The organism is Gemmiger formicilis (genome assembly GCF_018784445.1).
In the GTDB taxonomy this organism is placed as follows: Bacteria; Bacillota; Clostridia; order Oscillospirales; family Ruminococcaceae; genus Gemmiger.
Genome location: NZ_WQOH01000017.1, coordinates 56,980 through 112,852, shown reverse-complemented (window position 1 = coordinate 112,852; position 55,873 = coordinate 56,980). Strand labels below are relative to the sequence as shown.

General features: G+C 60.0%; 58 protein-coding genes and 1 tRNA gene (2 of these 59 running past the window's edge). 16 read left to right on the top strand and 43 right to left on the bottom strand.

Going from position 1 to position 55,873, the window contains the following annotated elements; all coding sequences use genetic code 11:
* The 10 genes from GPK89_RS07735 to GPK89_RS07690 all read left to right on the top strand — a co-directional run.
* Positions 1–643: the end of a phage tail protein gene (locus tag GPK89_RS07735; RefSeq protein WP_215692303.1), read on the top strand. 1,766 nt of this gene lie to the left of the window's left edge; 643 of the gene's 2,409 nt are visible here — the last part of the coding sequence; the start codon falls outside the window, past its left edge; the stop codon is at positions 641–643.
* A 9-nt stretch (positions 644–652) separates the two neighbouring features.
* Positions 653–1,021, top strand: coding sequence for a DUF6711 family protein (locus GPK89_RS07730; protein ID WP_215692302.1), 369 nt, complete (start codon positions 653–655; stop codon positions 1,019–1,021).
* Between the two features lie 4 nt (positions 1,022–1,025).
* On the top strand, positions 1,026–2,798 hold the full coding sequence (locus GPK89_RS07725) for a hypothetical protein (protein ID WP_215692301.1): 1,773 nt from the start codon (positions 1,026–1,028) through the stop codon (positions 2,796–2,798).
* Between the two features lie 10 nt (positions 2,799–2,808).
* Positions 2,809–3,021, top strand: a complete 213-nt coding sequence (locus tag GPK89_RS07720; protein WP_215692300.1) for a hypothetical protein — start codon at positions 2,809–2,811, stop codon at positions 3,019–3,021.
* Positions 3,018–4,217 (top strand): hypothetical protein, encoded by a 1,200-nt coding sequence (locus tag GPK89_RS07715; RefSeq protein WP_215692299.1) that lies wholly within the window; start codon positions 3,018–3,020, stop codon positions 4,215–4,217. Before GPK89_RS07720 ends, GPK89_RS07715 begins: the two co-directional genes overlap by 4 nt.
* Positions 4,217–4,681, top strand: a complete 465-nt coding sequence (locus GPK89_RS07710) for a phage baseplate protein (RefSeq protein ID WP_215692298.1) — start codon at positions 4,217–4,219, stop codon at positions 4,679–4,681. Before GPK89_RS07715 ends, GPK89_RS07710 begins: the two co-directional genes overlap by 1 nt.
* A gap of 486 nt (positions 4,682–5,167) precedes the next feature.
* Entirely contained in the window at positions 5,168–5,563 is a 396-nt protein-coding gene (locus GPK89_RS07705) for a hypothetical protein (RefSeq protein ID WP_215692297.1), read from the top strand.
* The gene (locus GPK89_RS07700; protein ID WP_215692296.1) at positions 5,560–6,015 is read left to right on the top strand and encodes a hypothetical protein; all 456 of its coding nucleotides are present in this window, start codon (positions 5,560–5,562) and stop codon (positions 6,013–6,015) included. The genes GPK89_RS07705 and GPK89_RS07700 overlap by 4 nt, the downstream gene beginning before the upstream one ends.
* A 19-nt stretch (positions 6,016–6,034) precedes the next feature.
* Positions 6,035–6,808 carry a M23 family metallopeptidase gene (locus tag GPK89_RS07695; protein ID WP_215692295.1) on the top strand — a complete coding sequence of 258 codons (774 nt, stop codon included), beginning with the start codon at positions 6,035–6,037 and terminating at the stop codon, positions 6,806–6,808.
* 14 nt (positions 6,809–6,822) lie between these two features.
* Positions 6,823–7,488 (top strand): phage holin family protein, encoded by a 666-nt coding sequence (locus tag GPK89_RS07690; protein ID WP_346344842.1) that lies wholly within the window; start codon positions 6,823–6,825, stop codon positions 7,486–7,488.
* A 259-nt stretch (positions 7,489–7,747) separates the two neighbouring features.
* Here GPK89_RS07690 and GPK89_RS07685 read toward each other — a convergent pair.
* Positions 7,748–7,823 (bottom strand) — tRNA-Ala (locus GPK89_RS07685).
* A 101-nt stretch (positions 7,824–7,924) separates the two neighbouring features.
* The gene (locus tag GPK89_RS07680) at positions 7,925–8,644 is read right to left on the bottom strand and encodes a Bax inhibitor-1/YccA family protein (RefSeq protein ID WP_215692293.1); all 720 of its coding nucleotides are present in this window, start codon (positions 8,642–8,644) and stop codon (positions 7,925–7,927) included.
* Positions 8,645–8,737: 93 nt separating this feature from the next.
* On the opposite strand from GPK89_RS07680, the gene hemW reads away from it, so the two are divergent.
* Positions 8,738–9,817, top strand: coding sequence for a radical SAM family heme chaperone HemW (hemW, locus tag GPK89_RS07675; protein WP_215692292.1), 1,080 nt, complete (start codon positions 8,738–8,740; stop codon positions 9,815–9,817).
* 47 nt (positions 9,818–9,864) lie between these two features.
* Here hemW and GPK89_RS07670 read toward each other — a convergent pair whose 3' ends face one another.
* The 3 genes from GPK89_RS07670 to GPK89_RS07660 form a co-directional block, all read right to left on the bottom strand.
* Positions 9,865–10,428: an ATP-binding cassette domain-containing protein gene (locus tag GPK89_RS07670; RefSeq protein WP_215692291.1), complete on the bottom strand. Its 564-nt coding sequence runs from the start codon at positions 10,426–10,428 to the stop codon at positions 9,865–9,867.
* Entirely contained in the window at positions 10,425–11,147 is a 723-nt protein-coding gene (locus GPK89_RS07665; protein ID WP_302370384.1) for an ABC transporter permease, read from the bottom strand. Before GPK89_RS07665 ends, GPK89_RS07670 begins: the two co-directional genes overlap by 4 nt.
* An 85-nt stretch (positions 11,148–11,232) precedes the next feature.
* Positions 11,233–12,303: an ABC transporter substrate-binding protein gene (locus GPK89_RS07660; protein WP_215692289.1), complete on the bottom strand. Its 1,071-nt coding sequence runs from the start codon at positions 12,301–12,303 to the stop codon at positions 11,233–11,235.
* A 110-nt stretch (positions 12,304–12,413) separates the two neighbouring features.
* On the opposite strand from GPK89_RS07660, the gene GPK89_RS07655 reads away from it, so the two are divergent.
* From GPK89_RS07655 to GPK89_RS07645, 3 genes are read left to right on the top strand one after another with little or no spacing between them, the layout of a single operon-like run.
* Positions 12,414–13,106, top strand: a complete 693-nt coding sequence (locus GPK89_RS07655; protein WP_215692288.1) for a Crp/Fnr family transcriptional regulator — start codon at positions 12,414–12,416, stop codon at positions 13,104–13,106.
* A 34-nt stretch (positions 13,107–13,140) separates the two neighbouring features.
* Positions 13,141–14,127 carry a glycosyltransferase family 2 protein gene (locus GPK89_RS07650; protein WP_215692287.1) on the top strand — a complete coding sequence of 329 codons (987 nt, stop codon included), beginning with the start codon at positions 13,141–13,143 and terminating at the stop codon, positions 14,125–14,127.
* The gene (locus tag GPK89_RS07645; protein ID WP_215692286.1) at positions 14,124–14,702 is read left to right on the top strand and encodes a flavin reductase family protein; all 579 of its coding nucleotides are present in this window, start codon (positions 14,124–14,126) and stop codon (positions 14,700–14,702) included. Before GPK89_RS07650 ends, GPK89_RS07645 begins: the two co-directional genes overlap by 4 nt.
* Positions 14,703–14,856: 154 nt before the next feature.
* Here GPK89_RS07645 and GPK89_RS07640 read toward each other — a convergent pair whose 3' ends face one another.
* From GPK89_RS07640 to GPK89_RS07565, 16 genes are all read right to left on the bottom strand, one after another.
* Positions 14,857–15,057 (bottom strand): hypothetical protein, encoded by a 201-nt coding sequence (locus GPK89_RS07640; RefSeq protein ID WP_215692285.1) that lies wholly within the window; start codon positions 15,055–15,057, stop codon positions 14,857–14,859.
* A 3-nt stretch (positions 15,058–15,060) separates the two neighbouring features.
* Complete coding sequence (locus GPK89_RS07635) at positions 15,061–16,044, bottom strand: ABC transporter permease subunit (protein ID WP_215692284.1); 984 nt, start codon at positions 16,042–16,044, stop codon at positions 15,061–15,063.
* Positions 16,045–16,058: 14 nt separating this feature from the next.
* A complete protein-coding gene (locus tag GPK89_RS07630) occupies positions 16,059–17,567 on the bottom strand; it encodes a sugar ABC transporter ATP-binding protein (protein ID WP_078784057.1) in 1,509 nt (502 codons plus the stop codon).
* Positions 17,568–17,674: 107 nt separating this feature from the next.
* On the bottom strand, positions 17,675–18,739 hold the full coding sequence (locus GPK89_RS07625) for a galactose ABC transporter substrate-binding protein (RefSeq protein ID WP_215692283.1): 1,065 nt from the start codon (positions 18,737–18,739) through the stop codon (positions 17,675–17,677).
* Positions 18,740–19,167: 428 nt separating this feature from the next.
* Positions 19,168–20,136, bottom strand: coding sequence for a substrate-binding domain-containing protein (locus tag GPK89_RS07620; RefSeq protein WP_215692282.1), 969 nt, complete (start codon positions 20,134–20,136; stop codon positions 19,168–19,170).
* Positions 20,120–21,841: a cache domain-containing sensor histidine kinase gene (locus GPK89_RS07615; RefSeq protein WP_215692281.1), complete on the bottom strand. Its 1,722-nt coding sequence runs from the start codon at positions 21,839–21,841 to the stop codon at positions 20,120–20,122. The genes GPK89_RS07620 and GPK89_RS07615 overlap by 17 nt, the downstream gene beginning before the upstream one ends.
* Entirely contained in the window at positions 21,838–23,091 is a 1,254-nt protein-coding gene (locus GPK89_RS07610) for a response regulator (protein ID WP_215692280.1), read from the bottom strand. The genes GPK89_RS07615 and GPK89_RS07610 overlap by 4 nt, the downstream gene beginning before the upstream one ends.
* 27 nt (positions 23,092–23,118) lie before the next feature.
* Complete coding sequence (locus GPK89_RS07605; protein ID WP_215692279.1) at positions 23,119–25,530, bottom strand: hypothetical protein; 2,412 nt, start codon at positions 25,528–25,530, stop codon at positions 23,119–23,121.
* 39 nt (positions 25,531–25,569) lie between these two features.
* The gene (gene uvrC, locus GPK89_RS07600; protein WP_215692278.1) at positions 25,570–27,420 is read right to left on the bottom strand and encodes an excinuclease ABC subunit UvrC; all 1,851 of its coding nucleotides are present in this window, start codon (positions 27,418–27,420) and stop codon (positions 25,570–25,572) included.
* Between the two features lie 63 nt (positions 27,421–27,483).
* A complete protein-coding gene (locus GPK89_RS07595) occupies positions 27,484–27,747 on the bottom strand; it encodes an HPr family phosphocarrier protein (protein WP_007046747.1) in 264 nt (87 codons plus the stop codon).
* A gap of 251 nt (positions 27,748–27,998) precedes the next feature.
* Positions 27,999–29,228, bottom strand: a complete 1,230-nt coding sequence (gene trmD / locus GPK89_RS07590; protein ID WP_215692277.1) for a tRNA (guanosine(37)-N1)-methyltransferase TrmD — start codon at positions 29,226–29,228, stop codon at positions 27,999–28,001.
* Between the two features lie 4 nt (positions 29,229–29,232).
* Positions 29,233–29,763 carry a ribosome maturation factor RimM gene (gene rimM, locus GPK89_RS07585; RefSeq protein WP_215692276.1) on the bottom strand — a complete coding sequence of 177 codons (531 nt, stop codon included), beginning with the start codon at positions 29,761–29,763 and terminating at the stop codon, positions 29,233–29,235.
* Between the two features lie 61 nt (positions 29,764–29,824).
* Entirely contained in the window at positions 29,825–30,058 is a 234-nt protein-coding gene (locus tag GPK89_RS07580) for a KH domain-containing protein (protein WP_147610860.1), read from the bottom strand.
* 31 nt (positions 30,059–30,089) lie between these two features.
* The gene (gene rpsP / locus GPK89_RS07575) at positions 30,090–30,329 is read right to left on the bottom strand and encodes a 30S ribosomal protein S16 (RefSeq protein ID WP_078784047.1); all 240 of its coding nucleotides are present in this window, start codon (positions 30,327–30,329) and stop codon (positions 30,090–30,092) included.
* A 98-nt stretch (positions 30,330–30,427) separates the two neighbouring features.
* Positions 30,428–31,786, bottom strand: a complete 1,359-nt coding sequence (gene ffh, locus GPK89_RS07570) for a signal recognition particle protein (protein ID WP_215692275.1) — start codon at positions 31,784–31,786, stop codon at positions 30,428–30,430.
* A complete protein-coding gene (locus GPK89_RS07565) occupies positions 31,776–32,174 on the bottom strand; it encodes a sigma factor-like helix-turn-helix DNA-binding protein (protein WP_215692274.1) in 399 nt (132 codons plus the stop codon). The genes ffh and GPK89_RS07565 overlap by 11 nt, the downstream gene beginning before the upstream one ends.
* A gap of 389 nt (positions 32,175–32,563) precedes the next feature.
* On the opposite strand from GPK89_RS07565, the gene GPK89_RS07560 reads away from it, so the two are divergent.
* Together GPK89_RS07560 and GPK89_RS07555 are read left to right on the top strand one after the other, a co-directional pair.
* Positions 32,564–33,457: a PLP-dependent cysteine synthase family protein gene (locus GPK89_RS07560; protein ID WP_252261553.1), complete on the top strand. Its 894-nt coding sequence runs from the start codon at positions 32,564–32,566 to the stop codon at positions 33,455–33,457.
* Positions 33,458–33,561: 104 nt separating this feature from the next.
* Positions 33,562–34,920 carry a WG repeat-containing protein gene (locus tag GPK89_RS07555; protein ID WP_215692273.1) on the top strand — a complete coding sequence of 453 codons (1,359 nt, stop codon included), beginning with the start codon at positions 33,562–33,564 and terminating at the stop codon, positions 34,918–34,920.
* A gap of 43 nt (positions 34,921–34,963) precedes the next feature.
* Here GPK89_RS07555 and GPK89_RS07550 read toward each other — a convergent pair whose 3' ends face one another.
* The 22 genes from GPK89_RS07550 to GPK89_RS07445 form a co-directional block, all read right to left on the bottom strand.
* Positions 34,964–35,788 carry an NYN domain-containing protein gene (locus GPK89_RS07550; protein ID WP_252261551.1) on the bottom strand — a complete coding sequence of 275 codons (825 nt, stop codon included), beginning with the start codon at positions 35,786–35,788 and terminating at the stop codon, positions 34,964–34,966.
* A gap of 3 nt (positions 35,789–35,791) precedes the next feature.
* Positions 35,792–36,931 carry a THUMP domain-containing class I SAM-dependent RNA methyltransferase gene (locus GPK89_RS07545; RefSeq protein WP_215692272.1) on the bottom strand — a complete coding sequence of 380 codons (1,140 nt, stop codon included), beginning with the start codon at positions 36,929–36,931 and terminating at the stop codon, positions 35,792–35,794.
* A gap of 96 nt (positions 36,932–37,027) precedes the next feature.
* On the bottom strand, positions 37,028–37,510 hold the full coding sequence (locus GPK89_RS07540) for a S1 RNA-binding domain-containing protein (protein ID WP_215692271.1): 483 nt from the start codon (positions 37,508–37,510) through the stop codon (positions 37,028–37,030).
* A gap of 72 nt (positions 37,511–37,582) precedes the next feature.
* Positions 37,583–37,882, bottom strand: a complete 300-nt coding sequence (locus GPK89_RS07535; RefSeq protein WP_215692270.1) for an FtsB family cell division protein — start codon at positions 37,880–37,882, stop codon at positions 37,583–37,585.
* 48 nt (positions 37,883–37,930) lie between these two features.
* Positions 37,931–38,410, bottom strand: coding sequence for a hypothetical protein (locus tag GPK89_RS07530; RefSeq protein ID WP_215692269.1), 480 nt, complete (start codon positions 38,408–38,410; stop codon positions 37,931–37,933).
* Positions 38,410–38,724: a YabP/YqfC family sporulation protein gene (locus GPK89_RS07525; protein ID WP_215692268.1), complete on the bottom strand. Its 315-nt coding sequence runs from the start codon at positions 38,722–38,724 to the stop codon at positions 38,410–38,412. The genes GPK89_RS07530 and GPK89_RS07525 overlap by 1 nt, the downstream gene beginning before the upstream one ends.
* Before the next feature lie 85 nt (positions 38,725–38,809).
* Complete coding sequence (locus GPK89_RS07520; protein ID WP_215692267.1) at positions 38,810–39,055, bottom strand: RNA-binding S4 domain-containing protein; 246 nt, start codon at positions 39,053–39,055, stop codon at positions 38,810–38,812.
* Between the two features lie 79 nt (positions 39,056–39,134).
* Positions 39,135–39,407, bottom strand: a complete 273-nt coding sequence (locus tag GPK89_RS07515) for an HU family DNA-binding protein (RefSeq protein ID WP_215692266.1) — start codon at positions 39,405–39,407, stop codon at positions 39,135–39,137.
* 71 nt (positions 39,408–39,478) lie between these two features.
* On the bottom strand, positions 39,479–40,162 hold the full coding sequence (gene mazG / locus GPK89_RS07510) for a nucleoside triphosphate pyrophosphohydrolase (RefSeq protein ID WP_215692265.1): 684 nt from the start codon (positions 40,160–40,162) through the stop codon (positions 39,479–39,481).
* 120 nt (positions 40,163–40,282) lie between these two features.
* Complete coding sequence (locus GPK89_RS07505; RefSeq protein ID WP_252261549.1) at positions 40,283–40,768, bottom strand: zinc ribbon domain-containing protein; 486 nt, start codon at positions 40,766–40,768, stop codon at positions 40,283–40,285.
* A 123-nt stretch (positions 40,769–40,891) separates the two neighbouring features.
* Complete coding sequence (locus tag GPK89_RS07500) at positions 40,892–41,818, bottom strand: uridine kinase family protein (RefSeq protein WP_215692264.1); 927 nt, start codon at positions 41,816–41,818, stop codon at positions 40,892–40,894.
* Entirely contained in the window at positions 41,781–43,241 is a 1,461-nt protein-coding gene (gene hemZ / locus GPK89_RS07495; RefSeq protein ID WP_215692263.1) for a coproporphyrinogen dehydrogenase HemZ, read from the bottom strand. The genes GPK89_RS07500 and hemZ overlap by 38 nt, the downstream gene beginning before the upstream one ends.
* Entirely contained in the window at positions 43,241–43,846 is a 606-nt protein-coding gene (locus GPK89_RS07490) for an MBL fold metallo-hydrolase (RefSeq protein WP_215692262.1), read from the bottom strand. The genes hemZ and GPK89_RS07490 overlap by 1 nt, the downstream gene beginning before the upstream one ends.
* A 26-nt stretch (positions 43,847–43,872) precedes the next feature.
* Entirely contained in the window at positions 43,873–44,328 is a 456-nt protein-coding gene (dtd, locus tag GPK89_RS07485; protein WP_215692261.1) for a D-aminoacyl-tRNA deacylase, read from the bottom strand.
* Positions 44,329–44,338: 10 nt separating this feature from the next.
* Entirely contained in the window at positions 44,339–46,519 is a 2,181-nt protein-coding gene (locus GPK89_RS07480; protein WP_215692260.1) for a RelA/SpoT family protein, read from the bottom strand.
* Between the two features lie 167 nt (positions 46,520–46,686).
* Entirely contained in the window at positions 46,687–48,720 is a 2,034-nt protein-coding gene (gene recJ, locus GPK89_RS07475; RefSeq protein ID WP_215692259.1) for a single-stranded-DNA-specific exonuclease RecJ, read from the bottom strand.
* A 5-nt stretch (positions 48,721–48,725) separates the two neighbouring features.
* The gene (locus tag GPK89_RS07470) at positions 48,726–49,844 is read right to left on the bottom strand and encodes a 5-bromo-4-chloroindolyl phosphate hydrolysis family protein (protein ID WP_215692258.1); all 1,119 of its coding nucleotides are present in this window, start codon (positions 49,842–49,844) and stop codon (positions 48,726–48,728) included.
* A 19-nt stretch (positions 49,845–49,863) separates the two neighbouring features.
* A complete protein-coding gene (locus GPK89_RS07465) occupies positions 49,864–51,459 on the bottom strand; it encodes an NAD(P)/FAD-dependent oxidoreductase (RefSeq protein ID WP_215692257.1) in 1,596 nt (531 codons plus the stop codon).
* A 79-nt stretch (positions 51,460–51,538) separates the two neighbouring features.
* Positions 51,539–52,852 carry a CdaR family protein gene (locus tag GPK89_RS07460; RefSeq protein ID WP_215692256.1) on the bottom strand — a complete coding sequence of 438 codons (1,314 nt, stop codon included), beginning with the start codon at positions 52,850–52,852 and terminating at the stop codon, positions 51,539–51,541.
* Entirely contained in the window at positions 52,836–53,732 is an 897-nt protein-coding gene (gene cdaA / locus GPK89_RS07455; RefSeq protein ID WP_215692255.1) for a diadenylate cyclase CdaA, read from the bottom strand. Before cdaA ends, GPK89_RS07460 begins: the two co-directional genes overlap by 17 nt.
* 152 nt (positions 53,733–53,884) lie before the next feature.
* Positions 53,885–55,021 (bottom strand): 2-C-methyl-D-erythritol 2,4-cyclodiphosphate synthase, encoded by a 1,137-nt coding sequence (gene ispF, locus GPK89_RS07450; RefSeq protein WP_215692254.1) that lies wholly within the window; start codon positions 55,019–55,021, stop codon positions 53,885–53,887.
* A 201-nt stretch (positions 55,022–55,222) separates the two neighbouring features.
* Positions 55,223–55,873 carry the end of a sensor histidine kinase gene (locus tag GPK89_RS07445; protein ID WP_215692253.1) on the bottom strand. It continues 726 nt past the right edge of the window, so only the last 651 of its 1,377 coding nucleotides appear in the window; its start codon lies beyond the right edge, outside the window — the gene reads right to left on this strand; its stop codon occupies positions 55,223–55,225.

The window sequence follows — 55,873 nt, the reverse complement described above, 5'->3', positions numbered from 1 at the left end:
GTTTGAGCAGTGGATACTTGACAAGACCACCCAGCTTGCAGATGACTGGATCGCCAAGTGGAACGGCTTGAAAGAAAGCGTGAGCGAAGCCTGGAACAACATTATCGGCGGAATCAAGCAGCAGTGGGAAAATTTCAAGAGCGACCCGCTGAAATGGGGCGAAGATATGCTGAGAACGTTCGCACAGGGCATCACCAATGGCGCAAAGTGGGTAATTGAAAAAGTAAAAGGCATCGGCAGCGACATTCGCTCGCTTTTGCATTTCAGTGTGCCGGACAAAGGCCCGCTGGCCGACGCTGACACCTGGATGCCCGACATGATGCAGTTGATGGCCGACGGCGTGCAGCAGAAAAAGAAGCTGCTGCTGCAAAAGATGCAGGGCCTGGCCGGTGAAATGAACGGCCAGATGAACGCGAACCTGACCGGGGCCGTGGTCGCCAGCGTGCAGACCGCGGGCAATGCCGGTATGCCGGACAACAGCGCCGCCATTATCACGGTGCTGGAAAACGGCTTTAGGGTGCTGCGCCGCGCCATTGAGGACAAGGAAACCAGCGTGCAGCTGGACGGCGAGACTGTGAGCCGCAGCGTGACGCAGCGCCAAAACCGGCGCGAGTTGATGCGCGGCAAGGCTGTAACGCCGTAAGGAGGGGCTATGACATTTACCATCAACGGCACGGACCTGGCCCCCTACATCAAGGCGGGGTCGCTGAAGGTGACGCAGCATAAAATCAGCACCGACGACAGCGGACGCGATACCCAGGACGGCACGATGTACAATACTGTGATTGCCAAGAAATACGATATTGAGGCAGAGTGCCGGGCGCTAAAAACAGACGAAGCAAGCGTAGTGCTTACCGCCTTGATGGAAAATGACTGGGTGACGGTGGCCTTTACAAGCCCTGTGACAGGCGGCGAGGAAAGCGTGACCATGTACTGCACCGAGCCGAGCGCGACCCACGCCATGCGCAAGAACGGCGTGGACTACTGGACCGGAATTGACATTAAGCTGGTGGAGAGGTAGAAAAATGCAGACGACAAGCGAACTGTGGAAAAAAACGTTTGCCAACCTGAACCATACCGGCGAACTGCGCGTAGTGATCGGCGGCGTGGAATACGGCGCGGACAGCCTGAAAGAGGCGAAAGCTACGCGCTTTCTTTTTGATGAAGCTCCGGGCGTGGGCAATGCCTGCGCCGCCATGCTGGATTTGACCATAGTCCCCAAGGGCACGATACCGCGCGCCGCCAAGGTGGTGGCCGAGTACCGGCTTGTGCTGAATGGACGGCCCACCGAGTGGATGCCAAAGGGAACCTACTGGATCAATACCCGGGGCACGAGCGGACGGTATGTAACGCTGGAATGCTGCGACGCCATGCTGAAAGCCGAGCAAACATTTTTAACCGAGAGCACAACGGACAACTGGCCGAAGGCGGCCACGGCGGTGGCGGCGGAAATCGCAACACGGATGGGCACGCCGCTGGACGCAGCCACTACGGAGCTGGTAAAGGCCCGCAACTACAATGTGGGCCTGCCGGTGAACGATTACACGATGCGCGACGTGCTGTGCCACATGGCGGCCCAGATGGGCGGCAACTGGTGCGTGACCGAGGACGGCCACCTGCAGCTTGTACCGCTGGCGGGCGGCACGGTGAACGCCGGGGCCGTGGGCGGGCGGCCTGACATGGGCACGGTGCAGACCGTGACCGGACTGCGGCTGTGGCAGGACGACAACAGCGCCATTGAAAAAGGCACGGACACCGGCCTGCTGCTGGAAGCCGACCAGCCGGACGCCACGGATGCGCTGACGACCACGGCGCTGGGTTATGTGAAGGGGCTGAACTACCAGCCGTACAGCAGCACCCAGCGGCACATTGACCCGGCGGCTGAACTGGGCGACCTGGTAGACATTGGGCCGCACAAGAGACTGCTGATTTGCGCCCTGACCGAGACCATAGGTAAAAGCTACTACGCAGACGTGAGCGCCCCCGAACAGGCTGTTGAAGCCGAGCAGGAGTTCCCCTACCTGACCAAAACCGAGCGCACCGCAAAGCGAATCGCATCGTGCCCGACGCGAAGCGAGATGCAGAGCGAAATCATCAAGAACAATGAATCTATTGAACTGCGCATCACGAAAATCGACACACGATGCGGCAATTTGGAAGATGACTACACCGAGCTGAACAAGAACTATACATCGCTTAAAACGTCGTACAACGAAATTTCGGCGGTGATGGTGCGTGACGGCGAGGTGCGCAGCAAGTTTGCACTGGATACGAGCAGCTGCACGATTTCTGCCGGGACGGTGACGTTCAAGGGAAACACGCTGATCGTGGACAGCACAAATTTTAAAGTGAGTGCGGCGGGAGACGTGACGATTACCGGGACGTTTGAATCCAAAAGCGACGAAAGCCGCGTGTGGACCATAAACGGTTGCATGAACTTTTATCGCAAGGTAAGCGGAAGATGGGTGCAGGGCGGCAGCCTGCAAGCGCTGGGAAGCAACGCATCCTGCGGACGGCTTGATTTGTATGGGCCGAGCGCAAGCGGGGCAACGACCAAACAATCCAACATTGAAATGATGGGCGATTGGACCGGCGGCAAAATCAACTGTTACGCGGCAAACGGACAAAAGATTTTTGAGTTTTTCCCTGGTGATTACGGAAACGGACAGTTTCGGTTGTTCAAGGGCGACGGAACGATTTTAGCCGAGGCGTACCAGCAAAGCGACGGAAAGGCGCGCATGAAGGTAGCCGGTACGATTGAATGCGAAAAAGTCTTGCGGAACGGAACCTATTTGTGAGGTGAAAGCTATGAGCGACAATATGAACATTATCACGATGCAGGATGAAGTGGTGGTAGCGCTGAACCGGCACAGTCTGCCGCTGGCGGTAAAAAAGATCGTGCTGGAAAATGTGCTGCTGCGGGTGGAGGCCGCCATGCGTGACGTGATGGAGCGCGAGAACACCGAAACCGCCGCGGCAGAGGGCGCGGCGCCGGAGACGGAAGCAGGTGGTGAAGCGTGACGGAAATAACCCTGACAAACGGCGTGAAGGTCCCGGCGGATTCACTGGCGTTCTGGCGGTTTGCCTGGATGGACGGCAATGGCGCGACCGACAGGCCGATCCGGCTGGTGCAGTATGACGACACCCTGCCGGTGGCCGCCGTGACGCTGAAATGCTATGACCAGGAGGGCCAGGAGCAGACCTACATCCCCCCTACCGGCGCGACGCTGCGTGTTAAGATGCGAAAGCCGGATGATAAGTGGGTACTGAATGATTGCCTGGGCGTGGACGCCGAAGGCCGCGTATACTTTGCCTTTACCTTGCAAATGTGCGTAGCGGACGGAACCGGCGCGTGGTGTAATATCCAGGTGACGACCGAGAACGGCACAAAGCACTGCCAGAAAATCAACGTGCAGGTGGAGCGCAACGCCGTACAGCTGGATGATATTGCATCGACCGACGAATACCGCACGCTGGAAAGCCTGGCAAAGGATGTGACCGATGCCGCCAAAATCATGAAGGACAACGAGGCGGCTATCCAGAGCGCGTATGCGAACATGGACGCCATCAAAGCGGCCCCGGAGAATGCGACCGCTGCTGCGGCCAGTGCCAAGGAGGCCCGCAGCTGGGCCGTGGGTGATACAGCTTCACGCCCCGGCGAGGGAATGGACAACGCCAAATACTACGCCGCGCTGGCCCAGCAGGTCAGCCAGGGCGCTGTTGGGTGGTACCCGAACTATGAGGCGCTGTACGCGGCACACGACACAGGCTACGACGGAAACTGGGCAATCGTGGGCGATACCGATACGATTTGGGTATGGGACAGCGATACAGGCGTCTGGAAAGATACTGGTGAAAGCAGTAAGTTTGCGAATTATTACGACAAGACTCAAATTGACGCAAATTTCTACGGCAAGACCCAAATCGACGCGAAACTGCCCAAGCCGGTGACCGTTACGGTAGCAGCCAGCGCCTGGACGAGCGGCGATTATAGCGTGGCGTGGGACGACGGCAGCACGAGCAGCTACACCACCTGCGCTACGGTCACGGTGGCCGGTGTGACGGCGGACAGCCACATCTCGGTAAGCGACCGCACGAGGGTGACGGACGCAGTGCGTATGGTCGCCGCGCTGGAACCCGGGGCCGGGGTGGTTAAGTTTTATGCGAACGCAGCACCGAAGAGCGCGGCGATCTTTATTTTGGAGGTGAGCCAGTAATGGTAGATAATCCGTATAAATATCCATATGTGCCGATTGGCGGAATTATCGAATGGGATGGCACTGGGCTGACTGGCGCGCCGGATTTGAGCACACCCGAAAAAGTGGCGGCGGTGTATGGGTATGGCACTTGGGCACGGTACGGCACTGACCGGGTGACGGTAGGCGCTGGCAAAGATTATGCAGCAGGAAGCACCGGCGGCGAGGCGACACATAAGCTGACGGAGAATGAAATTGCGTATCATGTGCATATCCAGTGCGGCATTACAAGTGATGGAAACGATAACGGAATCGTAATGACAAAAACAGCAGGGAAATTAAGTGGAGCTATTCAGCCGCAAGAATACGGCTATAAGAACAACTCGGGCTCGAAATATTTGACAACTACAAGTGCGGGAAAATCTGCCGCCCATAATAATATGCAGCCCTATATCGCCACTTACCGTTACCGCCGTATCGCGTGAAAGGAGAATCACATGAACGCAACAAATAATCCGTATATGCTGTTACCCCCCCCCCCACTGATACGACGCTGACGCAGGAAGGCGTTGCCGCTGATGCTAAGGCTGTTGGTGATGCATTGTCCACTAGAACAGTCAAGTATTTTGGTTCTGTAGGAAATACCAACGAAACAAATAGCGCCACCTGCGACATGAGCGGGAAACCAAGCGGCTTGTACATGGTCTGCTTTTTTAGGTCGAACAAATTTTTCGCATTGTTTATGAGAGACGATGGTGTGCTAGAATGGACTGCGGACACAAGCGCTATGACTATCACTGACAGTAAAGTTACTTTCAAAGATTTGAGCTGGTACGACAGCGGGTATCTATTTAGATTGTCCTAGTAAAGATTAAAAGATTTTGGAGGTGCATCAATATGACGAAACTACGTTATCCATTCGGGGGGGGCTTCCGTAAAGGTAGCTTGTGCAAACTGCACAGGTGCTGCGCATGAATGCAGCACAGAACCCGCTAAACAACTGCCCATATTGGGTTGGCGACATACTCACAACGATGAGCAAAATCCAACCGGCACAGCGTTGGCCGGGGACAAGCTGGGTGCAGATTACCGACTGTATGCTGCGGGCGGCAGACAGCACGCATCCAGCGGGGAGTACTGGCGGCGCGTGGGAAGTTGTGCAGACGGTGGAGCAACTTGCGGAACACAAACATATCGAGCAGAAAGCTGTCGCCAATGGTGGCTACGCAACTGTTGTAAACCCAAAACAATCAGGACCTTACACAGGCGACCAGATGACAGGACAAATTTCATGGCTCGAAGGGCGCGAAGCCATCTGTACAACTACAACTGGTTCTGGCAAACCCAGAAGGGGGGTAGCGGCATGAGTGCGACCCGAAACCCCTATTACCAGCTGCCCGGCGGGGCTGACCTACCTGGCGACGTGCGTGTGAGCGATACGGCAGATGCCAGCAAGACCGCTGCGGATGGCTGGGCGGCAAGCCCGGCAGCGGTGGCTGAGACACAAACCTACCACAAATACACAGACCATTCAGCGGAAAGTGATGTTTCGATATTCAGTAATGCTAATTTTATTTTTGTCACTGGGAGAAATGTGGATGTTTATATCGGCATGAACTTGGGCAAGACGCTTGGTTCTGGAGCAACCTTAATAAAAAATGTGCCAAAACCTGTTACGAACTATGCGCTGGCGACATTTGTAGCTAGCAATGGTGCTCTACGTGGGTTCGGTTGGATAACTCCGGGCGGCAATATTGCTTCGCCTGCCGATTTGCCTGCTGGGGTGTCTTATATAGTTGCGCATTACACAACTTATTAAAAACGAAAGGACGAAAAAAGTGAAACAAACCGGAATCTTTAAGGGCCGTGCGGAAGTGCTGTACAACTATGGCCGCTTCGGCTGGACGCGGAACTACGGCAAGACCTGGCACGGCGGCATTGATATCGTCGGCCTGGACAGCGATAAAATCCGAATGCCGTACTACGACGGCAAGAAAATCACCGGCACGGTCACGCGGGCACGCATCGTGACGAACCGCGCCGATAAAACGTGGGAGTGGGGCTGGTACGTCTGCGTGCAGCTGGACGCGGGCCAGACACCGGACGCCGTGAACTTTTTGTACTTTGCCCACTGCGCCAAGCTGCTGGTATCTGTGGGCCAGAAGGTCAGCAGCGGCGACGCGCTGGGCATTATGGGCAACACCGGCAACGCGGCGGGCGGCTATAAGCATTGCCATTTTGAGGCGCGGGCCACAGCCACAGGCACAGGTGTTGACCCCACCGCCTACGCTGGCATTGACAACGCCGTGGGCGTTTACGGTACGGTGGACGACGGAAAGACCGAGCAGATCAGCGAGACGCCTACCGGGAAAACGATGCAGTGCTTGATGATTGGGCCGCTGGACAGCGCGGCAGCTGCCAAGTGCGACGCGCTGGCGGACAAGCTGGCGCTTGCCAGTGTGGGCAGGTATGCGACGCTGCCTGGGGCCGATGCGGGCAAGGTGAAATGCGTCGGCGCTGTCAGCAACGGCGACGCGGTGAGCTTCTACCAGCTGGCCGAGGCCGAGGGCTGGACGAAGGACAACAAATACATGGCCCGGTATGTGGGCTGATGGAGGGCAAAGATATGGAAAACAGCAACAATACCTTTTTGGCGGCGAAAGCGGCCATTGCGGCGGTCTGTGGGGCGTTCACGGCGGCGTTTGGCTGGCTGGGGTGGCTGGTGGTGGCCTGGGCCGTCTGCATGGTGCTGGATTGGCTCAGCGGCAGTGCAGCGGCGGCAAGCCGCGGCGAGTGGTCGAGTGCCGTAGCCCGCGCGGGAATTTGGCACAAAGCGGGGATGCTGGTGGTGGTCGTAGTGGCCGCGCTGACGGACGCAGTATTGAGCATTGCCGTGGCAAACCTGCCGGGGCTGGGGCTGACGTACTCGAGCCTGATTCTGCCGGTGGTACTGGTGTGGTACATTTTTACCGAGTTAGGCAGCATTGCCGAAAACGCCGCTGAAATGGGCGCGAACGTGCCGGAGTGGCTGCTGAAGCTGCTTGCCGCTGGGAAAAGCGCAGCGGACAAGAGCGCGGGCGGTATTACTGTGAATACCGGGAAAAATGCGGACGGCTCCCCTATGGGGCATCTGGAGGCAACACAACTGGATGAATTGAAAACGGAAGATTTGGAGCAGTTGGCAATCGACATGGGGCTGACGGTGCAGGACGGCGCGAAGCGTGCGGATTTAATTGCGCAGATCAGTGCAGAGCCGGTGAAGGTGCCGAAAGATAGTAAGTCGCAAGGATGAAGATAGTTTGAGGCAAGTTTGAAGCAAGTTTGAAATATGGTTGCAATGGTTGGAATAATTCGGTACAATAGGAAATGCTAACAATCCTAGTTGGAAATTTTATTCCGACAAAGAGAATGCCCCGCGCTGTTACTGCGTGGGGCATTTCCTCTTTTTGATAGAAAAGCAAAAACACCTTACGGCGCTATCCCATAAGGTGTTTCCTTGTTTGAACCAGAACCAAACCTATAATAAGTATTCGGTTCGGATTCGTTGCTAATGGTGGAGAATACCGGGATCGAACCGGTGACCTCTTGCATGCCATGCAAGCGCTCTCCCAGCTGAGCTAATCCCCCATGCTGGCGTCGTCGTGAAGCACCCGCTCCTGACGATGCCATTTATTATAGCAAACCGTTTTCAGAATGTCAAGCGTTTTTCTGAATTTTTTTAAGGTTTTTTAGTCGTTGTTACGGCGGCCCAGCATTCGGACAATATACAGGAAGATATTGATGAAATCGAGGTAAAGATTCAGTGCGCCGATAATGGACGCTTTGTGCAGCATGGCTGCATCCCCGCCGAAGTAGGAGTAGTAATATTTCAGCATCTGGGTGTCATACGCCGTCAGGCCCATGAAAATCAGCAAACCGACGGCGCAGAGCAGCAGGTCCGCAATGCCGAAGTTCAGGCCGAACATACTCAGCAGACTGCCCATCAGTGCGCAGACGATCAGCGCGACCAAGCCGCCCATCAGCTTGGGACCCCAGCCGGTCAGGTCGCGGTCGGTGACATTGCCGTACACAGCCATGACGCCGAAGTAGACCGCACCGACGAGGAACGCCAGGATCAGCGTGCCGTAGTCGTACACCAGGAAGATGGAGCTGAGGTTGATGCCGTTGAGCACCGCATAACCGAAGAAAAGTGCCGTCGCCGTGGAGGGCTGCAATTTTTGCACCCGGGCGGACAGGACAAACACCATGACCAGCTCTGCGATGGAGGTAAAGATGAACAGGCCGGAGTTGATAATCGGGAAAATCAATCCGGACGCAACCGCGCCAATGCCGACGCCGAACGTGACAAGCAGGCCTGCAAACATCCAGCCGAAGCTCTTGGACATAAACTCAGAAAGCGTACCAAAGGGGCTTTCCGCATACGAAATATTTGAATAATTGCGATTCATAGTTGCAATCTCCTTTCTTTATGATGTATTATACAGGTATTTGCACAGCAAATCATCACTAAATTGTGAAATTCCCAAAACAAAAGGTGCATTATGTCCAAAAAAGAGCCGTTTGGTATTTACATTCATATTCCCTACTGCAAGGCAAAATGCCGGTACTGCGATTTTTACTCGGCCCCAGGTGCACGCGGCGTGCCGCAGAGCTACGTGGACGCACTGCTGCGGGAGCTGGCGAGGAACACCCGCCGCCCCGATACTGTGTATTTCGGCGGCGGTACGCCCGGGCTGCTGTCGCCCGCACAGGTCGATGCTTTGATTCAGGCCGCTGCCCCCTTGCCCGGCGCAGAAATCACCTTGGAGGCGAATCCCGACATCGTAACGTCCGAGACGCTGCGCGGGTTCAGGGCAGCGGGCGTAACACGCATCAGCTTTGGTGTGCAGAGTGCCGACGATGCCCAGCTGCGCCGGTTAGGCCGCACCCACACGGCCGCCGGGGCTGCGCAGGCGCTGGCTTGGGCGCGGGAGGCCGGGTTTGACGAGATCTGCGGCGACATTATGCTGGCGCTGCCCGAGTACACGAACGCCGAGTTTGACCGCACGCTGGCGTTGCTGCGCGACGGCGGCTGCACGCATATCTCGGCCTATTTATTAAAGGTAGAACCGGGCACAGCCTTTTACCGCAGCCCGCCTGCAGGCCTGCCAGACGGCGATGCGGCGGCGGATTTTTACCTGTACGCCGTGCAGCAGTTGGAGGCTGCGGGCTACCGCCAATACGAAATCAGCAATTTTGCCCGCCCGGGCCACGAAGGGCGGCACAATTTGTTATATTGGAACTGCAACGACTACTGGGGCATCGGCCCGGCAGCCCACAGTTGCGTGGACAATGTGCGGCGGTTCTGGCCCGGGGATGTGCAGGGGTTTATTGACGGCACAATTCACGAGGAAATCGAGGGCGACTGCACAGTCGAGGATTATCTGCTGATGCAGCTACGGCTGGTCAGCGGACTGGATATCGCCGAGTACGAGCGGCGCGGCGGGCGGTTCACGGCGGCGCAGCGGGCGTTCATGCGGCAGTGCGTGGGCCACGAGTATGCAACGCTGGATGGCAATGTGTTCCGCCTGACCCCCGCCGGGATGGTGGTGCAGAACGCGATATTGGCGGAATTGATATGAAAAAGGAAAGCACGCCCACGCGATAGTTTTCGCGCGGGCGTGCTTTTTTATACTTCTTTTACCGGCCAGCCCAGCAGGTCGGCGGCGGTGCGGTCATGGGTGACCAAAATCGTGGGCCGCGCCCCTGCCAGCCGCTTTGTGGCGGCGACAGCATCGGCGACAAGCTCGGCGTCCATGCCGGTGAAGGGTTCATCCAGCAGTAGCGTGGCAGCATCCTTGCAGAGAAGCGCCCGCAACAGGGCGGCGCGGCGCTTCTGCCCACCGGAGAGCCGTGCAGTGGGCAAGGCCAGCTCGGCATCGGTAAAGCCCAAGCCGCGCAGCTCCCGCTCTGCCTCCTGCGGTGTCAGACCATGGCCTGTCAGCGTCAGGTTCACGGTGGCGGTCAGCTGCGGGCAGAGGCGATCCTCCTGAAAGACGGCGGCGGGCGTTTTCACGCCTGTGACCGTGCCGGAGTCAGCCGTTTCCAACCCCAGCAGAATGCGCAGCAGCGTCGTTTTACCACAACCGGACCGCCCCATCAGCACCATAGGGCGGTCAACCGTCCAGCTGAAATTCTGCAAAACCGGCGTGGCGCCAAACTTCTTGCAGAGATTTTCTATCACAATGCTCATGTGCGCACCTCCCCGCAAAGGCGGGCTTTCACCGTGCGCAGGCTCCAGGCCGCTACGGCGGACAGCACCGCCGACAGTAGCACGATAACCAGCGTCCAGGCAAACACATCCGGTGTGGACAGCGTGATTTTAGCGCGGTAGAGCGCGTCGCCAACGCTGTGATCCGGCAGACCGATGACCTCCGCCGAGACGCCACTCTTCCAGCACATGCCCATGGCGGCGATGCAGCTTTCGCAGAACGACGGGAAAACGCCCGGCAGCCAAATGTACCGCAGCCGTGCGGACAGCGGCAGACGGTAGACTTTCGCCATTTCCAGCAGCTTCGGGTCGGTGTCGGCGATGCCGCCCAGCACACCCGCGTAGACCACCGGCAGCACATGGGTAAAGCTAACAATGACCGAAAGGTTCGCGCTGCGCACCCAGAGCAGGGCCAGAATGACAAAACTGGCGACAGGCATGGCGCGGATCAGCTGCATGGCCGGGTCAATGAACACCCGCACCCAATGCCAGCGCGCCCCCACCGCACCAAGAAGCAGGCCCCCTGCTGCTGCCAGCAGGAAGCCCGCCACTATGCGCAGCGCACTGAATACGATGCGCTGCCAGAACGCAGCCGTGGGTGCCAGCTGCGCCAGCGCCCCCAGCGTTTGCAAAGGCGTAGCCAGAAACAGCCCGCCGTGCCCCAGCCCCATGGCGGCAAACTGCCAAATCAGAATCCACACGAGGATAGCAGCGGCTTTTTGCCACAGCGGAGTTTGCAGGGGTCGATGCTCGCATCCGCCCCTGCAAGAGGGGGGTAAATCAGATTTAGCCTGCATAGTAGAAGTCGTCGGCAGGCAGGGTGCCGCCCACACTGGCGGGGTCAGCGGCGTACAGAACGTTGAAGTACGTCTCGAGGTCGGTCTTCATCTCATCGCCGGTCTCAAAGACGATGTTGCACTGAGGCAGCGCCTTCTGGGCCAGAGCGGCCTTGGCAATGATGCCGTACTCCTCGCACAGGGCAGCGGTGCCTTCCAGGTCATTGTTTGCGGCCTCGACGCTGGCGGCATAGCCGTCCATGAAGGCAGCGAACGCCTCGGGGTCATTCTCGACGGCATCCTTGCGGACGACCAGAACGCCGGTGACGAGCTTGGAACCGGCCACCTTCTGCCATTCCTCGTTCATGTCCAGGGCAACGCGCAGGCCCTCGACCTGGGACAGAGCGCTGGTGACGAAGGGCTGGGGCAGCATGGCAATGGTCGCCTCACCGGCCTGGACTTTGCTCAGGGCCTCGGTGGCCTCGCTGCAATACTCGATGGTGACGTCGCTGTCGGGATCGATGCCGTTCTCGCTCAGGACATAGCGCAGGACGTACTCAGGCGTTGCTCCCTTGCCGGTGGTGACGATGGTCTGGCCTTTCAGGTCCTCGACCGAATTGACAGTCTCGCCGTTCTCGACGATGTAGAGCACGCCCAGCGTGTTGATGCAGGCGACTTCGACTGCACCGTTGGTCTTGTTATACAGGGTCGCAGCCAGGTTGGCGGGCACAGCGGCGGCGTCCAGCTCGCCCTTGACCAGCAGCGGGACGATCTCGTCAGCCGCACCGTACATCGTGAAATTGTAGTTCTCGGCAACCTCATCGGCCATCAGGTTGACCAAGCCCATCGTGGTGGGGCCTTTCAGACCGGCAATGCGCAGGGCAGCCTCGGCGGCATCGGTGTCGGCGGACTCGTCGGTGGCAGGCTCGGCCTCGACGGCGGATTCAGCGGCAGATTCCACGGTGGACTCGGCCACGGATTCCACAGCGGACTCGCTGACAGCGGCGGTAGCGCCGCAGCCAGCCAGAGATGCACAGAGAGTAAACGCCGTAACAGCGGCGAAAACACGTTTCAACTTCATAAAAATCTTATCCTCCTTGTTGCTTTTGCGGCCCTACTATACTATAATAAATGTGAATTGTCTGTTGCACTGGCAACAGGATACCCTTTTGTAACCACCCAAGGAGCCGTATGGACTACACACCCTACTACGAGACGATGCGCCGCACCCGCCTTTTGCGTGGGATGACCGACGCCGAGCTGGACACGCTGATGACCTGCTTTGCGCCCCGGGTGCGCCGCTATGCCAAGGGCGAGCTGCTGCTGATGGCCGGGTACGAGACGCGGGAAGTCGGCCTGGTGCTGGAAGGTTCCATCACCGCCAGCAAGCCGCTGGCCGACGGCAGCACGGTCGTTATCTCCCACATGGGGCCGGGAGGTGTGTTTGCCGATGTTTTGGCCGGTGGGCGCAGCCGCAGCCCGGTCAATGTAGCTGCCGCCGAACCGTGCCTGGCGCTCTACCTGCCCTGCGAGGCGCTGCTGCGCCCCTGCGCCGCGCTGCACAGCGCCCATTTGAAGCTGCTACAGAACTGGCTGGAAACCATCAGTGACAAATATTTTGCGCTGGACCGCCGTTTGGAGCTGATTTGCTGTAAGAGCCTGCGTGGGCGCATCTGTATGTGGTTGCTGGAACAACGGGAGCGCTGCGGCGCGGACACCTTTACCACCAGCATGAACCGCACCGAGCTGGCTGCCTTTTTGAACTGCGACCGCAGTGCGCTTTCCCGCGAGTTGAGCCGTATGCAGGAAGAAGGGCTGATCGAGCTGTTCCGGGGCAGCTTTAAACTGCCGGATCCCGAGCGGCTGCGGGCCGCCTGCCCATAAGTACCCATAAAATAAACACATCGAGGTTATTTGTATGAACAACCGCACTGAACCGATTTTGTACATCGTCATCCCCTGCTACAACGAGCAGGAGGTTTTACCCATCACTGCGCCGATGTTTTTGCAGAAAATTAACGATCTGGCCGCGGCGGGCAAGATCAGCCCGGACAGCCGTGTGCTGTTTGTGAACGACGGCTCAAAGGATCGCACCTGGGGAATCATCAACGAATTGGCCTCCAGTGACGAGCATTACGTCGGCATCTGCCAAAGCCGCAACCGCGGCCACCAGAACGCCGTGCTGGCGGGCTTGATGGAGGCAAAGAGCCGCTGCGACATCACCATTTCCATCGACTGCGACGGCCAGGACGACATCAACGCCATGGACGGCATGGTGGATGCCTACCGCGACGGTTGCGATATCGTCTACGGCGTGCGCAGCAAGCGGGATACCGACACGTTTTTCAAGCGTTTTACCGCCGAGAGTTTCTACAAAATCTTGAATGCTATGGGTGCGGAAGTTGTCTTTAACCACGCGGACTACCGCCTGATGAGCGCCCGCGCACTGGAAGAGTTTGCGAAATTCAAAGAGGTCAACCTGTTTCTGCGCGGCATGGTGCCGCTGGTGGGCTTTAAATCCACCTGCGTGACCTACGAACGCCACGAGCGCATTGCGGGCGAGAGCCACTATCCCCTGTCCAAAATGCTGGCGCTGGCTTTCGACGGCATCACGAGTTTGTCCATCAAGCCGATTCGCTTCATCACCGGCTTTGGCGTGTTTGTGGCGCTGGTCAGCTTCATCGGCGTGCTGTGGGCTGTCATTGAGGCCGCCATGGGCCTGACCGTTTCCGGCTGGGCATCGATGACGAGCATCATCTGCTTTGTGTCTGGCGTGCAGCTGATTTGCCTGGGCGTGATCGGTGAGTACATTGGCAAAATCTACCTGGAATCCAAGCACCGCCCGCGCTATATTATCAGCGAAACGACGCCGAATTTTGGTGAAGCCAAGGAGGATGCACAATGAGCCGCCAGGTATGGAAGGGGTCTACCCTGCTAAACCCGGAGCCGCCGGTGTTGGTCAGCTGCGGCAGCCCCGACAAGCCGAACCTTATCACCGTGGGCTGGACCGGCACCATCTGCACCCAGCCGCCGATGCTGTCCATCAGTGTGCGGCCCGAGCGGTACAGCCACCATTTAATTCAAGAAAGCGGCGAGTTCGTCGTGAACCTGCCCACCGAGAGCTTAGTCCGGGCCATCGACTGGTGCGGCGTCAAGAGCGGCCGCGACGTGGACAAGTTTGCCGCCATGCACCTGACCGCCGCCCCCGCCGCCAAGGTGGGCACGGTTTTGGTCGAGGAAAGCCCGGTGAATTTGGAGTGCAAGGTCACGCAGGTCATTTCTTTAGGCAGCCATGACTTGTTCTTGGCGGAGTGCGTCGCCGTAGATGTGGACGAGCGGCTGCTGGATGAAAGCGGGAAATTGTGCTTGAACAAGGCAAAGCTGATTGTGTACAGCCATGGAGATTACCTGGCGCTGGGGCGCAAACTGGGCAGCTTTGGGTATAGTGTCAGGAAGAAGAAAAAGGTGATCAAAAAATAATCGGGGCAAATTCCATATCCGCCTCTCGGCTAGAAGGCCGCCGCGCTGTAAAGGCAAGGCTGCGGGCCGCAGATGTGCGGCCCCTACAACTCTGCTAAAGCACAAATAAAAACACCGTTCACAGAGATTTTTCTCCGTGAACGGTGCTTCTTTTTTACAATATTCCCTTACTCTTGAGGATGCCGACCAGCACTACGATGACCAGGGCGGCTACGCAGACGCCGATGAAGATGTCTATGTATTTCAGCGGAACCTTGCGGAATTTCTCGTAGAAATTCTCAAAGGCATTCAACTGGCTGCGGTCAGGGCGGTCGGGTTTCTTTTCGGTCTCGGGAGTAGTCTTTTCTTCGCCCATAGGTTACTTCTTCGCCAGGTACTTGCGCAGGTCAAGGGCAACGGCGATGACGATGACAAGGCCCTGTGCAATGTAGGTGTAGGCGGGGTCGACGCCGAGGAACTGCAGGCAAATCTTCAGGACTTCAAAGACCAGAACACCGACCAGAACGCCGGAGACCTTGCCGACGCCGCCGTTGGTGGAAACGCCGCCGATGGTGCAGGCTGCGATAGCTTCCAGCTCATAGCCATTGCCGGTGTTGGTGGAAGCGCCGCCGGCCTTTGCGCCGACGAGGAAGCCACCGAGAGCATACATGCAGGAGGCCAGGATGTAGATGCGGATCAGGGACGCGGTGACGTTGACACCGGCAACCTGAGCGGCGTTCTCGTTGCCGCCGATGGCGTACATGTACTTGCCGTGACGGGTCTTATTGTACAGGAACCAGAAGAAGATGCCGACGATCAGCGCAAAGATGGCCAGAAACGGAATGGGGCCCAGCGTGCCGCTGGCAACGGTCAGGTAGCTCTGCTTGTAACCGCCCATGGGCTGGTTGTTCGTGATGACGGAGCACAGGCCGTAAACGATGGTCTGCATGCCCAGCGTAGCGATGAAAGGAGGAACCTTCAGGAATGCGATAATGCAGCCGTTGATGGCACCGAAGCAGGCCATGATCGCCATGACGATGAGCAGGGCCACGGGCCACGGAATATCGGGCAGCCAAGGCAGCATGCGGGCAGAGTAGTCAACGCTCTGCAGCAGCATGGCGGAGAAGCAGGCGGCCAGGCCGACCTGACGGCCGGCGGACAGGTCAGTGCCCTTGGTAATCAGGCATCCCGAAACGCCGCAGGCGATGATGAAACGCGGGGCGACGTTCAGCAGCAGGTTTTTGCCGTTTGTCTCGGTAAAGAAGTTCTGGGTCGTGCAGCCGACGAAGAGGGCCAGCAAAATGATCAGAATAATGATCGCGTTATTGGACAGGAATTTTTTAAAGTTGAATTTTTTCTCCATTTTCGGATTCCTCCTTATTCAAACTGGGTAGCCAGCGTCATGATGTTCTCCTGGTTCGCCTTATCACCGTCGATAAAGCCGGTGCAGCGGCCATCGCACATGACCATGATGCGGTCAGACATACCGATCAGCTCGCTCATTTCGGAGGAGATCATGATGATGCTCTTGCCCTGTTTGGCCATCTCGGCGATGATGCAGTAAATTTCATACTTTGCACCGACGTCGATACCGCGGGTCGGCTCGTCCATGATGAAAACATCGGGGTCGTTGGCCAGCCAGCGGGCGATCAGCACCTTCTGCTGGTTACCGCCGGACAGCGATTGAATCTGCGTTTTGGAGGACGGCGTCTTGATGGACAGCTTGGCGACATTATCCTGCACGAGCTTTTCGATTTTGTTGTCGTCCAGCATGATGCCGCCGATCAGATACTTGTTCAGCGATGCAATGGAGACGTTATCCGCAATGGAAAGCACACCCAGAATACCGGTCGCGCGGCGGTCCTCGGTCAGCATGGCGATGCCGTTTTTGATGGCGTCCTGCGGCTGGTTGATGGTCAGTTCCTTGCCCTTATAGGTGATGGTGCCCGACGTGTGGCAGCGCAGACCGAACAGACCTTCCATCAGCTCGGTGCGCTGGGCACCGACCAGACCCGCAACGCCGAGGATCTCGCCCTTGCGGACGTTGAAGTTGACGTGACGGAAGCTCTTGGGGTTGATGGATGTGAAGTCCTTGACCTCAAACACGACCTCACCGGGTGTATTCGAGCGCGGCGGGTAGAGGTTCGACAGCTCACGTCCGACCATCTTGGTGATGATCATATCGGTGGTCAGTTCCTTGGCCTCCCAGGTGCCGATGTACTGGCCGTCGCGCATGATCGTGACTTCGTCGCTGATGCGAAGAATTTCGTCCATCTTGTGGCTGATGTAGACGATGGAGACGCCCTTGGCGCGCAGCTCGTTCACGATGGTGAACAACGCCTCGACCTCGGCCGCCGTCAGCGAGGAGGTCGGCTCGTCGAGGATCAGCACCTTGCAGTCTGCGGAGACCGCCTTGGCGATCTCAACCAGCTGCATCTGGGAAACGCTCAAGGTTCCGAGCTTTGCGTGCGGATCATAATTCAGGTGGACTTCCTTTAAGACCTTGGCCGCATCCTCGTACATCTTGTCGTGGTCGATGACGGTGACGGGTCCGTATTTCTTGGTTGGGTAGCGCCCGACGTAGATATTCTCGCCGATGGAACGCTCCGGGATGGGCTGCAGCTCCTGGTGCACCATCGCAATGCCGCGGTTCAGTGCATCCAGAGGTCCCTTGATCTGGACCTCCTGTCCCTCATAAATGACCTTGCCTTCGTCCATGTGGTAGATACCAAACATGCACTTCATCAAGGTAGACTTGCCCGCGCCGTTCTCTCCCATCAGCGCATGGACGGTGCCGGGTTTCAATTTCAGCTGTGCGTGATTCAGTGCCTTGACGCCGGGGAACGTCTTGACGACATCACACATCTCCAAGCGGTACTCTGACAATTCGCTGGCCCCCTTTAATCTTTTGTAACCTTTTCACGAAAAAAGGGTGCGTGCGCCTGCGCACACGCACCTCGATTGTTCTGGTTTAAGCTGTGGCTTTTGTCAAATTACTGGAAGTCCTTGACGTTGTCAGGGGTAACCTTGACGTAGTCAACGTAGACGCTCTGGCTGCCAGCCTCGAAGGTCTTGCCGCCCAGCAGCTCCTCCATGGAAGCAACAGCCTGCGTAGCCTGACCCTTAGCGTCGTTCAGAACGGTACCGGTCATGTTGCCGTTGGCAACTTCGTTCTTGGCAGCGTCCAAAGCGTCAACACCGACGAGGTAGATGTCCTTGTTAACGGTGCGGCCGGCAGCCTGAATAGCCTGCAGAGCGCCGATAGCCATGTCATCGTTGTTGCAGAAGACGACTTCAATCTGATCGCCGTACTTGGCAAGGTCGTTCTGGCAGATTTCCTGGCCCTTGTTACGGTCCCAGTCACCGCGCTGCAGGTCGAGCTGCTCGACCTCAACGCCGGCATCGGTCAGAGCCTTGACGGAGTACTCGGTACGCAGCTGAGCATCGATATTCTCGGGGTCGCCCTGAATCATGATGTAGGAAACCTTGCCGTCGCCGTTGATGTCACCCTTGTTCTCAGTGTCGAGGATCAGCTCGCCCTGGAAGGTGCCGGACTGAGCAGCGTCGCAGCCAACATAGACCAGCTTGTCGTAAGCGGACATCTGATCGGCGGTGGGCTCACGGTTGATCAGGACGGTGGGAACATCGGCACCCTTGACGGTGGAGATGATCTGGTCGGCAGCGGAGGTCATAACGGGGTTGATGATCAGTGCGTCAACGCCCTGGGTGATGAAGGTGTTGATCTGCTCGTTCTGCTTGGCCTGGTCATTATTGCCGTCGACGATGGTGACCTCGTAGCCCTTGCCCTCGAGGATCTCCTGCAGAGCATTACGGTAGGTGGTCATGAAGGCATCGTCGAACTTGTAGATGCAGACGCCGACCTTACCGCCCTGAGTGGCCTCGGTAACGCTCTCAGCTGCGCTCTCGGCAGCAGAGGTAGCGGCGGACTCAGTAGAGGCAGCCTCGCTGGAAGCGGGGGTGGTGGAAGCGGAGCCGCCGCAAGCGGCGAGGGATACGGCCATGCAGCCCGCGAGGGCCAGAGCAGTGAGTTTCTTCATGATAAGTTTCTCCTTCTTTTTAAGCAGTGGATTTTTTCCGGGTCGCTTGTAGAGGGGCGAACCCTGTTGACAGTTATTATAATACTCGGGGTGTGGGGAAAAAACAAGGTGAAATTTCACCGACGAAAAGGGGAATTTTCCACCGTTTAGGACAGTTCGCCCAGTTGAATCGGTTCCATTTTGTGCAGTTTGCGCAGCAAAAGTGACAAAATGGTTATAGGCGTTTGATTTTTGTAAGAATTTTTAGGGGTAAAAAAGAAAATCCTCCCTCGTTTACAAGGGAGGTAAGCCCGAAGGGCCGGAGGGAGTTGCGTAAGGCAGACGGTCATTTATGGGAAAGCTGCGGGCCGCACATGTGCGACCCCTACAGCACGGCTGCGTTTTAATGCGGCAACCATATGGAAAACGGCCCGGGAGGGATACCTATTTCACCCAAACGGGAACAATGCCTTTTGCTTATCCATGGCGAACATATTGTCCCGGGTGATGATGTGGGTGGTGGTGACGGTGGATTCTTCCACGCTGCTCCCCTGCCCGGCCAGCAGCTCGTAGGCGCTCTCGACGCCGAAATAGCCCATGCCGTAGGTATTCTGCACGATCAGCGCGTCCACCACGCCGGTCTGTAAGGCGTCGATGGTCTCGATGTTCGAGTCGAACGCCACCAGCCAAAGATCATCTGCCCGCTGCATCTGCTGCACGGCGCGGGCTGCGCCCACGGAGGTGGCCTCGTTGAAGGCAACCAGCACGTTGATTTCGGGGTGCTCACGCAGCATGGACAAAGCCTCGCTGCGGGCGCTGACGGCGTTGGAGTGGGTTGGCATGGCGGCGACGACCTCTGCCCGGCCACTGTCCGCAAAAGCGTCGCGTGCGCCCTGCTCGCGGTCGCGGCCATTGGCACCGTTGACCTCGTAGTTGATAAGGCCGACGTAGAGCTGGCCATCCATGCCGTCCAGGGCGCTCCGGGCGGCCATCTGGCCCGCGCCGTAGTTGTCCGCGCCGATGTAGGCCGCCACATGGGCGGAGTCCACCGCCGAGTCAATGCCGATGATGGTCACACCCGCCGCGGCCGCGGCATCGATGGCGGCAGCGTTCTTTTCATAGTCGATGGCGGAAAAGACAATGGCCTGTGCACCGTCCTCGACGGCCTTCTCGATCATGCGATCCTGTTCCTCGTAGTCTTCCTCACTGTTGGGGGCCGCGATGGTCAGCTGCATATTGTACTCGGTGGCGGCAGCCTCCGCGCCGGTAAAGACATCGTTCCAGAACTCCGAATCCTTGGATTTTGCCACTAACGCCACCTGGTAGCGGGTCGCGTTGCTGTCCGTGGCCTGCATGGCACAGCCCGCCAGCGCCGCCGCCAAGGCCAGCGGCAGCAGACGTTTAACGCAGTTTGTCATAGTCTCCCTCCCTGTCCTCCGGCACGCGCGGAGTGCGGATGGTTACGGTCGTGCCCTCGTAGGGGGCACTGACGATGGAGATGCCGTAAGCCGCGCCGAAGTAGATGCGCAGCCGGTCGTTGACGTTCTTGACACCGATGCCGGTGCGGTCGCTGGGTTCGTTCTGCAAAAGTGCCGCCACCTGCTCCGGCTCCATGCCGATGCCGTCGTCCGCCACAATAAGCAGAATATCGTCACCGTCGGGCTTGACCGTGATCTCAATATGGCCGGAATCGACCATCAAATCCAGGCCGTGGACAATGGCGTTTTCGATGATGGGCTGCAGGGTGATTTTGTTGCACAGACAGTGCAGGCAGCTCTCGTCCACCGTGAAATGGTAGGTAAACTGGTTCTTATAGCGGTATTTTTGGATTTGCAGGTAGGCTTCGGCGTGCTGCAGTTCTTTTTCAATCGGGATCAGTTCGTGCCCGCGGCTGATGCTGATGCGGAAGAGCCGCGCCAGCGCGTGGACCATCTGGACGGCGTCGGCATTTTTGCTGCGTTCGCACATCCAGGCGATGGAATCGAGCGTGTTGTAGAGAAAATGCGGGTTGATCTGAGCCTGCAGCGCCTTGAGTTCGGTCTTGCGCAGCACAACTTCCTCCTCGCGCACGGTGGTCATCAGCCGCTGGATACGGCCCACCATATGCCCGAAGGAATCCGAGAGGTTCTGCACCTCCCGCGTGCCGCGCACCGACTGGAACGCAAAGTGATCGGCGTCCTGCTCAAACTGCTCCATGGCGTTTTCCAGCTGCTGCAAGGGGCGGGACAGCGAGCGGGACAACACCCAGCCCACGATGAGCGCCGCAAACAGGATCAATACGGCGGTAGCCACAGCGATGCGGGCCATCTGCCAGAAGCTCTCGTTGACGGTCTCGTCGATGTAGCTGACACCGACGACGCGCCACGGGCTGCCCGGCACGCGCTGGACGCTGTAAATGACGGTATCCTCGACATAGGTGCCGTCGCCAAGGCAGGCCAGACGGCCCGCTTCCTCCTTTTTCAGGCCCGCGTACAAAAGCTGCTGCTGCGGGTGGTAGACCATGTTGCCGCGTTCGTCCATCAGGTAGCAGTAGCCGTGCTGGCCAATGCCGACGTTGCTGATGGTGGCAGCCAGCTCCTTGAAGCTCAAATCCACCGAGAGCCAGCACCGCGCAGTGTCACCTTCCGGCACGATACGGATGACCGACACGACCCAGGGGTAGTAACCTTCAAAAATCGACTCGACGTGGGGCGTGCTGATGTAGCCGTGGCCCAGGCGGCGGGCGGTGGTCAAATCAAAGGAAAGGTTCCGCAAAATCGCATCCTTGGGTTTGCGGCCCTCCTGCGCCCAGCAGTCCAGCAACTGGCCGTCTGCATCGTAGGCGGTGATGGCTGCGACCTCGGGCCGGGCGGTGAGGAACGCGTTCAAAAAGGCGTCGCGGCGGGCGGTGTCGTCGTCCAGCCGCTCCATGACGATAGAGACGGCGCTGTCCATTGTGCTCACATAGTTGCCCACGGTCCCCACGACCTGGCTGACGGCCTGGGCACTGTTCGTGCGGGCGGCCTCGACCACGGCGCTGCGGTAGCTGCGCAGAAACAGCGTCGTGCAGAGCGTCAGCACCGCCACCGCCACGGCGGAAATCAGCGCGGCGGCCAGGGGCGCAGTGCGGGGCGGGCGCTTCATGCGTGGGCCTCCCCCGCTGCGCGGGCGCGGCGCAGGGCCACCGGCGACGTACCGCTGTACTTTTTAAAGCAATAGCTGAAGTAGTGCTGGTCTGTATAGCCGCAGCGGCGGGCGATTTCCTGTATCTGCAAATCAGTGGTAAGCAAAAGCTGCTGCGCGGTCTCCATGCGGCGGCGCACCAGAATGTTGATGAAGGTTTCCCCTTCCGACTTCTTGATGCAGGCGCTCAAATGGTTGGGGCTGACATCCAGCATAGCCGAGAGGGACGCCAGAGACAGATCCTCGTCCATGTAATGCTGCCCGATGATTTCCAGCGCACGCTCACACAGGCTGCCGGTCTTGCGGGCATCTGCCGTGAAGCTGACGCCGCCCTCGCCCTCGGCGGCGGCGCGCAGGGCTTCGATGGCCTGCTTGTAGGCGTCATTCAAGCTGGCAAATTGGGTAGCTTCGCGGCTGATGCCCACATTGGCCGTGCGGCCCAGGGCGCGGTCCGCCAGCTGGCAAATCTCGTCGGCGAGAATATGCAGATATTCCTCAAAGTCCGAAGGGTTGCCCAGCAGCACCGCCACAACGCGGCCGCAGCAATAAAACACGAAATGCCGTAAGTATTTGTTGGCGCTCTGCTCCACCAGCTGGGTAAAGCCCGCCTCATAGTCGGTGGGGCCATCCAGCACAGCGGCCAGCACGACCAGAGCGCTGCGGTCGTCGGTACCGCGCAAAAGGCCGAGCTCCGCAGCCATATTGCGCAGGCGATCCTCCAAATCGTCTGGGGCGCTATCATAGTGCTCCAACACGAGCGGGATCAGGAATGCGGCGCGGTCAGCGTGGGCGGTGTCGGCGCGGCGCAGTCCTGCATAGCGGGCGTCGATTTTCTCGTGGATGGATTTCAGCTCTGCCGCCAGGCCGTCCATCGTCAGCGGCTTGAGCATATAGCTGATGATGTTGTACTGGATGGCCTGCTTCGCGTATTCGAAATCGTCAAATCCGCTCAAAAATGCAATGTGCATGGCGGGGCGAATCTCGCGCACCTGGCGGGCCAGCTCAATGCCCGAGATAAACGGCATACGGATATCGGTCAGCAGCAGGTCAGGTTCCAGCCGCTCGACGAGTTCCAGCGCGTCCAGGCCGTTGCTGGCGCTGCCGACGAGGTGGAAGCCGAGGGCTTCCCAGGGGATCATGGTACAGACGGCCTCGCGCAGTTCGTCCTCATCGTCGGCCACGATGACGGTGTAGATGTTTTTGTCAGCCATACTCTTTTCCTTTTTACATCCAGATTTTTACAGCCAGAATTGAACCAGGCGGCTCACGTTTTCATACAGGGCGGGGTTTTGGCCCATCAGCTGGGGCTCCGCCGCAAAATAGACGCAGAAGTTATAGCACGCCCCCGCCAGCGCGGCCAGCGGCAGTGCCAGGCGCAGGGTCTTGACCAGCGGCGCAATGGGGCAGGCTTGCAGGGTGTTTTCGGCCAGCAGCCAGGCCAGTGCCGCCGCCAGCAGCAGCGGGCCGAGCCAATCGCTCTGGTAGCGGTAGAGCATCCCGGCCATCTGGCAGTCCACGACGGCCAGCGCCACGGTGCAAATCAGTGTGAGCCGCACGGCGGCGCGCAGGTCGCGGCGAGCGTCCAGACGGCGGCGGGCCAGCGGCAGCGCGGCCAGCCCCCACAGCAGCGGCAGGCAGGTGAATGCGCCGCCGTAGTACAGCTCTGTGATGGTCAGACCCATGTAGTTCGTCTGCATTTTGGTGGCCGTGATATAGGGGAACACGGTCTGCACGCCGGGGATGCCCGCTAAGAAGGTCACGACCGCCGGGGCGATGCGCCCCACCGCAAAGCCGCGGCGGGTCATATCATTGCTGGTCAGGTTGTAGTTGGCACCAAAGTCAAAGGGCGAGCCGAACCGTGCGGCGTTGTACCACATAAGGCCCACGGCCACCAGCACGACCGGCAGCAGGAATGCAGCGCACTCCCCCGCCCCGGCGCGGCTGCGCAGCCGCTTTTGGGTGATATAGCGCGGCCGGAAAATCGGCAGGGCCAGCACGGCAAAAAGCACCATCTGCGGGCGGCAGCCGGCCACCAGCGCCATGCACAGGCTGCCGAAGGCCAGGTGGAACAGGATGGTCTTGCGCTTTGTTTCGGGCGCGTTGGCGGCGCAAAGCCACTGCCACAGCGCCAGCAGAACAAACGCAGCACCGCTTAAAATGGCGTATTCATAGACCGAGGGGCGGTGCAGCAGATAGTAGATTTGGCTGCCCGAGGCTGCGCCCGCCGCTGTCAGCAGGCAGGCGGCGGCACTGGCGTTCGGGAACCAGCGGCGCACGGCCTGCCTGATGAAACCGAACACCGCAAAAATGTACAGCCAGGCGAGGAAAATCATCGGCAAACTAGGCGGCAGATCCCGGATGCCGGTCAGTGCCTCAAAGGGCAGCTGGAACAAAAGGCACGGTATAACGCCAAAATAGACGTAGTAGCGGCCATTGTAGTAGGCCACATCCCACAGGGCATCCGGCGCGGCGTCCTGCCGGGCGGCGGTGTCGTAGGGGTTGGCAAGGTCAGCCATAGCCGCAGGCGGGTCTTTTTCCAAATCGAGCCTCCCCTGCAAAAAGCTGTGAGCCAGTGCGCCGTACTGGGCGGCCGTGTTGGACGCCCAGTCGTTGATGTGCATGGTGAAGTCGATGCGGCTCGTACCCGACCAGTCGGGCGTGTTGTAAAAGCTCGTGGCGATGCCCGCGTTGAAGCGGTCGCCGAAGGGGGCCAGGAACGCCGCCGCGCAGAGGGCCAGCTCGACAGCCAGCACCGCCGGGCGGTATTTGCGCTCATGGGCGGCGTAGGCGTCGCGCCAGAGGACGCTTGCCGGGCGCAGGGCAAAGCCCGCCAGCAGCAGCGCCAGTACAACCGCGAAACGCAGGACAGAGAAATCCAGCGGGCGGCGGGCGTTGGCGTAAACGGTGTTCAGCTGGGCGTTCAGCGGGTAGCTGCGGTACTCGCCGTTAAAGCCCGAGGCCGTCAGCGTCAGGCTGTCTGCCTTGCCGGAGAGATCCAGGCTGCGGGCCCAGCTGCGGGCCGACGCCGCGGCCACCGGCCAGTTCCAACTCTGGCGGGAGACTGTGGCGGCTTCATCGGTAGCGGAAACGTTCAGGTTCAGCCGCACGTTTTTCTGCTCCGGCGTATCGCCGTCGGCCAGTGAGACAAGGCCGTCCAGCTGCAAATTATAAATCGGGAAATCCAAGCCGATGAATTGCAGTGTTGTGTTCTCGTCGTTCAGTACGATCGGCGCGGTGGGGTCGGCGTCGGCGGTCAGGTAGGGCCGCAGGTCGATGGGCGTGTAGCCGTGGGTGGCAAGCCAGTTGAGGTTGCCGACGAAAAGTTCCAGCCCCAGTGCTGCTGCCGCCAGCAGGCCGACCGCCGCCGGGGTGCGCAGTTTGGTGGGCAGCATCTGCCGCAGGCGGAAGCCTGTGATCACCCCGCAGGCGAGCAGCTGCATGGCAAGCAGCGCCGCCAGGTGGAAGCCGTCAAAGTCGACGGTCAGCCCGGGCTTGGACCAGACACAGGCCGCCCACAGCCAGACCAGCACTGCGGCCCCCACCCCGGCGTACAGGTCGGCGCAGGTGGTGCGGCGGTGAAGGACGTGGGCAGGCAGTAAAGTGAAAAAGGCCGCGAGGGCGAGGGAAAGAAGAAGTGTTAGAAGCAGCATAGGTTTGAAACCATCCTGGATTTTTGTATCGTTATTACATTATACCCCATTCCGCAGGGCGTTGTACAGTATTTCCGCTTTGGCGTGGCTGATGCCTTTGACTTCCTCCAAATCGGAAATACTGGCCGCTTTGACCGCCGAGACAGTTTTAAAATGTGCCAGCAGCGCGGCGCTCGTCTTTTCGCCCACACCGGGAATGGCCGTGAGCGTGGCGGCGTAGGACTTTTTCTTCATGGTGCGTTTGCGGTAGTCGTTGGCATAGCGGTGCGTCTCGTCCTGGATGTTCGTGACAAAGGTAAAAATGTTGCGGTGGCGGTTGATGGCGATTTCGCCGCCCTCGTCGTCCACGATGGCGCGGGTGCGGTGGTGGTCGTCCTTAACCATGCCGAAGGTCGGTACATGCTCCAGCGCCGTGCCGCGCAAAGCCTGCTTGACCGCGCCCACTTGGCCCCGGCCGCCGTCGATGAGCAGCAGGTCGGGCAATGTTGCGAACTGGTTCTGCGGACCGTCCGGCTTTTCGCCGCGGCGGGCCATCTCGTACTCTGCCGCGCGGCGGGAGAGCGTCTCCGCCAGCGAGGCGTAGTCGTCCGTGCCCGCAACGGTTTTCATTTTAAAGCGGCGGTAGCCCGCGCGGTGGGGCCTGCCGTCCCGGAACACCACCATGCCGCAGACGCTCGACCCGTCGCCCCAGTTGGAAATATCGTAGCTCTCGATGACACGGGGCGGCTTTTTTAAGCCCAGCACCTGGGCGGCTTCTTCCAGCAGCTTCTCCTCGCGGGTATAGCGGCCGCTCTCGCGGCCCAGGCGCTCTACGGCGTTGGTGTAGGCCATCGTCACGAGCTTGGCTACATCACCGCGCTGGGGCACGTAGAGTTCCACTTTTGTGCCGCGGGCCTGGTTCAGCGCTTCACTCAGCGCGTCGGCGTCGGGCGGCAAGGCATCCACCGCGATCGTCTTGGGGATGGCCCCGCCGTCCAGGTAATACTGTGGTAAAAATTCTTCCCGCACGGCGTTGATATCGGTCGTGTCGCGGAAGAGAAATTCCCGCTTGTCGGTCAGGCGGCCGTCACGGTAGCGCAGCACGGCGGCGCAGACTGCGTGTGTCGTGCCCGCCAGCGCGATGACATCCATTTCGGTGTCATTTTCCATGACCACCTTCTGCCCTGCCGCCACGCGGTCAATAGCCATAATCTGGTCGCGCAGCAGCGCCGCCGTCTCAAAGTCAAGGCGTTCGGACGCAGCTTCCATCTTCTCCCGCAGCTGCTTGACGATATCCTTTTTGCCGTAGCGGATCATCCGCAGTGCGCCCTGCACGGCGTCGTTGTAGGCTTCGCAGGTAATTTTTCCGCTGCACACGGCCATGCACTTGCCGATGTGGGCGTTGAGGCAGGGTCGCCCCTTGCGGAAATCCTGCGGGAAGTTTTTGTTGCAGCGCGGCAGCAGAAAGCAGTCCTGCGCGGTCTCGACCATCTCCCGCACGGCAAAGGACGAGGTGAAGGGACCGATGTAGTCGGCGTCGTCATCGTCCTTTTGCAGCGCGGCGGAGATGCGCGGCCACGCGCCCCGCGTGACCTTGACATAGCTGTACCCCTTGTCGTCCTTGAGCAGGATGTTGTATTTCGGCGTGTGGGCCTTGATCTGGCTTGCTTCCAGCACCAGTGCCTCAAACTCGCTTTGACACACGATCACGTCAAACGTGAAGGCGTGGGCAATCATCTGGCTGACCTTGGCGTCGTGGGGCACACCCTCACGGAAATACTGCGACACGCGGGTCTTGAGCCGCTTGGCCTTGCCGATATAGATGATGGTGTCCGTTTTGTCCCGGATGATGTAGACACCGGGCAAAAGCGGCAGCATACAGGCTTTTTTGTAGAGTTCAGCTTTTGTCATAGGGAGCCTTTCGTATACAAAAAAAGCGGCGGGTCGCCCCACCGCTGATTGTTCCGGAATAGATTACTCGGCAAAGCCAGAGCTGACCAGCTTGACCAGACCGTCTACTGCAGCCTGCTCATCGGCACCATCAGCAATGATGCGGATGGTGGTGCCGCCAACGATGCCCAGGCTCAGGACGCCGAGCAGAGACTTCGCGTTGACGCGGCGCTCCTCTTTCTCGACCCAAATGGAGGACTTATACTCGTTGGCCTTCTGGATGAAGAAGGTAGCCGGACGTGCGTGCAGACCAACCTGATTCTCAACGGTAACTTCTTTAACGTACATAGTTATTCTCTCCTACTTTTGAAAATAATATGCCCTTGCGTATCTACCGTGGGCGACTTCCAGGCGGTCTATTGCGTGTGTTAATACGCCGCCTTGATTGTCTCTATTTTATCCTATTTCGTCGATTTTGTACAGTAGAATTTTGCAAATTTGGCAGGATTCTGTAATTCTGCCAAATCTGCGCCCGCGCGTTTGTGCAACTTTACCAGTTTATTTTCAACAACGTTGTGGATTGGCGACAAAAACAACGGTCAGCCCTGGTAGCGCATCTGCCATTCTTCGCAGTATTTTTCCGTAAACGCGTCGTTTTCCGGGTCGTACACATTCAGCACGGTGCCGGTCAGCCGCCAACCCATGCGCTTGTACAGCGCAATGGCGCGGGTGTTGGTGGACAAAACGCCGAAAGTCGGGTGCGGGTGCTCCGCCAGCTTCTTGCGGGCAAAATCCAGCATCTTGGCACCGTATCCCTTGCCCCGGGCACTCTCGGTCACAAACAAGTGCCCCAACTCACCGGTCTTATGGCAGACGCCGACCATGCCGTCGGCGGCATCCTTGGTGTAGTGCAGATAGAACGCCCAGCCGTTCCTTTTTTTGTCTGCCAGCTCGGGCAGCCAGAATTCCGGCGTCATTTTTGCAAGATATTCCTCGCTGCAGACCTGCGCACAAACTGTGCGGCTGCCCTCAGCCATGAGGGCAGCGCAGAGGGCCAGCTGTTCGTCATTTTTCACAAGGCGCATATTTTCGCCGCGCTTCCATTTGGGAAGCTCCGCCAGCGGGTGGCTCTCGCACCAGGCGTCGTACAGGTCGGGGCGGCGTTCGCGGGTGCGCTCCCGGCTCTGGGCACCGCGCCATTCGTCGATTTTTTTGTGGTCGCCGGTCAGCAGCACCGGCGGCACAGCGCGGCCTTCCCACATTTCGGGGCGGGTAAACTGCGGGTATTCGAGCAACCCATCCCAGTAGCTCTCGTCCTGGTAGCCCTTTTCCTCTGCCAGAACGCCGGGCTGCAGGCGCAGCACGCTGTCGGCCACGACAAGGCTTGCCAGCTCACCGCCGGTAAGCACGTAGTCGCCGATGGAGATTTCCTCATCGCCGAAGGCGTCAATGACGCGCTGGTCTATGCCCTCATAGTGGCCGCAGACGAGGGTCACCGCGTCATAGCTTGCCAGCTCGCGAGCCTTTTCCTCGTTATAGGGACGGCCTGCGGCGGTCAGGAACACGACGTGGGGCTTTTGCCGCCCCTGCCCGGCGCACTGGGCCTGCACAGCCCGCAGGCAGTCGGCGATGGGCTGGGCGTAGAGCACCATGCCGCAGCCGCCGCCGTAGGGATAGTCGTCGGTCTGCTTCTGTTTGTTTTTCGTGTAATCGCGGATCTGGTGGCAGTGAGCCTCGAACAGATTCTTGGCCCGGGCGCGGCCCAGGATGCTGGCCGAAAGGAAGCTGTCGCACAGTTCCGGGAACAGTGTTACAATATCAATGCGCATCGGCTCAGTCCTCGTCGCCGTTGACGGCATCGGTGAACATACCCTCGATGGGCGTCACGAAAATTTTACGCGAGTCAATGTCTATTTTTTTGACGAACTCCGGCACTGCGGGCAGCATATGCTCCTCGCCTGCCCCATCGGTCACAGTATAGATATCCTGGGCGGCGGGGCGGTCCACATTCGTCAGCTGGCCGTAGACGCGGTCAGTGTCGGCATCCACAACGTCACAGCCCAGCAGGTCATCAATGAAATAGCGGCCCCGGGGCAGTTTGGCATCGGCCTTGGCAAGGTAGTAGGTGCGGCCCACCTGGGCGCGGGCGCCGTCCATATCGGTGACGCCGTCCAGCCGCAGCAGGATGACGTTGCCCTGGGCACGCACGCCCAGCACGCGGGTCTCCCCTGCGCCGTCAGCGCTGGTGAACAGGCGCTTGAACTTTGCCAGGAACGCCGCGCCGTCGCACAGCGGCAGGGCTTTCATTTCGCCGCGCACGCCATGGGTGGAGACGATTTTGCAGGCGGGAAGATAGTTTTGCATAGGGTTCCTCCTGATACAGAAAAAGCACTTTACCCTGCGGCAAAGTGCTTTGGTTCGGGTCTTAGTCGATCTCGACGATGACTTTTTCGCCCTGACGGACGGCAGCGGCACGCATGACAACGCGAATCGCCTTGGCGATGCGGCCCTGCTTGCCGATGACGCGGCCCATATCGGCCTCGGCCACCTTGAGGTGGTAGACAACAGTGCCATCCTCGCGCATGGGATCAACAGTCACCTGCACGGCCTCCTTGTCCTCGACAAGGCCGCGGGCAACGGCTAATAAGAGTTCCTGCATTGTGGCGTTCCCTCCCTAAAAAGCGAACAAATTACAGAACGGCGGCCTTCTTCAGGATCTCGCGGACGGTGTCGGTGGGCTGAGCACCGTTGTCCAGCCACTGCTTGGCCTTCTCAGCGTCGATCTTGACGACAGAAGGCTCCTTGGTCGGATCGTAGTAGCCGATTTCCTCGATGAAACGGCCATCACGGGCGAAGCGGCTGTCAGCAACAACAACGCGGTAGAAAGGAGCCTTCTTGGCGCCCATGCGGCGCAGACGAATCTTAACCATAGTAATATTCCTCCAAAAATTGTTTACGGCCCTTGCGGGGCATCTTTAATATATTGTACATCCCGTGGGCCGTAAAGCCGAGCGGGTCATACCTGAAATTATTTGCGGCCAAAGCCTTTGAAGCCGCCCATGCCGCCCATGTTACCCAGGCTGCGCATGAAGCCCTTGGGGTTGCGCTTGACCTTTTTCATCATCTTCTGCATCATTTCAAACTGACGCAGCAGCTTGTTCACGTCCTCCACCGAGGTGCCGGAACCTGCTGCAATGCGGCGCTTGCGCTTGGGGTTGATGATGTCTGGTTTAGCGCGTTCCGCCGGGGTCATTGAGTAGATGATGGCCTCGATGCGGGGCAGTGCCTTTTCATCGAGGGAGTCGGGATCGATCTGATTGCCGCCGGGCATCATGGCCAACAGCGCCGACGCACCGCCCATCTTTTTCACCTGCTGGAACTGGGTCAGCAGGTCGTTCATGTCGAACTTGTTCTCCATCAGGCGCTTGGCAGCGGCCTCGGCTTCCTTGTCATTCTGGACACTCTGGGCTTTCTCAATCAGGGAAAGCACATCTCCCATGCCAAGGATGCGGTTTGCCATGCGTGCCGGGTAGAACGGCTCAAGATCCTCGAGCTTTTCGCCGGTACCCTGGAAATAGATGGGCATACCGGTCACGGCCAGCACCGAAAGCGCCGCGCCGCCGCGGGTGTCGCCGTCGGTCTTGGTCAGAATCACACCACTGATGCCGACCTTCTCATTGAAGGTCTTTGCCACGTTGACGGCTTCCTGACCGGCCATGGCGTCCACGACCAGCAAAGTTTCATCGACCTCGACCGCCTGCTTAATGCGCACCAGCTCATCCATGAGCTGGTCATCGATCTGCAGACGGCCTGCGGTATCGAGAATGACAATATCATTGCCGTGATCCTTCGCATAAGACATTGCCTTCTGCGCGATGATCTCGGGCTTCTCGGTGCCGAGGGTGAACACCGGCACACCGGCCTGCTCGCCCACCACCTTCAACTGCTCAATGGCAGCGGGGCGGTAGATATCGCAGGCGACCAACAGCGGGCGGCGGCCCTGGCTGCGATAATATTTGCCGAGCTTTGCGGCGTGGGTGGTCTTGCCGTTGCCCTGCAGGCCGCACATCATCAGCACGGTCTGGCCCTTGTTTTTCAGGCGCAGGTACTTCGGCTCATTGCCGCCCATGAGGTTGGTCAGTTCCTCGTTGACGATCTTGACGACCTGCTGGGCGGGGGTCAGGCTCTCCATGACCTCCTGACCCATGGCACGCTCGGAAACCTGGGCGCAGAAGTCTTTCGCCACCTTGTAGTTGACGTCGGCTTCCAGCAGTGCCATCCGGACTTCCCGCATGGCGGCCTTGATATCGGCCTCGTTCAGCTTACCCTTGCCGCGCAGTTTTTTGAAAACGCCATTCAAGCGCTCTGTTAAAGACTCAAAGGCCATCGGCATCCTCCTGCGTGTCCAAGCGTTGTAAGATCGTAAGCATTTCCTGCGTATCGTGGTTGATGCGCGGATCCGGCGTGAAGGAGCCGGAGTTGCAGCAGCGGATTTCTGTCACGAGCACCCGCAGACGATCCAAATCGGCCCGCATCTGGGTGTGGCGGCGCGCATTGCCGAGCTTTTGCTCCAGCTCGTCCAGCGCTGCCTCGCCATGCTTGATGGCGTCCCGCACGCCCTGCCGCGTGATGCCGAGGTTTTCGGCGATTTCGGCTAAGGACAGATCCTCGTCGTAGTATTCCGTCAGGATGACGCGCTGTTTGTCCGTCAAGACCGGGCCGTAGAAGTCCAGCAGGACGGAGTAGGCAAGGTTTTTCTGCGGCTTGCCGGCCATGCCCGCGCCCCCTTTGCTGCTTGTGAAAGCTGTGTAAAGTAATTTTCTTTACATCAGCCTATGAATTATAACAGAACAGATGCCGGAAGTCAAGTCTGTGGAGCGATTTTTTGAAGAAATACGGCAGATTTTTTAGCAGCGCTGTGATGGCAAACGGAGAATGCCCCTCCGACTTTGCTGCGCTCGTCACCTCCCCGCAAAGCGAGGAGGCTTTCTCGCGGGCTTTGCCCGCGCAAAAGGTGCCCCACGAAGTGGGGAGCTAGCCGAGCCTGCGAGGCCTGAGGGGCTTTTCCCTTCCGACATAATATTTTTCTCTCCATCCATAGCAAACCACCCTGAACTATGCTATAATAAAAATGTTGTCGTTTTTTGAAAGTGAGGTGTCCCCTATGCCCATCGTGAACAGCTATTATCAGGAAGTCTACCGTTCCCCCGTGGTGCGGCTGGACGGCTATTCCGGCCGCCATGGGCTGGAAGCGGGCATCCTCGCCTATCTCGATTTCGGCGGGGCAACCGGCACCTCGAAGGACGGCCTGGCCGAGACGATGCTCGCCTTTGCCACCGAGCGCGGCACTTTGCAGCCCGGTATGCCGGTAGTGGAGGCCAGCTCCGGCAGCTTCGGCGCGGCGCTGGCGGTCAGCTGCGCTACGACCGGCCACCCCTGCATCCTCGTCGTGCCCAGCAACCTGCCCATTGCGCGGCGTAAGCATTTACAGGATTTAGGCGCACGCATCATTGCGTGCAGCAGCGGCGGCCGCCGGGCCATGGACCGCATTGCCGCCGACACTGCCAAGCGGTACGGCGGGTACTACACCCACTATTTTTCCAACGACGACAACCCTGAATATCACCGACGCGTGACCGGGCCGCAGATTTTGAAACACGCAGGCGACGCCATTGACGCCATCGTCATCGGCGTAGGCAGCGGCGGCACCATCACCGGCGTGGCCGAGTACATCAAGGCATGGAACAGCATGGTGCGCATCGTCGCGGTGGAGCCTGCCGAGTGTGCCGCCATCTCCGGTGGGTTCATCGGGCAGCACGGCATTGCGGGCATCGGCCCGGGCTTTGTGCCGGAAAACTACAACCCTTACGTCGTGGATACCGTGCTGACTGTGACCACCGCCGACGCCGAGCGCGCCGCGCGGGAGGTGCTGTTCTTTGACGGTGTCCCCGCCTGCACCAGCGCCGGGGCCACCCTGGCCGCCGCCGTGCAGCTGATGGGCATGGGCAAGGCCAAGCGCCCCTTGTGCGTGTTCGCCGGGCGGCGTACCTACGAATAATTTTGTAATATTTGTAAAATTTACACAAGCGCCCTGCACTGTATTTCCCGGTGCGGGGCGCTTGTGCTATACTAAAGAAAAAAGAAAAAAAGGCGGTGAATGTCGTGAAAAAAGTTTTGTTTCCCCTGTTATCCGCTTTGCTGCTGGCAGGCTGTGCCGCCGGGACAGATGTACCAACCGTGCACCCCACCGCCGCGCCCGAAACGCCCGACACGGCACAGTCCTCGGAAACTGCGGAAACCGCCGGGGCCGCGGCAGCGCCCCAGGGTCTTATCCCGACCGATGCGCCCGTGCTGGACTACGACGACATCCGGCTCATTGCCTATGCGCGGGAGTTCCAGACCTATCCTGATACCGACTACTATACCATGTGCAGGGACGGCAAATGGGGCCTGATGCGCAGCGATGGCACCGAGGTTCTTCCCTGCCGCGCACCGTACCCGCTGTTTGAATGCGGCTGGAACGCCCATCACTGGCATGGTTACACAGACGGCATGACCTGGGAGGAAATCGAGCCGCTGCAAGAGCAGTTGAATGCCCAGCTGAAGGAGACCGGCGACGGCGTGCTCTGCGACGCCCACGACGGCGGCGGCTATCGGATGTTTGTCTATTTGCAGGATGCCAGCGTGTACGTCTACGCGGGCAGCATCGGTCCCGGCGAGTTCGCCGCCCCCACCGACGAGGCCCTATGCCTGTACAGCGGCCGCGCCGACGGCATCGTACCCACGGTCAGCGGCACGACCACCCACGAGAGCGACGATTGGTACAATTTTGTCAGCGACGGGGTCTATGTGTATCGGGACAGGAACGGCACAGCGGCTAAAAGCTGCACATACAGCGCGGCTGATTTCTTCTTTGACGCACCGCTGGCCTCTGCCCAACGGGATGGCCGCTGGGTATATCTCGACACAACGGGCCGCGAGGCGACAGGCTTATGCTATGATGCCGTGTACGATTTTGACATTTACTCCGACACACCGCTGACCGCCGCCCGCGCCGCACCGCTGTTGAACGGCTATGCGGTCGTGTGCCGGGATGGTCAGTTTGGCCTGTTGGATGGCAGCGGGGCTGAGTTTGTCCCCTGCACCTATGACGGTCTTGTGTGGGACGGCAGCACAGCCTGGGTCAAACAGAACGACGGCTGGCACGAGTACACAATTCCCGGTGTGGCAAAGCCCGACCCGCTGGATACGCTGTCCGGGGATATCGTCGCCCCGGATACGCGGCCCACGCGGACGGATACCGTGTATTTTCGGGCGGACGCCGATAGCAGCAACCGTTTGAATCTGCGCACCGGGCCAGGGACGGAATATGATATCATCGACCGGATATCTTCCAGCACGCTGCGGGTGTATGGGTACGCCAGCGCCGTCCCCGGCTGGGCACTGGTGCGGTATGATCCGCTGTATGGGATGCCCCATTTCGGCTGGGTGAACACGTCGTATTTGCTGCCTGCGGAATAGAAAAATGCCCCCTGAGCGCGATGCGTTCAGGGGGCTGCTTCTTTTACTGTTTTTTCTTCCGCGTTGTGCGCTTTACGGTGCGGCGCTGGGGCGGTTTCTTGGCGGGTTTCGGGGTGGGCTTGACGTGGACAAACTGGATGGGGTTTCCGTTGGCGAGGATGCGCTCCTCGACTTCCAGTTCCGGCAGGGACGCTAAGAACTTGTTCAGGCTCTTGGAGCCGAAGTTGCGCACGTCGAAGTCCGGGTAGCGCTTGATGAGCTGGTCGCCCACGCGGGAGGTGCGCACCCAGCCGGTGCCATCGTCCATTTCATCAATCAGGCCGTGGATGATGCGGCCGATGGAATCGCGGTTGATGGCGGCATCGTCCCCCGCGTTGGCGCGGGCGCTGGTCTCGGCGGCGGGGGCTGCCGGGGCGGCGTCCTCGTCCCCGCCGTGGTCGAGAATCAGATCCAGATATTTGAACTGGTCGCAGGCCTTGACAAAGGGGCCGAGAGCCTTGCTCTCGCCCATGCCGATGACCAGCTTGCCGGCCTCGCGCAGGCGGGCGGCCAGGCGGGTAAAATCACTGTCCGACGAGACGATGCAGAAGCCGTCGAGATTGCCGCTGTACAGCAAGTCCATCGCGTCAATGATCATAGCGGAATCCGTCGCATTTTTGCCGGTGGTGTAGCTGTACTGCTGGATGGGGATGATGGAATTGTTCAGCAGCGCGTCCTTCCAGCTTTTCAGCCGAACGTCGGACCAGTCGCCGTAGATGCGCTTGCAAGCGGCGACGCCGAAGGTCGCGGCCTCATCGAGAATCACTTTGACGTACTTGGGCGAAATATTGTCCGCGTCGATGAGGATTGCCAGTTTCAGGTCTTCCATGGCTTACTTCCTCTCGCGCTTGGGCTGCTCAAAGTACATATAGAGCTGACACGGGATCATGCCGTTGTAGATCTTGCGGCGGCGGGCGGCCTTTTTGCCGAAGTGCTGTTCAAAATCTGCGTCCGCCGTGATGGCGTACAGCCCCTGTGCCGGGTGGGCCTGCCAGACCTGGCCCAGCGTTTTGGCAAGGCCTGCGGCCTCACTGGCGTCGCCCAGGCGCTCGCCGTAGGGCGGGTTCGTCAGGACGGTGGCACTGTCGAGGGCGCGGAAGTCCTTGACATCGGCGGTTTCAAAGCGGCAGCGGTCCCCCACGCCCGCCAGCTTTGCGTTGGCGTTGGCCAGGGCCACGGCAGCGGGGTCGATATCATAGCCGATGCCCTCAAAAGCAGCATCCTTGCGGACCTCAGAGAGAGCTTTCTGTCGCTGCTCGGCCCAGATATCGGCGGGGACAAAGTCGAAATGTTCGGCGGCAAAGCGGCGGCGCAGGCCGGGGGCCAGATTCAGCGCTTTCTGCGCAGCCTCGATGACCAGCGTGCCGGAACCGCAGAATGGATCCTGCACGAGAGAGTCACGGCGCACACGGCCCAGGTCGGCAATGGCGGCGGCCAGCGTCTCCTTGATGGGGGCCAGCGTCGCGTTTTTGCGGTAGCCGCGCTTATGCAGACCGTCACCGGAGGTGTCGAGGTAAATCTCGACGGTGTCCTTGCGCAGGGCGAATCGAACCTTGTACAGGGCACCGTCCTCGGGCAGGGTGCTGACCTTGTGGCCCTGCATCAGCCGCTTGACGATGGCTTTTTTGACGATGCTCTGGCAGGCGGGCACGCTGGAAAGCTGGCTGGACAGGCTGGAGCCCTTGACCGGGAAGGCGGCGTTGGCGGGGAGCAGTTCCTCCCACGCGATATTGTAGCAGCCGTCGAACAGTTCATCAAAGGTCGTGGCTTTGTAGGTAGCCAGCAGCAGCAAGACGCGCTCGGCCGTGCGCAGGTTCAGGTTAGCGGCGGCGATCACATCTGCCCCGCCCTGGAACGCCACGCGGCCATCCGTGACCTGGATGTTCTGTGCGCCCAGGCGCTTGACCTCAAAATTCAGCGTCGACTCCGTGCCGAAGAAGCACGGTGCGACCATGGTATAGAGTGTAGACATAGGTGTCCTTTCTTGTAAAATTGCAAAAAGACCCCAGCCCGGCGGCTGACAGCCGTCAGGATAGGGCCGTTCGTTCTGGTAGCTGGGCAGCCAAAATCAGCCGCGGCGGCGGGAGTAGCCCCCGCGGTGATTTTCAGTCACGCGCTTGAGGTCCGCGATCTTTTCCTCGCTGCGGGTCTTGTAGCGGGCCATCATGTCCTCAAAGCTCATTTCGCCCTGTGGGGCAGCGGGTTTGGGCTGCCATACGCGGGGCTTTTCCTCGCGCTTGGGGCGCGGCGCACTGCGGCGGTCGCCGCCATTGCCGTTATGCTCGCCGCGCGGCGGGCGCTGGCCGCGCTCCGGTGCGGGCTGGGTGCGTTTGATGGACAGTGCAATTTTGCCGTCAGGTGCAATCGAAATCACCTTGACGGAAACAGTCTGCCCATCGCTGAGCACCGTGGAAAGATCCTGTACGAACTCGTAGGAAACCTCGGAGATGTGGACAAGACCAGTCTTACCCTCCGGCAGAGAAACGAACGCGCCGAACGGCTTGATACCAGTGACCTTGCCCTCGACAATATCCCCAACTTGTAATGCCAAACTATGATACCCCTTTAAAAATGATTTTTATTACAGGGGGTTGCCGCAAAGCGCCCCCGCTGGTAACACGATTTATTTTCCGCTGATATCCACAAACACGCGCTCGTTGGGCTTGGCGTAGCCCTGCTCGCGGGCATAGCGCTCAATGATGGCGCTGTCGCCCTGCTCCAGCGTGCCGGAAAGTTCAGCGTTTTCGGTAAGCTGTGCGCTGAGTTGGTTCTGCACGGATTGCAGCTCCTGCTGTTTGGACGCAATGGACACCTGATACTGCACGAGATTGACGAACAGCGAAGCGCAGATAATCAGAAACACCGGCACGGTGATCCACCACGGCAGGAATCCCTGCGAGGACAGCCCTTTGCGTTTGTTCATTGTAGGGTGCCCCCTTTCCCATAAAAATGCACACAAATTTACGCATAGCTAATTATATAATATTATCGACGGCTTTTGCAACTGTTTTTCGGCGGAATTTTGGGTTTTCCGGGATTTTTTTGCAGTTTTGCGGCTTTTGCGCACCGTGCGGGCCTGTGCGGCGCGATCCTGCAGCGGCTGCAGCAGCATTTTGTGGGCTGCGTGCAGCGGGCCGAGCAGCAGCACCGCCAGCATTGACGCCACCCGGTGTACGGCGGGCTGCACGGCCCAGTGCCAGCACAGCGCCCCCAGCAGCACTGCGGCGCTCATGTACCAGCGGGCCAATCCGCCTGCGCTGGTCCCGGCCGCAAAGCCACAGATGAGCACCGCCGCTGCGGCGAAAAAGGCGGCATCCCGCAAAAAGCAGCGGAGTTTTCCTTCCCCCAGCGCCAGGCGCAGAGCATCCCGCGCTGCGGCCAGCAGGCACCCCAGCCCCAGGCACCACAGGGCATCCCCCAGCACGGCCCAGGGGGCAGGCGCGGGGGCCATCAGCGGAACAGCCGGGCCAGCAGGCCGCCGCCCGATTGCTGGTTCTCGGCGTATTGCAGGTATTCGATTTTGCCGGAAAGCTGCACCTGGCCGCTCTGGGTGGACAATTCACCAATTTGCAGCTCCTGCCCGCCGATGGTCAGGTTACCCAGCGGCGTTTCCAGAACGGCGGTGTTTTCGTCGCAGCTGATGACTCGGCTGACGCCGGTCACAGCCAGGTGGCGGCGGTCTTTCAGCGCCAGGCCGTGGCTTTTTGGCTGCTGCGGCGCAGGCTCCGCGCGGGGTGTGCGAGGTTCCAGTTTTGTTTCCGGCATGATGGCTCCTCCCCTTTTTGGTTACAGTGGTACTATATGCAGGTACAGGGGAAAGTAGAACCAACGGCAAGGCGGCAAAGCCCACTCACCCTTCGATGACCTCAAACATTTCCCGGGCGACGTCCTTGCCCTTCTGCTCCACGTCGGAGAGAACGCGGATTTTCACCGGGCGGTTGCCGAAGGTCACTTCAATGATATCACCGACCTTGACGGTATAGCTGGCCTTGGCGGGTTTGCCGTTGACGAGCACGCGGCCCGCGTCGGCGACCTCGTTGGCGAGGGTGCGGCGCTTGATGACGCGGCTTACTTTCAGGTATTTATCCAGACGCATGGTAGGTATGTTTCCTTTCGGTTTGATACAAAACCGCCCCGCCGCAAAGACGCGGTGGGGCGGGCCAGTCAATTTACGATTACTGGACGGAGTCCTTCAGAGCCTTGCCGGCCTTGAAAGCGGGCAGCTTGGAAGCCTCGATGGTGATTTCCTCGCCGGTCTGGGGGTTGCGGCCCTTGCGTGCGGGGCGCTCGCGGACCTCAAAGGTGCCGAAGCCGACCAGCGTGACCTTGTCGCCCTCCTTCAGGGCGTTGGTGATGGCGTTCAGGGTGCTGTTGACAGCAGCCTCGGCGTCCTTCTTGGTCAGGTTAGCTTCGTTCGCAACAGCGGCGATCAGTTCAACTTTCGTCATGGTATTCTACCTCCAAAGTATTATATCAGCAAAAAGCGGCTGCGGAAATTTCCGTCCGCTCGGCTCACTTCTTAGCTCTCTTGGGTTTGAGTGTTTTCTGCGGTAAAAGCAGCGTTGCACTTTTGCAAAGCCTGCTCAGGGTCCAGCCCCGCTTGGCGTGCCAGAGCAGCGGCGGCAAACAGAAGTTCACCCATCGCCTGTTCGGCGGCGGCCTTATCCCGCGCCGTTTCCACCGTTCCGGCAGCCTTGGCGATTGCGGCGGCATCGGCGGGCGTCTCCACACCATAGCGGGCGGCGCGCTTTTGCAGCTTGGCTGCACGCATCAGGGCAGGCAGTACCTTGGGTACGCTTTCCAGTTCGTCGGTCAGTGTCAGACGGCCCTTTTCCTTATTCTTGAGCGAATCCCAGTCTTTTATGCTCTCGTCGCCGCCAAAAATATGCGGGTGGCGCTCAATGAGCTTGCGGCAGACGCCGTCGCAGACCTCGGCAAAGGTAAAGTGCCCGGCCTCACGCTCGATCTGCGCATGAAAAGCCACCTGCATCAGCACATCGCCCAGTTCCTCACACATCAACTCTGGGTCGTCCAGGTCGATGGCGTCCACGGCCTCGTAGGCTTCCTCCAGAAAATTCATGCGGATGGACGTGTGGGTCTGCACTTTGTCCCAGGGGCAGCCGTTTTCGGGGTCGCGCAGGATGGCGATGATGGCGGCGAGGTCGTCGGCGGTATACTGCTGTTTTTCAGGGTATGCGTTCATAGACCTCTCCGGCTTTGGCGGCGTGTGCAATACGCTCCATTTTACACAGTTCGCGGAATTTGTCAAGTGTTGGCAGCGCGGCCCGCACGAAAGCCACGCTGCCTCGTTGTTTTTCTTGGCTTACAGCTGAGCGCCGCAGTGGTTGCAGAACATCGCATCGCCGTCAACTTCGGCCTTGCAGACCGGGCAGATCTTTGTCTCACCGCGCAGGTGGACAGGCTCTTCCTCAATAGTTTCCTCGCTCTCGACGGTTTTTTCGGCAGCGGGTTCCTCAGCGGGGGCTTCCTCGGTCTCGGCAGTTTCCTGAGCCTCGACCTCGGCGCGCTCGTCATCGGTCATGTTGGCCTTGATCTCCTCAATAGCCTTCTCGACCTCGGCCACGGCGTTGATATACTTCTCGACCAAGGCGGGGTTTTCCTCACCGGCCTTGTGCAGGCTGTACACCAGGGCACCCAACTGGCGCTGTGCCTTGGACAGGCGTGCCTGCTGGTTCAGCAGGTCCAGTTTGTTCTTGCCCTTGTCGGCCAGGTCCTGTGCGGTCTTTTTGGCAGAATCCACCAGCTGCAGGCCCTGCTCTTTCAGCATTTCAATATCCAGTTCAAACATAAAGGTACACCTCTTTCTCTAGTCTGTACCGCAGCTGCTCCACTGCGGGATTTGTGTCTATTATAGCCTATTGCGGCGCGGTTTGCAACGCGCAAATGTATATTTTCCGTGAATTGTATGGCATTATTCGCCAATAAACTCCCGCAGCATACTGTTTTGCGGCACAAGCGCGGTGGAAAGCGCCGGGAATGCAGCGAATTTTTCCCGCAGGGAGGCCAGTTGGCGGGCCTGGATGGCGGTCAGCGCCGGGTCGGCGGGCATCGTGTCCAGCACAGTGCGCCACAGGCAGACCTCGTAGGTGTGGGTCGTGTCCAGTAAAAGATTCGCGCGGGGCTTGTAGGGCTTGATGTAGCGATCCTCGCCTGCACAGACATGGCCCCACAGCCCCAGCGTGAACGCTGCGCCGTGGCCGCGGAAAAGGAAGTCCCGCACCAGGCGGCGGGCCAGCCGGATATCCCGGGTGGCCAGGCAGCGGGCGTCGCGCTCGTCGGCGTATTCTTCCCGCAGACCCGCGTACAGGCAGAGTGCTGCGTCATCGGGCAGCTGCTCGGTCAGCACGGGGTTCAAGGCATGCAGGCCCTCGATGATGACCACGCCGTCCCGCGCGTCGATGCGCCGGGTGCCGGTGGGCTGCTGCACAGTAAAATCGAACACAGGTGCGTCACATACGCCGGTCTTGTACAGGTCTTTCAGGCAGGTGTGGAGCTTTTCTAAATCCAGCGCCTGCAAGCTTTCATAGTCGTCGCTGCCGTCGGGGTTCTTGGGGTAACGCCCCTCGCCGATGTAGAAGTCATCAAGGCTGACGACCTGGCTGTGGTGGCCCCGGGCTGCAATGGCGTCGGCAATTTTGTGGGCGGAAGTCGTTTTGCCCGCGGCGGACGGCCCGGTCAGCATGACGATACGCTGTCCTGCGGCCAGGACTTCCCCGGCGATTGCCTCGATCTGGTCATGGTAGTGCTGTTCGCTCAAAGCAGTCAGCTCCTGCGGATGGCGGGCCGCCAGCGCAACAAGGTCACGGCTGACAAAGCGTTTGCGATGTGTAACGTGCATAGAAATCCTCCACAGCCTTTTTGCGGTCGAGCAGTTCCGCAAAGCGGTCGATGTATTCGGTGGGATATTTGAAGTTGAAGATGCGTTCGATCTTGCCACGCCGCTGCCCCGGGATGACCAGCTTGGTCGAACCGCCCGCACCGGCGGAGAGGATGGTGTGGACTTCCTCCATAATATAAATATTGTAAAGGCACTCAAAACCGGGCTTGGCCCAGCCGATATTTTCCAGATTTTGCAGCGTGCCCTTCTGGCGGTACATATAGTACGGGCGGTAGCCCGCATCGGCCAGCAGGCTGCATTTGTCCAGCATAGCAGCCACATCGGCATAGTCGGCGGCGCGGTGCTCCACCACGATGTTGGACGCACGTTTGAGGGTCAGCGTGTGGACCGTGATGTTTTCGGGATCCAGGGCGATGGCTTTGCGCAGGCTTGCTTCAAAGCCTTCCACCGTGTCCCCCGGCAGGCCCGCAATTAAATCCATATTGATGTTCGTGTGCCCTGCTGCCCGGGCAGCGGCGAAACAGTCCACAATATCCTGCGCGGTGTGGCGGCGGCCGATGTTACGCAAAACCTCATCCGAGAAGGTCTGCGGGTTGATGGAAATGCGCGTGGCGCCGTACTGTTTGATGATGCGCAGCTTTTCGGCGTCGGTGCAGTCGGGGCGGCCGGCCTCGACGGTGTACTCATCGAGTTTCGCTAAATCAAAGGTTTTGGCGATGTGGGACATGAGCTGTTCGAGCTGCGGTGCGGACAGGCTCGTCGGCGTGCCGCCGCCGATGTAGAAGGTGCGGATATGCAGCCCGCAGCGGTCAGCGGTCTCACGGATGGCGGTCAGCTCCTCGCACAGTTTGTCCACATAGGGCTGCACGAGGGCGCGGGTAGCCTTATCCCCCACCGTGCGCGACACAAAGCTGCAATAGCTGCACCGCGTCGGGCAGAACGGAATGCCTGCGTAGACGCTGCAATCCATTGGGTCAGCAGCATCCAGCACCGGCTTTTGCAGGTCGGCAATGCCGAGGGCCAGTGCAAATTTTTCCGGTGTGCAGGCAAAATGGTCAAGGAACCGCGCGCGCACTTCTTCTTCGGTCGCGCCGCTGGCGCGCATATCGTGGATGATGCGCACCGGGCGCACACCGGTCATCATGCCCCAGGGCGGCGTGGTACCGGTGGCCTGGCAGAGCAGGCCGTACAGTAATTCGCATAGCGCGTACTCCGGGTCTGCCCCCTGTGGGCGCAGCTGGGTACGCCACTGCATTTTGCCGTTATAACGCAACAAAATCGAGTCTGTGCAGAGATGGCTCTGCGCCAGCACAAAATCGCCTTCCGGCGGTAAAGTGTCGGCTTTTTCAGCACTGGGAAAAAACAGCCGCGCGGTGTGTTCGGCTTCATAGCCCGCTGCGGGGCCGCGTAAAATGATCTGCATTAGTACCATGCCCCATTCATGTAAGGATTGGTGCTGCGCTCTTGCCCAAGGGTGGACGATTCCCCATGCCCGGGCAGGACGGTTGTTGCATCGGGCAGCGGCAGCTCTGCCAGCAGGGAGAGGCTTTTCTGCATCTCCTGCATACTGCCGCCCGCGAAATCCGTGCGCCCGCAGGAGCCTGCAAACAGCGTGTCGCCGCTGAACAAAAGCCCATAGCAAGACAGGCAGACGCCGCCTTTGGTATGCCCGGGCGTGCGGTATATTTTAAACGGTAATTCGTCAATCACAAGTTCGCCGTTGGCGGGCCATTCGTCGGTGATGACGTCGGGCGTCAGCGGCAGAAGCTGGCTGCCCTCGGCGTCGATCTTATCCATATAGACTTTGCAGCCGGTCGCCTTTTTCAGCGAGGCCACCGCCCCCACATGGTCAAAGTGGCCGTGGGTCTGCAGGATATGCGTTAATGTTGCACCCGCCTCGTCCAAGGCTTTCAGGTAGGTTTCCGGCTCGGCGGCGGCATCGATGATGATGCCGTGCTTTGCATTGGTGATGATCAAAAAGGTGTTGGTGTACAGCGGCGGAACGCCGTGGAAGTGCTGGATATTCATTGCATTCTCCCCTTGGGTTTGTGGGTTTATTTCTTCCATTCGTCGGTGTCGATGACGATGGTGACTGGGCCGTCGTTGACAAGGTCAATTTTCATGTCCGCACCGAACTCGCCGTGCTGGACGTCTTTGAGGCCCTGATGGCCCATCTCCTCCAGGAATTTTTCATAGCACGGCACGGCCAGCTCGCCCTTGGCGGCATGGATAAAGCTGGGGCGCTTGCCCTTGGCCGTATCACCGTAGAGTGTGAAGTTGGACACGACGAGGGCCGAGTAGCCAAGCTCCACAGCGCTGCGGTTCAGCTTGCCGTTTTCGTCCTCAAAAATACGCAGATGGGCACATTTTTCGGCCAGCTTGGGCACGATGGCGCTATCGTCGGTGTCCCGCACGCCCAGCAGGATGACCAGGCCCGGCCCGGTTTTGCGCGGTTCACCGCCGTTGACGGTGACGCTGGCACGGGTAACGCGTTGGATGATGGCTCGCATAATTGTTTCCTCAGTTTCTCGTCACGCTAACGACGTCTTTGATTTTCTTCAAACGGGCAACGACGCTGTTCAGGTGTTCCGTGTTGGTGATGCCCACGGTCACGCTCATGCGAGCGCGGCCCTGCTCGGCGGCGCGGGCCATCAAAGAATAGATGGGCACCCGCATATCCCCCAGCGCCAGAGCCACGTCGGACACAAGGTTCGGGCGATCCATACAGATGATATCCAGCGTAGCTTTGTAGTTTTCCTTTTCTGCCTCATCCCAATAAGCGCGAACCCAGCGGTCGGCGTTCTCGGGGTGGCGCATACTCTCGCGGGCGTTGGCACAGTCCTTTTTGTGGATGGAGACACCGAAGCCGCGGGTGACAAAACCGATGATCTCATCCCCGGGCAGCGGTGAACAGCACTTGGCAAACTTGATGGGACAGTTGTCGATGCCCTCTACAATAACGCCGTCGGAGGAGTGCATCCGCTTGAGTTCCACCGCGACCGGCTTCGGCTCAGTGGCCTGCAGCTTGGTGTACTCTTCTTTCAGTTTTGGCAGCATGCGGGAAATCTGCAGACCGCCGTAGCCGATGGCCGCGTACATTTCCTCAACGCTGTTGCAGCGGTTGCGGCGGGCCAATGCCTCCATAAAGACGTCGTGCTGCTCATCGGTCAGGGTCATGAGGTTGCGGCGCATTTCGCGTTCCAGTGCGTCGCGGCCCTCCTGAATATTCTCTTCCCTGCGTTCTTTTTTGAACCAGTTGCGAATCTTGTTTTTGGCCTCGCTGGTCTTGACGATGTTCAGCCAGTCGCGGCTGGGGCCACGGTTTTCGGGGCCGGTGATGATTTCAATAATTTCGCCGGTCTGGACCTTGTGGTCGATGGGCACGATGCGGTTGTTGACCTTCGCACCGATCATCCGGTTGCCGACAGCGGAGTGGATGGCATAGGCAAAGTCAATAGCCGTTGCGCCTGCGGGCAGGTTGATGACGTCGCCGCGCGGCGTGAAGGCGAACACTTCCTCGGGGAGCAGGTCGCTCTTGATATCGCTGAGCAGGTCGGCGGCATCGGCGCTGGAACGCTGGCTTTCCAAAAGCTGGCGCACCCAGGCCAGACGCTCGTCCAGCTTGTCATTGCCGCCGGTGATGCCGGCTTTGTACTTCCAGTGGGCAGCGATGCCGTACTCGGCCATGCGATCCATGTCCCAGGTGCGGATCTGCACCTCAAAGGGGATGGCCTCTCGGCCGATGACCGTGGTGTGCAGGGATTGGTAGCCGTTTGGTTTTGGCGTAGAGATGTAATCTTTGAAGCGGTTGGGCAGCGGGTGGTACATATCATGGATAAGGCCCAGTGCCGTGTAGCACTCGGGGACGTTGTCCAGAATGATGCGCACGGCGTAGATATCGTAGATTTCCTCGAAATCCTTATTCTGCATATACATCTTGCGGTAGATGCCGTAGATGCTCTTGACACGGTGGCGGATGGTGGCCTTCTGGATACCGTTCTCGGCCAGGTGCTTGGCAATGGTGTGGCAGACCTGGTGCAGGAACTCGTCGCCGTGCTTGTTTAAAAGGTCGCGAATCGTCTCATAGCCCACCGGGTCCAGGTAATGCAGGCTGCGGTCCTCGAGTTCCTCCTTGATGTTGGAAATACCCAGACGGTGGGCGATGGGCGCGTAGACCTCCATCGTTTCCAGGGCCTTGTCGCGGCGCTTCTGCTCGGGCCAGGCGTCGCCGGTGCGCATATTGTGCAGCCGATCGCACAATTTGATGATCATAACACGGACGTCCTGGCTCATAGCCAGCAGCATTTTGCGCAGGTTCTCGGCCTGGCGGTCCTCGACGTTGGAGAATTTGATTTGGGTCAGCTTGGTGACGCCATCGACGAGCAGCGCGACCTCGGGGCCGAATTTCTGCTTGATCTCGGCCACGGTCACAGGGGTGTCCTCGGCCACATCGTGCATCAGGGCAGCGGCAATGCTCTCGCTGTCCATGCCCAGTTCGACCAAAATCTGCGCAACAGAAAGCGGATGGCAGATGTACGGCTCGCCGCTGCGGCGGCGCTGTTCGCCGTGGGCTTTTTCGGCCAGCGCATAGGCGCGGTCGATCATAGTAAAGTCGTAGGGCCGCCCGCTGTCAATCAGGCTCTGTTTGAGGTCATCATAGGTAATGGGCATTTTTACTTCAGGCACGTTCGTGTTTTCCATAATCCATTCCCCTCTCTAAATCTTAGGATGCGGCCTTGTAGGGGCGAGCATGGCTCGCCCGCTGGCCGCTTGCCATGCGAGCTGCTTTCCCGGAAAGCGTATATCCCCGCCAGGTGGACGGGCGAGCAATGCTCGCCCCTACATGCTCAGCATGGGCAAAGGCACATTCATCCTTGTTTCGCCATGGCCGCCAAACGCTGCAAAACCGGCGCGGACGCCAGATCCTGCTTAGCGGTCACGGCCACCGGCTGCCAGTGGCCGTTTTGCTCTTCGATAAGGCCAAGCTCCTGCAGGGCCGTCAGGCTTGTCAGCGCCTTGCCGGTGTTCTGCGGGCCCTGCGCCGCAAAGACCGGCTGCAGATCCGCCGAAACGACCTGCCCGGTGCGGATACGCCGATAGAGCGCGACGGTGTCGGCCCGCTGCGGCAGCAGAGCGGCTGCACGGTCGGCGGGCAAATCGCCGCCGGTGCGGAACGCCTCGAACCAGGCGGCCTGCTCGCTGGGCGTGTTACCCAAATCGGCCGGGCGGATGGCTTTCAGGTGCGCGGAGACCATCGGCCCGCTGCGGCCGTTAAAGACGGAAACTTCCAGCGCAGCTTCGACCTCGCTGCCGACAGGATACGCGAACGCCTGCGGTGCGACGCCGAAAATCGAGGCGAACAGCGTGTCGTTACCCTGGCGCAGCCGCACGCGGGTGTGGCGTCCCTCGGCGCCCATGGGCCACAGACCATCCACAAAGGCGTGCTGCACCAGCAACACCGGGGTCGGGTTTTCCCGGCCAAAGGGGGCCAGGCGGGCCAGTTCCTCCACATTGGACAGGCTCAGCTCCGCCAGCGTAACAGCGGCATCCAGCCCCAGGCTGACCGGCCCGGGCTGGGCGGCGTGGTCGGCGGCCCAGGCGTTGATGGCCTGACGGAAGGCGGGTAAATTTTCTTCCTCGATTTCCACACCCGCGGCGGCGGCGTGGCCGCCGAACCGGATCAGATAGTGGGCGCAGCCCGCCAGAGCGCTGTGCAGATCAAAGGGGTCCGGTGCACGGCCGCTGCCGCGTCCCTCGCCCTCGTGCGTTGAAATGACGATGGCCGGGCGGCTGAACCGCTCCATGAGTCGTGCCGCCACAATGCCGATGACACCGGGATGCCAGTCCTCACCGCTGACAACGAGGACCCTGTCGCGGGTTCGGGCGGGGTCAGCTTCCAGTGTCTGCAAGGCCGCCGTGAACACCTGCTGTTCGGTCTGCTGGCGTTCGGTGTTGATCTCGGCCAGGCGCTCGGCAATGCCGGTGGCCTGATCCTCGTCGCCGCAAAGCAGCAATTTCAGCGCCACGGCGGCGTTATCCATGCGGCCCGCCGCGTTCAGCCGCGGGGCCAGGCTGTAACTGACCGTGTCCGCCGTGACAGGTTTGCCGCTGCAGCCCGCGCTTTCCAGCAGGGCGTGCAGGCCGGGGCGCATCGTGTCCTGCAAAAGGCTCAGTCCCTCGCGGACGATGGTGCGGTTCTCCCCCACGAGCGGCATCACGTCGGCCACGGTGCCCAGGGCGGCCAACTCGCCGTACATTTCCAGCAGCTCGGCAGGGTCACAGCCTTCCAGCGCGGCGCAGAGCTTGAACGCCACGCCCGCGCCGCACAAATCTTTAAACGGGCTTTCGTCGTCGGGCCGCTTGGGGTCTACGACGGCAATCGCGTCGGGGAGCGTGTCACCGGGCAGGTGGTGGTCCGTGACGATGAGGTCAAGGCCCAGTTCCTTGGCACAGGCGGCTTCCTCGACGGCGGAAATGCCGTTGTCCACCGTGACCACGAGCTTAAAGCCCTTAGCGGCCAGGGATTCCAGCGCTGCGCGGGTCAGGCCGTAACCGGAACCGCGGGTGGGCAGCTTGCAGCGGACGTGCGCGCCCTGGCTGGTGAGACATTCGTACAAAATCGCAGTGGCGGAAATGCCGTCCACATCGTAGTCGCCGTAAATGACCATAAGTTCTTCGTTCTCGATGGCTTCCTCAATGCGGGCGACCGCTTTGTCCATATCCTTTAAAAGGAAGGGGTCAGTCAGCGGCGTGCCCTCGCCCAGCAGCGCTTGCGCGGCGGTAGGGTCGGCACAGCCGCGGGCGGCCAGCACCCGGCGCAGCAGTACGCCGCACCCGGCCCCAGCCAGCGCTTTTTCTGCGGCCGGGTCGCCCTTTTTCAGTTGCCACGCAGGGTAATTCATACAATTTAGCTCCTTGTGTTAAAATCAGCTTCAAAATCATGGGTCAGGCCATCCTGGCGCAGCATGGCCTCCAGCGTATCGATTTCGGTTGAAACGTCCATGCTCACGTCCTGTAAAAGCGTATCGTACAGCTTTTCGTAGGCCTGGTTCAGTGTGTGCAGGATGCCGGTGATATCGCGGCGTATCTCGGCCGCGTTGGCGGTGTCCGTCTCCCCCAGCCCCTGCGCTGTGTCGAGCAGTTTGCGCGTGGTGGGCAGGTAGTATTCCCGGAAGCGGCGCACGCGGTTCAGCTGCTCGGGGTGGTTGTGGACAAAGCCCAAAATTGACGCGCAGGTCTTTTGCATCTGCATCAATTCTTCATCGGCCTGTGCACCCAGCTTGCCCTGACAGCGTTTGAGGTAGTTCAAAAAGTCCACGCCCTCGCGGCGGAACCGCTCGGCATCGGTCAGCGGCGTTTCCGGCTCGGCTGCCTGGGGCGCAGCAGCGGGCTTGGCCGCCACCGGCATGAGCGAATCGTCCAGGTACAGGGTACTGAAATCGTCGCTGATGGCGGCGTTGGGCAAATCGCCATTGCCCACGGCCCTGGCGACCGTGTCATAGGCTTTTTCCTGTTTGATCTGCGCCTTACGGGCCAGGCTCGGCAGGTCGCACACCCAGTCATTAGCGGCGCGCAGCAGCTTGCGCAGGCGGCTGAAATAGGCCAGCTTTTTCATGCCCACGATGGCCATAAAGAGGAAGCCGAGCGTTGTGGGGTAAAACACGGCCGTCAGAATCGGCAGGGCTATAAAATCCTGTTGGGAAAGCCCCAGCGGCCCTGCGCCGACTGCCGTCAGGATGCCCAGCACGAACGCCGCAATGCCAAAGCAGCCTGCAAAGGTCCAGCCAACCGCCGTCAGCGCAACGCCGACAGACTGGCCGCCGTTTTTCCATTTGCGTTCCAGGCGGCGTTTCCAGGCAGCGAAAGTGTCGGGCTGTTTCATTCCCATCGCGTCCCCCGCCTGCTCCAGAGCGTCGGCAATGCTGCCCAGCACCGACGAGCCGATCTTGCTGCCCATCTGAACCGCGTTGTCGATCACATCGCCGAGGTCATAGTTATATTCGTAATTGTGTTTGTTGTCTGGCATGGTTTGTCCAATCTGTTTATTAGGCCGGTGCCCAATTTTTCATCAGTTCGGCGGCGCAGCGCACGCCGTCCACGGCGGCGGTCATGATGCCGCCCGCGTAACCTGCGCCCTCGCCGCAGGGGTACAGGCCGGAAAGGTCGGTACACTGTAAATCCTCTTTGCCGCGCAGCAGGCGGATTGGGCTGCTGGTGCGGGTCTCCAACCCCGTCAACACCGCGTCGGGGGCGCGGTAAGCGGCCAGCTTGCGGCCAAAGGCCGTCAGGCCGTCGCGCAAAGCGTCGCTCAACTCGCCGGGCAGCAGACTCCCCAAATCGCAGGGCGTCACGCCGCGCGGGTAGGTCGGCTGCACCGCGCCCAATTCCAGCGCACCGCGCCCGGCCAAAAAGCTGCCGACCGTCTCCGCCGGGGCGAGGTATCCCCCGCCGCCCGCGCGGTAGGCCGCCTGCTCCAACCGGCGCTGGAACGCCACAGCCTTGGCCGGGTCGTTGTCAAAGTCGCGGCCATCCACGCTGACGACCACTGCCGCGTTGGCATTTTTGCCGTCGCGGGCGTGCAGGCTCATACCGTTGGTGACGACGCCTCCTTCCGCGCTGGCAGCAGCGCAGACCGTGCCGCCCGGGCACATACAGAAGGTGTAAACACACCGCCCGCCACCCACGTGCTGGCTGAGCTGGTACTCGCCCTTTGGCAGCGCCGGGTGGCCTGCCGCGCCGTGGTAGAGGCTTTTGTCAATTTCGGTTTGCAGATGCTCCGCGCGGAAGCCGACGGAGAACGGCTTGCATTCCAGCGGCATACCCAGGCCGTGCAGCATGGCGAAGGTGTCCCGGGCGCTGTGGCCGACGGCTAAAATCAGCTGCTCACAGGGAAAGCTGCCCACCGTTGTCTCGATGCCGGTCAGCGCACCGTTTTTCGTCTGCAGGCCGGTCAGGGCGGTGTTGAACCGCACCTCGCCTCCCAAGGCTTCAATTTCACCGCGGATATTGCGGATGACGCCGCGCAGCAGGTCAGTACCCACATGGGGCTTTTGCCGCCAGGCGATATCAGCGGGTGCGCCGTGGTCGAGGAACGCCCCGGTCACGAACGCGCAGAGCGGGTCGCCGACGCGTGTGGTCAGCTTGCCGTCGGAAAAGGTCCCCGCGCCGCCCTCACCAAACTGGATATTGGCGTTCGGGTTCAGTTCGCCGGTCTTTTCAAAATGCCCGACGGCCCGGATGCGCTCATCCAGCGCAGGGCCGCGTTCCAGCACGAGTGGGCGGTAGCCATTGCGGGCCAGCAGCAGCGCCGCAAACAGGCCCGCAGGGCCAAGGCCCACGACGACCGGGCGGTGCGCCAGCGGAATTTTTCCCACAGAAAAGTCAAATTTTGGTGGCTGCGTATAACAGACACAGGGCGAGGCCCCGGCCAGCGCCGGTTCCTCACCCTCGTCGTTGAGTGTGACTGCGATGGTGTAGACGAGCACCGGCGTACCGTGCCGGGCGTCCACGCTGAGTTTTGCCACGCCGCAGTGCGCCGCCTTGCGGGCGGGCACACGCAGGATGGCCAGGGCCTTGGCCGCCGCCTCGGCATCCGGGTCGGGGCAGGTCAGCGGCAGGCGGATATTGCGGACTAGAAGCATAGACAGGATTCCTTCGGTTACTGATTTATGGCACGCCACTGGGTAGGGGCCGGGCATACCCGGCCCCTACGGCACTGCGTTATTTCGACGTGACCTCGCACTGGACGGTGTAGCTGCCGGTGGCGAAGATGCGGCTGGACGACGGGATCTGGATGCTGACGGCGATGGTCTGCTGGCCGACGGTCAGGTTCAAGCTCTGGCAGTCGATTTGCGCGACGATGCTGTCGGCGCTCAATTCCTCGATTTCAGCCGCCGGGCCGTAGAGCGTCACGTTGCTGACAAGGCTCGACAGAATTTGCAGCTCGTAGTTGCTGGGCACGTTGATGGCCCGGATGTTCGACACGTTCAGCTTGGTGGAGGCCATATCGGCGGTATCAAATTCCAGGGTGACGTTCGTTACGCCGTCCAGCGAGACGATACCCGCAGGCAGCTCGATGAGCCGCTGGTAGTCGCGGCCCGGCTCAAACTCCCGCGCCAGGTCAAAGTCCGTCACGGTCAGGCTTTCCAGTGTGCCGATGGTGCGTGCCGGACCAGCCACTTTGAGCGTCTGCTGGCTCAGCGAGCAGTGCAGGCTTTCTACATCGAAACCGTTCGGCGTGCCGATGAAATCCACCTCCAGCGGCAGTTCGCGCACCTGGTATACCGTCAGCGTCACATTGGCGGAGTCGCTGTCCATCGAGGTGTACTGCGGTGTGAACACATTACCTTCCTCGTCGCGCAGTTCCAGCATGGCGGGCACTGTGGTCGTGTCGGCCAGCTCGCCATCAATCTGCACCGGGGCCACGATGCTGGACACCTGATCCAGCTCGCTCGTCGGGCCGCGCAGCGTAATTTCGGCAGGCACGGCGGCGGTGCGGTTCAACATATAGCCGGTGGAAATCGGCACAGCAGAGGCATCCACCGTGACCGGGATGGTTTTCTCGCTGACCTCGTCAAACACAACGTCGATGGTCTCGGGGCTTTCGACCGTGCAGTCGATATCGCCGGGGAAATCGGTAGTGTTCGTCACGCGGGCCTGTAGGCGCAGCGTGACTTTGCCCGCGCCGCTGACGCCCGCGTAGCTGGGGTAGACCATGATATCGGAGTTCTGGATGTTGCCGATGATGGTGCTGTTGCCCTCGACCTTGACGGTAACGCCCTCAATGTCCGGCTTTTCCACGATGTCCAGGCCCTGGGCCGTGTAGGTGGACGCGCCGCTTGTGTAGTTGATGGGCACGTTTGCTACGATTTTGCTGCCCTGCGGGTCAATAAAAACGGTAACGATCGTCCAGGTAACAAAGCCCAGGATGATGGCCAGCACCATTGTAAAAATCGGGTTGTCCCAAATCGTGCGCGGACCTTTGGGCGCTGCACCCTTTGCCCCCGGCACGCCGGGTTTATTCGGATTTGCCATGGTTCAGTGCGCCTCCCTTGCGCAGCAGCTTTTGCAGGGGCGAAGTGTTTTCGGCCTCGTCCTCCGCCGGGGGGACGATCTCCTCCTGCAGCAGATTGAAGAGGTTCTGGCGATCCAGGCGGCGGATCAGCACACCGTTCTTCGCCATAGAGATGATTCCCGTTTCCTCGCTGACGATGACGACAATGGCGTCGGAATTTTCGCTCATGCCAAGGCCGGCGCGATGGCGGGTGCCCATGTCCTTGCCCATTTCCAGGTTGTTGGACAGCGGCAGCACGCAGCCGGCAGCTACGATGACGCCGTCGCGGATGACGACCGCGCCGTCATGCAGGGGCGTACCTTCATAAAAAATCGTGCCCAGCATTTCGGGGATGACATCAGCGTGCATCGGCGTACCGGTGCGGATGATCTCATCGAGGTTATTGTTGCGTTCCAGCACCAGCAGGGCACCCGTGCGGGTGTCGGACAGCTGCTCGGCTGCGTCGCAGATAGCGACGACGGCGCTCTGCCAAGCGGCGCGCAACGAAGGGTCTCTGCGGTGGGTGCCGAACAGGCGGTTGGCCCACATGGTACTTTGGCCCATGCGTTCCAGCGTGCGGCGCAGTTCCGGCTGGAAGATAACGACCGCCGCCATAAAACCGATGGTGAGCACGTTGTTCAGCAGCCAGGTCACCGTTTTCAGGTTGAGCATCACAGCCAGGCCATAAGACACGATGATAAGCAGGATGCCCTTGACCAGCTGGCCCGCGCGGGATTTGCGCGCAAATTGCAAAAGCTGGTAAAAAACAAACGATATAATGATGATATCCAGTGTATCAGACAGAGGTTCAAATGTACGCAGACTGCTTAGAATCGCGCTGATTGTCTGGTTAGGCAGCATGAGCGCCGCGTCCCCCTTTCCGGGTCAAAGATAAAACTGTGTCTTGCTGAGATGTAGGGGCCGGGCATGCCCGGCCCGCGGCTTTCCCGCAAGTACACAGGTAAGGCAAGGTTGCGGGCCGCATATGTGCGGCCCCTACAAACCGCCCTTGTTTACTCAATCAGCGCCACCGCGTGGGCGGCGATGCCGAGGCCCTCGCCGGTGAAGCCGAGGTGTTCCTCAGTGGTGGCCTTCACGCTGACGGCGTCCAACGGCAGGCCGAAGGCGTCGGCAATGTTCTGGCGCATGGCCGGGATGTGCGGGGCCAGCTTGGGGCGCTGGCACAAAATCGTGGCGTCGATGTTGCCGACTTTATAGCCGTGCTGGGCGATGATTTTTGCCACCTCGCGGGTCAGTGCCAGCGAGTCCGCGCCCTTGTAAGCGGGGTCGGTATCAGGGAAATGCTGGCCGATGTCCCCCAGCGCCGCCGCGCCCAGCACAGCGTCCATGACGGCGTGCAGCAGTACGTCAGCGTCCGAGTGGCCGAGCAGTCCCTTCTCGTAGGGTACTTCGACGCCGCCCAGAATCAGCTTGCGGTCCTCCACAAGGCGGTGAACATCATATCCGTGACCAATGCGCATGGTTTTCTCCTTTTGTAGGTCCTCTTTGGTGGTGATTTTGTAGTTGGCGTAGTCCCCCGCCGTCAGCGTGATCGGCAGGCCCGCCAGCTCAAACAGGCTGCAATCGTCGGTGACAAGGCTCGCTTTTTCGCCGGTGACGGCATCCAGCGCCTGCAAATACAGTGTGCGCTGAAAGCACTGGGGCGTCTGCACGGCGTAGAGCGCGGCGCGGTCGGGCGTCTCGACGACGCGGCCGGACTTGTCCGCAATTTTGATGGTGTCCTTGACCGGCACAGCGGGGGCCGCCGCGCCAGAAGCGGCGGCAGCGGTCAGCGCTGCGGTGATGACCTCGGCGCTGATAAAGGGGCGGGCGGCATCATGGATGGCGACCAGTTCCCCGGTGGCGGCGGCCAGGCCGTTGCGCACGCTGTCGGCGCGGGTGGCCCCGCCCTGCACAACGGCACAGGGCTTGGGGCAGGCGGCGGCGATTGCCTCGCAGGCGGCGCGGTTGCCGCCGCAGACCAGCACCAGCTGGGTGACAGCCGGGTGCGCAGCCAGGGTGGCGCAGCTTGTCTCCAACACGGTGCGGCCATCCGGCAGACGGAAGCTGAGTTTATCAAATCCCATTCGGCGGGACGCGCCCGCCGCCACGATGATGGCGGACACGGCGGGCAGGTTTTGGTTTTCCATGGGCGAAGTGCCCCCTTTATATAGGTATAATAAATATTATACAAGGTCATACAGAAAAAATCCACTAAAATCTGGATGATTTTTTGTGCGGAGTGAAAAAAGTATCGCATTCCCCATAGGGGCCGGGCATGCCCGGCCCTCCACCGTACGGCAAGCGCGACATTTCGAGAGAGCTAAGGCAATACCGCACAATTCCCGCCCCTACCTATGTGCCTGATTTTCTGTGGGCAATGTCACCACGGCCTTTGCCCCCTGCGGTGCGTTCTGCATAAACTGCACACTGCCGCCGTGGGCCTGGGCGATCTGCTCGACAACGTGCAGACCTAGGATGTGGGGCGTATTTGCCCCTGTTTCACCGGTCTGCAAGGCGTGCAGCACCGCTGCCGGGTAGCCCGCGCCATCGTCGGCCACTGTCAGTTCCAGCGCGTTTTCGCGCAGGGCCGCCGCCAGCGTGATATGCACGCCGGGGGCGTTGTGGCGTGCAGCGTTGTTCAAGAGATTTTCCACCGCGCGCCCCAGCAGGGCGGCATCGGCGTGCAGCACAGCCTTGTCAGCATCGGGCGACAGTTCCACCGCCATGTCGCAGCCCACCGCCAGCGGGCTTTCGCAGAACTCGGCGGCCAGGCGGCGCAGCAAGGGCCCGGCCTGCACAGGCTGGCGGCGCAGCGGCTGTGCGCCGTATTGCAGTTTGCTGGTCAGGTTCAAATCCTCGATGAGCGCCCGCAGCTTCTCACTCTGGGTGCGGATGTTCCCGGCCTTCTGCCGCACGGCGGCGGGCAGCGCGGCGTCCTGTTCCAGCTGTTCGGCCCAGCCCAGAATCAGCGCCAGCGGTGTGCGCACATCATGGCTGAC

Excerpts from the sequence above, each read along its gene's own strand:
- GPK89_RS07560 (WP_252261553.1), top strand. The coding sequence starts at position 32,564 with ATGCCCATCGTGAACAGCTATTATCAGGAAGTCTACCGTTCCCCCGTG.
- GPK89_RS07650 (WP_215692287.1), top strand. The coding sequence starts at position 13,141 with ATGAACAACCGCACTGAACCGATTTTGTACATCGTCATCCCCTGCTAC.
- GPK89_RS07515 (WP_215692266.1), bottom strand. The coding sequence starts at position 39,407 with ATGACGAAAGTTGAACTGATCGCCGCTGTTGCGAACGAAGCTAACCTG.
- mazG (WP_215692265.1), bottom strand. The coding sequence starts at position 40,162 with ATGAACGCATACCCTGAAAAACAGCAGTATACCGCCGACGACCTCGCC.
- GPK89_RS07690 (WP_346344842.1), top strand. The coding sequence starts at position 6,823 with ATGGAAAACAGCAACAATACCTTTTTGGCGGCGAAAGCGGCCATTGCG.
- GPK89_RS07680 (WP_215692293.1), bottom strand. The coding sequence starts at position 8,644 with ATGAATCGCAATTATTCAAATATTTCGTATGCGGAAAGCCCCTTTGGT.
- GPK89_RS07580 (WP_147610860.1), bottom strand. The coding sequence starts at position 30,058 with ATGCAGGAACTCTTATTAGCCGTTGCCCGCGGCCTTGTCGAGGACAAG.
- GPK89_RS07550 (WP_252261551.1), bottom strand. The coding sequence starts at position 35,788 with ATGGAAGACCTGAAACTGGCAATCCTCATCGACGCGGACAATATTTCG.
- GPK89_RS07480 (WP_215692260.1), bottom strand. The coding sequence starts at position 46,519 with ATGGAAAACACGAACGTGCCTGAAGTAAAAATGCCCATTACCTATGAT.
- GPK89_RS07700 (WP_215692296.1), top strand. The coding sequence starts at position 5,560 with ATGAGTGCGACCCGAAACCCCTATTACCAGCTGCCCGGCGGGGCTGAC.
- GPK89_RS07535 (WP_215692270.1), bottom strand. The coding sequence starts at position 37,882 with ATGAACAAACGCAAAGGGCTGTCCTCGCAGGGATTCCTGCCGTGGTGG.
- GPK89_RS07640 (WP_215692285.1), bottom strand. The coding sequence starts at position 15,057 with ATGGGCGAAGAAAAGACTACTCCCGAGACCGAAAAGAAACCCGACCGC.
- GPK89_RS07605 (WP_215692279.1), bottom strand. The coding sequence starts at position 25,530 with ATGCTGCTTCTAACACTTCTTCTTTCCCTCGCCCTCGCGGCCTTTTTC.
- GPK89_RS07500 (WP_215692264.1), bottom strand. The coding sequence starts at position 41,818 with ATGCACGTTACACATCGCAAACGCTTTGTCAGCCGTGACCTTGTTGCG.
- GPK89_RS07505 (WP_252261549.1), bottom strand. The coding sequence starts at position 40,768 with ATGTTTGAACTGGATATTGAAATGCTGAAAGAGCAGGGCCTGCAGCTG.
- GPK89_RS07565 (WP_215692274.1), bottom strand. The coding sequence starts at position 32,174 with ATGGCCGGCAAGCCGCAGAAAAACCTTGCCTACTCCGTCCTGCTGGAC.
- ispF (WP_215692254.1), bottom strand. The coding sequence starts at position 55,021 with ATGGAAAACCAAAACCTGCCCGCCGTGTCCGCCATCATCGTGGCGGCG.
- GPK89_RS07530 (WP_215692269.1), bottom strand. The coding sequence starts at position 38,410 with ATGGCCCCCGCGCCTGCCCCCTGGGCCGTGCTGGGGGATGCCCTGTGG.
- dtd (WP_215692261.1), bottom strand. The coding sequence starts at position 44,328 with ATGCGAGCCATCATCCAACGCGTTACCCGTGCCAGCGTCACCGTCAAC.
- GPK89_RS07670 (WP_215692291.1), bottom strand. The coding sequence starts at position 10,428 with ATGAGCATTGTGATAGAAAATCTCTGCAAGAAGTTTGGCGCCACGCCG.
- GPK89_RS07720 (WP_215692300.1), top strand. The coding sequence starts at position 2,809 with ATGAGCGACAATATGAACATTATCACGATGCAGGATGAAGTGGTGGTA.
- GPK89_RS07470 (WP_215692258.1), bottom strand. The coding sequence starts at position 49,844 with ATGCCAGACAACAAACACAATTACGAATATAACTATGACCTCGGCGAT.
- hemW (WP_215692292.1), top strand. The coding sequence starts at position 8,738 with ATGTCCAAAAAAGAGCCGTTTGGTATTTACATTCATATTCCCTACTGC.
- trmD (WP_215692277.1), bottom strand. The coding sequence starts at position 29,228 with ATGCGCATTGATATTGTAACACTGTTCCCGGAACTGTGCGACAGCTTC.
- cdaA (WP_215692255.1), bottom strand. The coding sequence starts at position 53,732 with ATGCTGCCTAACCAGACAATCAGCGCGATTCTAAGCAGTCTGCGTACA.
- GPK89_RS07545 (WP_215692272.1), bottom strand. The coding sequence starts at position 36,931 with ATGTCTACACTCTATACCATGGTCGCACCGTGCTTCTTCGGCACGGAG.
- GPK89_RS07490 (WP_215692262.1), bottom strand. The coding sequence starts at position 43,846 with ATGAATATCCAGCACTTCCACGGCGTTCCGCCGCTGTACACCAACACC.
- hemZ (WP_215692263.1), bottom strand. The coding sequence starts at position 43,241 with ATGCAGATCATTTTACGCGGCCCCGCAGCGGGCTATGAAGCCGAACAC.
- GPK89_RS07655 (WP_215692288.1), top strand. The coding sequence starts at position 12,414 with ATGGACTACACACCCTACTACGAGACGATGCGCCGCACCCGCCTTTTG.
- GPK89_RS07710 (WP_215692298.1), top strand. The coding sequence starts at position 4,217 with ATGGTAGATAATCCGTATAAATATCCATATGTGCCGATTGGCGGAATT.
- recJ (WP_215692259.1), bottom strand. The coding sequence starts at position 48,720 with ATGAATTACCCTGCGTGGCAACTGAAAAAGGGCGACCCGGCCGCAGAA.
- GPK89_RS07625 (WP_215692283.1), bottom strand. The coding sequence starts at position 18,739 with ATGAAGAAACTCACTGCTCTGGCCCTCGCGGGCTGCATGGCCGTATCC.
- GPK89_RS07620 (WP_215692282.1), bottom strand. The coding sequence starts at position 20,136 with ATGACAAACTGCGTTAAACGTCTGCTGCCGCTGGCCTTGGCGGCGGCG.
- GPK89_RS07465 (WP_215692257.1), bottom strand. The coding sequence starts at position 51,459 with ATGCTTCTAGTCCGCAATATCCGCCTGCCGCTGACCTGCCCCGACCCG.
- GPK89_RS07660 (WP_215692289.1), bottom strand. The coding sequence starts at position 12,303 with ATGAAGTTGAAACGTGTTTTCGCCGCTGTTACGGCGTTTACTCTCTGT.
- GPK89_RS07705 (WP_215692297.1), top strand. The coding sequence starts at position 5,168 with ATGAATGCAGCACAGAACCCGCTAAACAACTGCCCATATTGGGTTGGC.
- GPK89_RS07725 (WP_215692301.1), top strand. The coding sequence starts at position 1,026 with ATGCAGACGACAAGCGAACTGTGGAAAAAAACGTTTGCCAACCTGAAC.
- rimM (WP_215692276.1), bottom strand. The coding sequence starts at position 29,763 with ATGCAAAACTATCTTCCCGCCTGCAAAATCGTCTCCACCCATGGCGTG.
- rpsP (WP_078784047.1), bottom strand. The coding sequence starts at position 30,329 with ATGGTTAAGATTCGTCTGCGCCGCATGGGCGCCAAGAAGGCTCCTTTC.
- GPK89_RS07610 (WP_215692280.1), bottom strand. The coding sequence starts at position 23,091 with ATGGCTGACAAAAACATCTACACCGTCATCGTGGCCGACGATGAGGAC.
- GPK89_RS07615 (WP_215692281.1), bottom strand. The coding sequence starts at position 21,841 with ATGAAGCGCCCGCCCCGCACTGCGCCCCTGGCCGCCGCGCTGATTTCC.
- GPK89_RS07635 (WP_215692284.1), bottom strand. The coding sequence starts at position 16,044 with ATGGAGAAAAAATTCAACTTTAAAAAATTCCTGTCCAATAACGCGATC.
- GPK89_RS07645 (WP_215692286.1), top strand. The coding sequence starts at position 14,124 with ATGAGCCGCCAGGTATGGAAGGGGTCTACCCTGCTAAACCCGGAGCCG.
- uvrC (WP_215692278.1), bottom strand. The coding sequence starts at position 27,420 with ATGACAAAAGCTGAACTCTACAAAAAAGCCTGTATGCTGCCGCTTTTG.
- GPK89_RS07525 (WP_215692268.1), bottom strand. The coding sequence starts at position 38,724 with ATGCCGGAAACAAAACTGGAACCTCGCACACCCCGCGCGGAGCCTGCG.
- GPK89_RS07730 (WP_215692302.1), top strand. The coding sequence starts at position 653 with ATGACATTTACCATCAACGGCACGGACCTGGCCCCCTACATCAAGGCG.
- ffh (WP_215692275.1), bottom strand. The coding sequence starts at position 31,786 with ATGGCCTTTGAGTCTTTAACAGAGCGCTTGAATGGCGTTTTCAAAAAA.
- GPK89_RS07520 (WP_215692267.1), bottom strand. The coding sequence starts at position 39,055 with ATGCGTCTGGATAAATACCTGAAAGTAAGCCGCGTCATCAAGCGCCGC.
- GPK89_RS07595 (WP_007046747.1), bottom strand. The coding sequence starts at position 27,747 with ATGTACGTTAAAGAAGTTACCGTTGAGAATCAGGTTGGTCTGCACGCA.
- GPK89_RS07460 (WP_215692256.1), bottom strand. The coding sequence starts at position 52,852 with ATGGCAAATCCGAATAAACCCGGCGTGCCGGGGGCAAAGGGTGCAGCG.